General features: G+C 60.8%; 56 protein-coding genes (1 of these 56 only partly in view). 31 read left to right on the top strand and 25 right to left on the bottom strand.

What is annotated here, in order from left to right; translation table 11 throughout:
- Positions 1-362 carry the 3' portion of a BphX family protein gene (locus A8V01_RS12710; protein ID WP_103096215.1) on the top strand. 49 nt of this gene lie to the left of the window's left edge, so the window shows 362 of its 411 coding nt (coding positions 50-411); its start codon lies off the left edge, out of view; its stop codon occupies positions 360-362.
- On the opposite strand, the gene A8V01_RS12705 is transcribed toward A8V01_RS12710, so the two are convergent.
- From A8V01_RS12705 to A8V01_RS12695, 3 genes are all read right to left on the bottom strand, one after another.
- Positions 363-1295, bottom strand: coding sequence for a 2-dehydropantoate 2-reductase (locus tag A8V01_RS12705; protein ID WP_103096214.1), 933 nt, complete (start codon positions 1293-1295; stop codon positions 363-365).
- 4 nt (positions 1296-1299) lie between these two features.
- Entirely contained in the window at positions 1300-2619 is a 1320-nt protein-coding gene (locus tag A8V01_RS12700) for an LLM class flavin-dependent oxidoreductase (RefSeq protein WP_103096213.1), read from the bottom strand.
- Positions 2620-2681: 62 nt separating this feature from the next.
- Complete coding sequence (locus tag A8V01_RS12695; protein WP_103096212.1) at positions 2682-3611, bottom strand: fatty acid desaturase; 930 nt, start codon at positions 3609-3611, stop codon at positions 2682-2684.
- A gap of 192 nt (positions 3612-3803) precedes the next feature.
- On the opposite strand from A8V01_RS12695, the gene A8V01_RS12690 reads away from it, so the two are divergent.
- Positions 3804-4664: an IclR family transcriptional regulator gene (locus A8V01_RS12690; RefSeq protein WP_103096232.1), complete on the top strand. Its 861-nt coding sequence runs from the start codon at positions 3804-3806 to the stop codon at positions 4662-4664.
- Between the two features lie 100 nt (positions 4665-4764).
- Positions 4765-5997: a multidrug effflux MFS transporter gene (locus A8V01_RS12685; RefSeq protein WP_245892463.1), complete on the top strand. Its 1233-nt coding sequence runs from the start codon at positions 4765-4767 to the stop codon at positions 5995-5997.
- A 9-nt stretch (positions 5998-6006) separates the two neighbouring features.
- On the opposite strand, the gene A8V01_RS12680 is transcribed toward A8V01_RS12685, so the two are convergent.
- The 3 genes from A8V01_RS12680 to hpaH are packed head-to-tail and all read right to left on the bottom strand — an operon-like array spanning position 6007 to position 8791.
- The gene (locus tag A8V01_RS12680; protein WP_024018973.1) at positions 6007-7173 is read right to left on the bottom strand and encodes a CaiB/BaiF CoA transferase family protein; all 1167 of its coding nucleotides are present in this window, start codon (positions 7171-7173) and stop codon (positions 6007-6009) included.
- A gap of 4 nt (positions 7174-7177) precedes the next feature.
- Positions 7178-7966: an HpcH/HpaI aldolase family protein gene (locus A8V01_RS12675; protein WP_103096210.1), complete on the bottom strand. Its 789-nt coding sequence runs from the start codon at positions 7964-7966 to the stop codon at positions 7178-7180.
- Between the two features lie 9 nt (positions 7967-7975).
- Complete coding sequence (gene hpaH, locus A8V01_RS12670; protein ID WP_103096209.1) at positions 7976-8791, bottom strand: 2-oxo-hept-4-ene-1,7-dioate hydratase; 816 nt, start codon at positions 8789-8791, stop codon at positions 7976-7978.
- Positions 8792-8978: 187 nt separating this feature from the next.
- Here hpaH and A8V01_RS12665 point away from each other — a divergent pair, with 187 nt between their 5' ends.
- The 10 genes from A8V01_RS12665 (at position 8979) to A8V01_RS12620 (ending at position 19601) form a co-directional block, all read left to right on the top strand.
- The gene (locus tag A8V01_RS12665) at positions 8979-9791 is read left to right on the top strand and encodes an alpha/beta fold hydrolase (protein ID WP_240530246.1); all 813 of its coding nucleotides are present in this window, start codon (positions 8979-8981) and stop codon (positions 9789-9791) included.
- Between the two features lie 119 nt (positions 9792-9910).
- Positions 9911-10414 (top strand): TIGR02444 family protein, encoded by a 504-nt coding sequence (locus A8V01_RS12660; RefSeq protein WP_103096208.1) that lies wholly within the window; start codon positions 9911-9913, stop codon positions 10412-10414.
- A gap of 43 nt (positions 10415-10457) precedes the next feature.
- Positions 10458-11375, top strand: a complete 918-nt coding sequence (locus tag A8V01_RS12655) for an SDR family NAD(P)-dependent oxidoreductase (protein ID WP_103096207.1) — start codon at positions 10458-10460, stop codon at positions 11373-11375.
- Positions 11376-11385: 10 nt separating this feature from the next.
- Positions 11386-12555, top strand: a complete 1170-nt coding sequence (locus A8V01_RS12650) for an acyl-CoA dehydrogenase family protein (protein WP_103096206.1) — start codon at positions 11386-11388, stop codon at positions 12553-12555.
- A gap of 108 nt (positions 12556-12663) precedes the next feature.
- Complete coding sequence (locus tag A8V01_RS12645; protein WP_103096205.1) at positions 12664-13878, top strand: CoA transferase; 1215 nt, start codon at positions 12664-12666, stop codon at positions 13876-13878.
- Positions 13875-15089: an acetyl-CoA C-acetyltransferase gene (locus A8V01_RS12640; RefSeq protein WP_008828107.1), complete on the top strand. Its 1215-nt coding sequence runs from the start codon at positions 13875-13877 to the stop codon at positions 15087-15089. Before A8V01_RS12645 ends, A8V01_RS12640 begins: the two co-directional genes overlap by 4 nt.
- A gap of 2 nt (positions 15090-15091) precedes the next feature.
- Positions 15092-16684 carry an acyl-CoA dehydrogenase family protein gene (locus A8V01_RS12635; protein WP_103096204.1) on the top strand — a complete coding sequence of 531 codons (1593 nt, stop codon included), beginning with the start codon at positions 15092-15094 and terminating at the stop codon, positions 16682-16684.
- On the top strand, positions 16681-17541 hold the full coding sequence (locus A8V01_RS12630; protein ID WP_170065911.1) for an HTD2 family dehydratase: 861 nt from the start codon (positions 16681-16683) through the stop codon (positions 17539-17541). The genes A8V01_RS12635 and A8V01_RS12630 overlap by 4 nt, the downstream gene beginning before the upstream one ends.
- A gap of 22 nt (positions 17542-17563) precedes the next feature.
- Complete coding sequence (locus A8V01_RS12625) at positions 17564-18439, top strand: MaoC/PaaZ C-terminal domain-containing protein (protein ID WP_170065910.1); 876 nt, start codon at positions 17564-17566, stop codon at positions 18437-18439.
- Entirely contained in the window at positions 18426-19601 is a 1176-nt protein-coding gene (locus A8V01_RS12620; protein WP_103096203.1) for an acyl-CoA dehydrogenase family protein, read from the top strand. The genes A8V01_RS12625 and A8V01_RS12620 overlap by 14 nt, the downstream gene beginning before the upstream one ends.
- Positions 19602-19695: 94 nt before the next feature.
- Here the strand turns inward: A8V01_RS12620 and A8V01_RS12615 are convergent, their stop codons facing one another.
- The 17 genes from A8V01_RS12615 to bphC form a co-directional block, all read right to left on the bottom strand.
- Positions 19696-20880, bottom strand: a complete 1185-nt coding sequence (locus A8V01_RS12615; protein WP_103096202.1) for an acyl-CoA dehydrogenase — start codon at positions 20878-20880, stop codon at positions 19696-19698.
- Between the two features lie 416 nt (positions 20881-21296).
- Positions 21297-21662, bottom strand: coding sequence for a c-type cytochrome (locus A8V01_RS12610; protein ID WP_103096201.1), 366 nt, complete (start codon positions 21660-21662; stop codon positions 21297-21299).
- Positions 21663-21693: 31 nt separating this feature from the next.
- On the bottom strand, positions 21694-23160 hold the full coding sequence (locus A8V01_RS12605; protein WP_103096200.1) for an FAD-binding oxidoreductase: 1467 nt from the start codon (positions 23158-23160) through the stop codon (positions 21694-21696).
- Positions 23161-23173: 13 nt separating this feature from the next.
- A complete protein-coding gene (locus A8V01_RS12600) occupies positions 23174-23398 on the bottom strand; it encodes a non-oxidative hydroxyarylic acid decarboxylases subunit D (RefSeq protein WP_008828115.1) in 225 nt (74 codons plus the stop codon).
- A complete protein-coding gene (locus A8V01_RS12595; protein ID WP_226869789.1) occupies positions 23395-24849 on the bottom strand; it encodes a non-oxidative hydroxyarylic acid decarboxylases subunit C in 1455 nt (484 codons plus the stop codon). Before A8V01_RS12595 ends, A8V01_RS12600 begins: the two co-directional genes overlap by 4 nt.
- Positions 24850-24868: 19 nt before the next feature.
- Complete coding sequence (locus A8V01_RS12590) at positions 24869-26308, bottom strand: aldehyde dehydrogenase family protein (protein WP_103096199.1); 1440 nt, start codon at positions 26306-26308, stop codon at positions 24869-24871.
- Positions 26309-26349: 41 nt separating this feature from the next.
- Positions 26350-27909: an FAD-binding oxidoreductase gene (locus tag A8V01_RS12585; RefSeq protein WP_245892461.1), complete on the bottom strand. Its 1560-nt coding sequence runs from the start codon at positions 27907-27909 to the stop codon at positions 26350-26352.
- Positions 27906-28475, bottom strand: a complete 570-nt coding sequence (locus A8V01_RS12580; RefSeq protein ID WP_103096197.1) for a hypothetical protein — start codon at positions 28473-28475, stop codon at positions 27906-27908. The genes A8V01_RS12585 and A8V01_RS12580 overlap by 4 nt, the downstream gene beginning before the upstream one ends.
- Before the next feature lie 2 nt (positions 28476-28477).
- Positions 28478-29083, bottom strand: a complete 606-nt coding sequence (locus A8V01_RS12575; protein WP_245892471.1) for a UbiX family flavin prenyltransferase — start codon at positions 29081-29083, stop codon at positions 28478-28480.
- A gap of 166 nt (positions 29084-29249) precedes the next feature.
- The gene (locus tag A8V01_RS12570) at positions 29250-30722 is read right to left on the bottom strand and encodes an NAD-dependent succinate-semialdehyde dehydrogenase (protein WP_103096195.1); all 1473 of its coding nucleotides are present in this window, start codon (positions 30720-30722) and stop codon (positions 29250-29252) included.
- Between the two features lie 132 nt (positions 30723-30854).
- The gene (locus tag A8V01_RS12565; RefSeq protein WP_245892459.1) at positions 30855-33353 is read right to left on the bottom strand and encodes a TonB-dependent receptor; all 2499 of its coding nucleotides are present in this window, start codon (positions 33351-33353) and stop codon (positions 30855-30857) included.
- Between the two features lie 27 nt (positions 33354-33380).
- Complete coding sequence (locus tag A8V01_RS12560) at positions 33381-35561, bottom strand: TonB-dependent receptor (protein WP_103096193.1); 2181 nt, start codon at positions 35559-35561, stop codon at positions 33381-33383.
- Between the two features lie 27 nt (positions 35562-35588).
- Positions 35589-36182 carry a 2-hydroxychromene-2-carboxylate isomerase gene (locus A8V01_RS12555; RefSeq protein WP_103096192.1) on the bottom strand — a complete coding sequence of 198 codons (594 nt, stop codon included), beginning with the start codon at positions 36180-36182 and terminating at the stop codon, positions 35589-35591.
- Entirely contained in the window at positions 36179-37441 is a 1263-nt protein-coding gene (locus tag A8V01_RS12550) for an aromatic ring-hydroxylating dioxygenase subunit alpha (RefSeq protein WP_103096191.1), read from the bottom strand. Before A8V01_RS12550 ends, A8V01_RS12555 begins: the two co-directional genes overlap by 4 nt.
- Before the next feature lie 24 nt (positions 37442-37465).
- Positions 37466-37954, bottom strand: a complete 489-nt coding sequence (locus tag A8V01_RS12545) for an aromatic-ring-hydroxylating dioxygenase subunit beta (protein ID WP_008828126.1) — start codon at positions 37952-37954, stop codon at positions 37466-37468.
- Positions 37954-38280 (bottom strand): non-heme iron oxygenase ferredoxin subunit, encoded by a 327-nt coding sequence (locus tag A8V01_RS12540; RefSeq protein ID WP_103096190.1) that lies wholly within the window; start codon positions 38278-38280, stop codon positions 37954-37956. Before A8V01_RS12540 ends, A8V01_RS12545 begins: the two co-directional genes overlap by 1 nt.
- A 44-nt stretch (positions 38281-38324) precedes the next feature.
- On the bottom strand, positions 38325-39224 hold the full coding sequence (gene bphC, locus A8V01_RS12535; RefSeq protein ID WP_103000333.1) for a biphenyl-2,3-diol 1,2-dioxygenase: 900 nt from the start codon (positions 39222-39224) through the stop codon (positions 38325-38327).
- A 231-nt stretch (positions 39225-39455) separates the two neighbouring features.
- Here bphC and A8V01_RS12530 point away from each other — a divergent pair, with 231 nt between their 5' ends.
- From A8V01_RS12530 to hcaB, 18 genes are all read left to right on the top strand, one after another.
- Positions 39456-40874, top strand: a complete 1419-nt coding sequence (locus A8V01_RS12530; protein WP_103000334.1) for an SRPBCC family protein — start codon at positions 39456-39458, stop codon at positions 40872-40874.
- A complete protein-coding gene (locus A8V01_RS12525) occupies positions 40871-41365 on the top strand; it encodes an aromatic-ring-hydroxylating dioxygenase subunit beta (protein WP_103000335.1) in 495 nt (164 codons plus the stop codon). Before A8V01_RS12530 ends, A8V01_RS12525 begins: the two co-directional genes overlap by 4 nt.
- Positions 41349-42341 (top strand): PdxA family dehydrogenase, encoded by a 993-nt coding sequence (locus A8V01_RS12520; protein ID WP_010891025.1) that lies wholly within the window; start codon positions 41349-41351, stop codon positions 42339-42341. The genes A8V01_RS12525 and A8V01_RS12520 overlap by 17 nt, the downstream gene beginning before the upstream one ends.
- 10 nt (positions 42342-42351) lie before the next feature.
- A complete protein-coding gene (locus A8V01_RS12515) occupies positions 42352-43632 on the top strand; it encodes an aromatic ring-hydroxylating dioxygenase subunit alpha (RefSeq protein WP_103096189.1) in 1281 nt (426 codons plus the stop codon).
- The gene (locus A8V01_RS12510; protein WP_103096188.1) at positions 43629-44117 is read left to right on the top strand and encodes an aromatic-ring-hydroxylating dioxygenase subunit beta; all 489 of its coding nucleotides are present in this window, start codon (positions 43629-43631) and stop codon (positions 44115-44117) included. Before A8V01_RS12515 ends, A8V01_RS12510 begins: the two co-directional genes overlap by 4 nt.
- A 42-nt stretch (positions 44118-44159) precedes the next feature.
- A complete protein-coding gene (gene gstA / locus A8V01_RS12505) occupies positions 44160-44765 on the top strand; it encodes a glutathione transferase GstA (RefSeq protein ID WP_008828134.1) in 606 nt (201 codons plus the stop codon).
- Between the two features lie 167 nt (positions 44766-44932).
- The gene (locus A8V01_RS12500) at positions 44933-45784 is read left to right on the top strand and encodes an alpha/beta fold hydrolase (protein WP_008828135.1); all 852 of its coding nucleotides are present in this window, start codon (positions 44933-44935) and stop codon (positions 45782-45784) included.
- Positions 45785-45802: 18 nt separating this feature from the next.
- A complete protein-coding gene (locus A8V01_RS12495; RefSeq protein WP_103096187.1) occupies positions 45803-46726 on the top strand; it encodes a catechol 2,3-dioxygenase in 924 nt (307 codons plus the stop codon).
- Positions 46727-46728: 2 nt separating this feature from the next.
- On the top strand, positions 46729-47160 hold the full coding sequence (locus A8V01_RS12490; RefSeq protein ID WP_103096186.1) for a GlcG/HbpS family heme-binding protein: 432 nt from the start codon (positions 46729-46731) through the stop codon (positions 47158-47160).
- 40 nt (positions 47161-47200) lie between these two features.
- Positions 47201-48685 carry a 2-hydroxymuconic semialdehyde dehydrogenase gene (locus A8V01_RS12485; RefSeq protein WP_103096185.1) on the top strand — a complete coding sequence of 495 codons (1485 nt, stop codon included), beginning with the start codon at positions 47201-47203 and terminating at the stop codon, positions 48683-48685.
- 4 nt (positions 48686-48689) lie between these two features.
- Complete coding sequence (locus A8V01_RS12480; RefSeq protein ID WP_103096184.1) at positions 48690-49484, top strand: 2-keto-4-pentenoate hydratase; 795 nt, start codon at positions 48690-48692, stop codon at positions 49482-49484.
- 22 nt (positions 49485-49506) lie between these two features.
- The gene (locus A8V01_RS12475) at positions 49507-50445 is read left to right on the top strand and encodes an acetaldehyde dehydrogenase (acetylating) (protein ID WP_008828140.1); all 939 of its coding nucleotides are present in this window, start codon (positions 49507-49509) and stop codon (positions 50443-50445) included.
- Complete coding sequence (gene dmpG / locus A8V01_RS12470) at positions 50442-51473, top strand: 4-hydroxy-2-oxovalerate aldolase (RefSeq protein ID WP_008828141.1); 1032 nt, start codon at positions 50442-50444, stop codon at positions 51471-51473. Before A8V01_RS12475 ends, dmpG begins: the two co-directional genes overlap by 4 nt.
- A gap of 1 nt (position 51474) precedes the next feature.
- Complete coding sequence (locus A8V01_RS12465; RefSeq protein WP_103096183.1) at positions 51475-52245, top strand: 2-keto-4-pentenoate hydratase; 771 nt, start codon at positions 51475-51477, stop codon at positions 52243-52245.
- Between the two features lies 1 nt (position 52246).
- A complete protein-coding gene (locus A8V01_RS12460) occupies positions 52247-52480 on the top strand; it encodes a 2-hydroxymuconate tautomerase (RefSeq protein ID WP_008828143.1) in 234 nt (77 codons plus the stop codon).
- A complete protein-coding gene (locus A8V01_RS12455; protein ID WP_103096182.1) occupies positions 52470-52751 on the top strand; it encodes a 2Fe-2S iron-sulfur cluster binding domain-containing protein in 282 nt (93 codons plus the stop codon). Before A8V01_RS12460 ends, A8V01_RS12455 begins: the two co-directional genes overlap by 11 nt.
- Positions 52752-52770: 19 nt before the next feature.
- Positions 52771-54276, top strand: a complete 1506-nt coding sequence (locus A8V01_RS12450) for an aldehyde dehydrogenase family protein (protein WP_103096181.1) — start codon at positions 52771-52773, stop codon at positions 54274-54276.
- A gap of 31 nt (positions 54277-54307) precedes the next feature.
- Positions 54308-55108 carry a 3-(cis-5,6-dihydroxycyclohexa-1,3-dien-1-yl)propanoate dehydrogenase gene (hcaB, locus tag A8V01_RS12445; protein ID WP_103096180.1) on the top strand — a complete coding sequence of 267 codons (801 nt, stop codon included), beginning with the start codon at positions 54308-54310 and terminating at the stop codon, positions 55106-55108.
- A 59-nt stretch (positions 55109-55167) separates the two neighbouring features.
- On the opposite strand, the gene A8V01_RS12440 is transcribed toward hcaB, so the two are convergent.
- Together A8V01_RS12440 and A8V01_RS28930 are read right to left on the bottom strand one after the other, a co-directional pair.
- Positions 55168-56166 carry a 2Fe-2S iron-sulfur cluster-binding protein gene (locus A8V01_RS12440; RefSeq protein WP_245892457.1) on the bottom strand — a complete coding sequence of 333 codons (999 nt, stop codon included), beginning with the start codon at positions 56164-56166 and terminating at the stop codon, positions 55168-55170.
- An 11-nt stretch (positions 56167-56177) separates the two neighbouring features.
- The coding region (locus A8V01_RS28930) for a hypothetical protein (protein ID WP_211295010.1) at positions 56178-56466 on the bottom strand (289 nt) is incomplete at its 5' end.

Raw genomic sequence — 56466 nt, 5'->3', positions numbered from 1 at the left:
GCAATCTCGTGCTGCTCTGGCCGTCGGTCTATGCGGGGCCCCTGCGGCTGATCTACCCCGGTATTGCGCTGGGGCAGGGGACGCCGTCTTTCGGCCTGCTGCTTGATGCCTGGTTGATCGTTGGCATTCAACTGGCGGCAATTGGCCTTGTGGCGTTGTGGGGCGCGCGCGATCCGTTGCGCTACTGGGTGCTGGTTCCGGTGATCGTGCTGACCGAACTCGTCGGCTCCGCCTGGGACATCTATAGCGTCGTTTGGAGCGGAGAAGCCTTGTGGGTCGGCTTGACGACCTTGGCCGCGCATGCTGTGATCATGGCGGGTGCATGGTGTGCCAGGCGCGCGATGGAGCGGGATATCGTCTGATCAATCAGGTTGAAGCCCGCGGGCGCGCAGCCGCGCGAGGATTTCGTCTGTGGCCGGGCAGGGCAGGTCGGCCTGTCGCGCGAAGCGGGGTATGGCCCCACTGAGGTGCACGAATTCCGAAGGTCTGCCCGCTTCGAGATCGCGCTGCAGCGAACTGGTGACATCGGGTGGAAAGCGGCCGATGAAGTCCAGCTTCTCGTATATGCAATCGGGCGGCAATTCGATGCCCAACGCCGCTGCGATCCGTTCGACCTCGGCCATGGCCTCGCGCAAAAGCGCGCTGGCCTGGGGAGGGCCCAGCACCTGACCGACCTTCAGGCCGAACGCCGGGGCCACCGCGCCGATCGTCGCGGCCATCAGGAACTTGTCCCACAACGCTGGGCGTATGTCGCCTGTCAGAGCGGTGGGGACCCCAGCGGCAATAAGGTCGCCCGCAAGGTTTGCCGAGGCCTGTCCGGCAGCCGGGTCGGTTGCGCGATCGGCGACCGGGCCGGCCAGCAGCGTGGCGGCGACGCCGGTGTGGCGCACGATCCCGTCTTCCAGCTCGAAGAAGCCGTGCATGCGTGCGCCAAGCACTACAACGCGGGGCAGGGCGGCTTGGGCGATGCCGGGTGCTTCGACCCCATTCTGCACCGTCAGCAGCGTGAAGCGGCTTCCGCGCAGTGGTTCGAGCAGGGCAAGCGCGGATTCGATCTGAAACGTCTTGGTTGCCATGATGGCATGATCCGGCGGCGTTGCGGGATCGCATGCTGCGGACACCGGCACACGCACTTGCCGCTCGGCCCCGCCTTCGGACAGCAGCACGCCCGTGTTTCGCAAGGCCTCGAGCCGCGCTCCTCGGGCGATCAGCAGAACTTCATGCCCGGCGTTGTGCAACCGCGTGCTCAGGAAACTGCCGATTGCCCCGGCGCCGATGATGACAAACCGGCTCACCGCATCAGGCGAAGAAGCGGTTGTCCGGGCGCGGCAGGCCAAGATGGTCGCGCAGCGTTGCGCCTTCGTATTCGGTGCGGAACAGGCCGCGTGCCTGCAGTTCGGGTACAACCTTGCCGGTAAAGTCTTCCAGGCCTTCGGGCAGGTAAGGGAACATGGTGGTAAAACCGTCGCAAGCGGCTTGCTCAAGCCAATGCTGCATCTCGTCGGCGATGGTCTTGGCGGTGCCGACAAAGGCCAAACCGCCATAGCTGCCGGCCTTCGCAGCGAGCTGGCGGATCGTCAGGTTCTCAGCTCTGGCCAATTCGATCATGAACCGCCGCGAACTTTTACTGGCGTTGGATTCGGGGATGTCGGGCAGGGGGCCGTCGGGATCGAAGCCCGATACGTCGTGACCCAACATGCCGGACAGTGAATGGATGCCGCTGTCGTAGTGGACCAGGCTGTCCAGTTTCGCGCGCTTTGCGCGGGCTTCCTCGACGGTGTCTCCAACAACCAGGAATACGGCCGGCATGATCTTGATGTGATCGGGATTGCGTCCGACCGTCGCCGCCCGCCCTTTGACGTCGTCGTAATAGGCTTTGCTGCCTTCCAGCGTCGATTCCGCAGCAAATACGGCTTCGGCGGTTTCGGCAGCCAGCTGGCGGCCCGGGTCCGAGGCACCGGCCTGGAAGATGACCGGCCAGCCCTGAACCGGACGGGAGATGTTAAGCGGCCCGCTGACCGAGAAATGCTCGCCCTTGTGGTTCAGCGCATGCATCCGGTCGGGGTCGAAATAGATGCCCTTTGCTGCGTCCATAACGAAGGCATCGTCGGCGAAACTGTCCCACAGCCCGGTCACAACGTCATGAAACTCGCGGGCGCGGTGATAGCGCGCGGCGTGATCTGGCTGGGTCTCCAGGCCGAAGTTGCGGCTGCTGTCCGGATTCGAGGTCGTCACAACGTTCCAGCCAGTCCGCCCGCCGCTGATGTGATCGAGAGAGGCGAAGCGGCGCGCGACATGGAACGGCTCGTCGTAAGTAGTCGAGGCCGTTGCGACGAGGCCGATTCGCTCAGTCACCCCGGCCAGTGCGGAAAGCAATGTGAATGGCTCGAACGAGGTCACCGTGTGGCTGCGCATCAGCGCTTGTCGCGGCAGGTTGAGCACGCCGAGGTGATCGGCCATGAAGAAATAATCGAACTTCGCAGCTTCAAGGCTGCGGATGAAGCGCTGGATCGCTGCCAAGCTGAAGTTCGCGTCGGGTAAGGCACCTGGATACCGCCAAGCTCCAGTGTGGATGCTGACCGGGCGCATGAACGCGCCAAGGTGAAGTTGCTTGGCCATCAGTGCGTTTCCCGATCTGGAGGTACGGCCGGACCATACCGAACGGTCCGGCAATTATTTCGCTAGGCAGGCATGGGTTTGCCTAGCGCCTGGTCGAGTTCCCGGCGAACCGCAAAGTGTTCGTCATAGTTCTCGGGCTTCAGGGCGAAGGCTTTCTGGCGCGGGATGCGGTTGGCGTTGATTTCATCGTACTTGAGGTAATAGGCCTTGTGCATCCGGTAGAACGGGATTTCCGGCCAGAGGTGGTGAATCAGGTGGTAGTTCTGATAAACCAGTAGCGGGTTGAGCAACCATTCCCAGCCGAACCGCATGGTTGTCGCCATGTAAGGGTCTTCGTCTTGCGCGATGATCGCGGGATGATGTGGCAGGATGACGAAGACGATGGCGATGATGAACAGCGTGATCCGCGACGGCACGAACCACAGCATGAACAGTTCCCAGCCGAAGCCGAAGTAGATCGCCGCAACAAACAGCAGCGCGAGGAGCGAATAGAAGACAAGCAGTTGGGTGCCGTGTTTCTTGCGCACGTTCTGACCATATTTGACGAAATACCAGATGTAGGCACCATCGAAGAAGGTCCAGCGGAATGGAACCTGCCACCAGGGCGATTCATGCTCGAACCGGTCGGGGTCTTTGGGTCCATTGGTATGCGTGTGGTGCTTGTTGTGGACCCAGCGGAGCAGGACCATCGGGGCATAGGGAAAGAGGAAGAACAAGCCGATCGCGCCGATCGATTCGTTGATCCAGCCAACGCTCGACAGCGACTTGTGCGAGGCGTCGTGGATCACGCTGAAAAGCAGATATGTCACGAGGCCGTTTGAGATCGCACCGACCCAAAGCGGAAGCATCGAGTTCAGCGCCAGGTACCAGGTCGTTGCGATCCCTGCCATGGAAATGACAAACAGGAGAGCCGTCGGCAGGGCGAGAACGGGCGCCTTTCGCAGCTGCTCGAAATGCTCTCCGGACGATCTGGGAAACGCGATTGCAGCCATTACCCGGGTTCCTTTCCTCTCACTGGTTTAGAAGCGCCTAGTTGGGTTGACGCTTGGCCTCTTTGTCGTAATTGACTCAGGTCATGCTCTTGCACAATTTTGCCGTCTACACTATTCGTTGGACAATATGCAACTCTTTTCCCGTCATGCAAGGGGACTTCGGGCCGGAGAATGCTGGTAATGGGAATACCGATGAATGCACGTAAGGCGAACCAGCTTGCAGCTAAAGGTGATGAAATCGAACATCAGGCTAACGAGCGCTTGCCTCCCGAAGATTTGAGCGCGAATGATTCGCCGCGCAAGGCTATCCAGTCCGTGGAAATTGGTGTTCGCGTCCTCAGGGCCTTGATGGATTGCCCAAGGGATGGCGCACATCTGCGTGAAGTTGCCGAGAAATCGGGTCTGTCACGCAGCCAGGCACACCGTTACCTGCTGGCTTTTGTCAATACAGGCGTGGTCGAGCAGAATGTCCAGAATGTCCAGAATGGCCGCTATGCACTAGGTGAGTTTTCAGTTCGTATTGGCATGGCCGCGCTGGCGCGGGTGGAGCCGGTACGGATCGCTGGCGATAATCTGGCGAGCGTGCTGGAAGAACTGCAAACGACAGGGTTGCTGGCGGTCTGGGGTAATTACGGGCCATCGGTGATTCGCTGGATCGATGGCGGTCTGCCCCTGTTTACCAGTTTGCACGTCGGCTCTGTTTTGCCATTGCAGGCTTCGTCGACTGGCATCCTGTATTTGACCCATTGTTCACGAACTTTGACCCAGCCCGTCATCGAGCAAGAGCGCGCCAGCGGGCTGGTGGTTTCCGACGACGAACTGGAAAGGCAGATAGTCCAAGCGCGCGAGCTGGGATACGCGACCACACAGGGTACGGTTGTGCCTGGTCTCTCTGCCTTGAGTGTACCTGTGTTTGATTCCGGGAACAGGCTTGTTGCGACGATGAGCGTTCTCTCGCGAGTTCAGGACAAGCATTTTTATTCGAAGACGAAGATCGAAAAGATCCTTTCGGCGGCCATAGCAGCGAGTCGTGCGATCGGCTGGCAAGGATAGCTCCTGCGGCTTTACATCAGAAGTGGACGGGCCTCCATATTGGTGGACCGGCTTCATGGCGGGGGCGCTGCCAGGCCCGACCATCCGGAAGGTATGAACGTTGTCGCTGTCCGATAAAGAGCCAATCGGCAAACGCGAGTTCATTGCCATGATGGCGATGATCCAGGCATTGCAGTCACTTGGGTTTACAACTTTGCTTCCGGCTTTGGGTGCCATGGCAACCGATCTGGGAGCAAGCGGTTCAAACCAGCGGCAATGGGTCATCGGCATCTTCCTGATCTGCTCCGGCCTGTTTTCGCTCGTCCCGGGGACGATCTCCGACCGGCTTGGGAGGAGGCCGGTCCTGCTGGTTTGCATGGTTCTGTTCGCCCTGATCAATCTGCTTTGTGCTTTCGTGGCTGACTTTTCGGTCCTGCTGGCGGCCCGCGCGCTGCTTGGCTGTGCCTCTTCCGCCCTGACCGTCCTTCCTCTGGCGATCGTTCGCGACCGCTATCAGGGCGAAGACATGGCCAAGCTGCAGGCCTTTGTCGCGATGCTGTTTATGGCAGTCCCGACCCTCGCCCCAAGTTTGGGTTATGTGATCTTTACAGCGCTCGGCTGGCGTGCGGTCTTCATCGTCATCGGGGTGCTGTCGATGGGAGTGTCAGCTTGGTATTTCTTCCGCATGGAAGAAACGCTGCCGCTTTCCCGGCGGCAGTCTCATGGTGCGAGTGAATTGTTCGGCAACATCCGCCTCGTTCTGACAAATCGCCGGTCGATCGGTTACGTCATTGGCATGGCCCTGATTTTCGGCGCTCACTTCGGTTTCATCAACAGCTCGCAGCAATTGATCGGCGAACATTTCGGGGCCGGTGGGGCCTATTCGGTAATCTTTGGCTTGATGGCGGGCTCGATGATGCTGGCCAGCATTGCCAATTCCGCTATCGTACACCGTTTCGGCATCCGAGGGATCGGCCATGCCGCCATCCTGTGCCATTTCCTTGTGTCGATCGGCCAGATCTATGTGGCATCCCGACCGGGCGAAACCCTGCTTCAGTTCGTGCTTCTGACATCCGCGAACATGTGCTTGCTGATCACGGTCTTCATCAATTTCACTGCGATTTCCCTGCAGCCATTCGGCAAGGTGGCCGGGGCCGCGGCCTCTGTTCAGACGTTCTTCCGTTTGGTGCTTGGCGCGGGGCTGGGCGCACTGATCGGGCAGGCCTACAATGGTTCCCCGCTGCCTCTGGCCTATTCGTTCTTCGGGGTGGCGAGCGTGACCATCGTGCTTGTACTGTTCAGCGAAGGCTGGCGATTGTTCGGGGGACCTATACCGGTTCAGGCTGCGAACTGACTGCGCCGCCTATTCGTCTCCGACCGACTCGGGACTTCCCGGCGCGGCCAGATCCGAAACCATTCGCACCCCGTCGATCACGATCGGGCTGGCGACGCCTTTGCGCCCTCCGGCCATTGCGGCGAGGCCCCTGGCGATGACCTGTGGATCGGCGAACACTTCGTCGAGTTCGTTGATTGGTCCGGCTGGCACGCCAACCTCTTCAAGCGCGTCGAACAGCGCTTGTCGGTTCCACTGGGCCGTGCGCCCCTCGACCGTTGTGACCAGTTCCGCCCGGTTCGAGAGACGGGCAGGATTTGTGGCGAAGCGTGGGTCTTCATGCAGTGAACACCGCAAAACGCGGCACAAGCTGGCGAACTGGCCGTCGTTGCCGGCCGCAATCACCAAGGGCCCGTCAAGCGTGGGGAAGGCTTGATAGGGTGCCAGATTGGCGTGACCGTTGCCGAACCGGCGCGGCACATTACCCGATGTCATCCAGTTCATCGCCTGATTGGCCATGACAGTCACCTGGGTGTCGAGCAGTGCCATGTCGATGTGGGCGCCGCTGCCGGTGCGGTCCCGGCGGTTGAGCGAAGCGAGGATCGCCACCGTGCTGTACATGCCCGTGAACAGATCGGCCACGGCGATGCCCGCCTTCTGCGGTTCGCCATCGGGTTCGCCGGTCATCGACATCATGCCGCCCATGGCCTGGGCGATGAAATCGTAGCCTGCGCGGTGGGCGTATGGCCCGGTTTGTCCGAACCCTGTGATCGAGCAGGTGATCAGGCGCGGATTCAGTGCGGAAAGCGCGGCATGGTCAAGCCCGTACTTCGACAGCCCGCCGACCTTGTAGTTCTCGATCACGATATCTGCGCCGCTTGCCAGATCGCGAATGATGGCCTGGCCCTCCGCGCTGGCGATGTCGATTGCGAAAGACCGCTTGCCGCGATTGGTCGAATGGAAATAAGCCGCTCCCAAATTGGTGCCATCTTCTGCTGTCACGAACGGCGGCCCCCAATGCCGCGTATCGTCTCCTACACGGGGCCGTTCGATCTTGATCACTTCGGCGCCAAGGTCCGCCAGCAGCTGCCCGCACCATGGGCCAGCCAGGATGCGGGCTAATTCAAGCACCCGGACGCCATCTAGCGGTTTGACCGGGTCACTGGAACGAGGCGTCTGCCAAGCCGGTTTTGCCATAGCCTCAGTTGCCGCCCTGTGCCGCGATACGCTCACGCCAGACCCGGAGTCCGTCGCCCGCGCCCTTGGCCATCGTGAAGCTGTCGATCCCGTTGGCGACGAAGCGGGCACCGCCATCGAGGAACTGCTGGACGAGGCGTTCGTCGCGCGAAAGGATCCCGGCCGGCTTGCCGGTTGAGACGATCCGCGCCAGTGCTTCGCCGGTCAGCTTGAACAGGGCATCAAAGTTGCTTGCGCCCAGCAAACCTTCGGTCGCGGCCAGGTCCGCAGGTCCAAGGAACAGCGCGTCGATTCCGTCCACTGCGGCGATCGCCTCAATGTTGTCGACGGCGGTCGCGGTCTCGATCTGGGCGATGATGCAAACCTGCGCATTGGCTTCTGCGACATAGGCAGGATAGCCACCCCAGCGCGCGGCACGGGCGCCGCCAAGGCCGCGTTCGCCTGCAGGCGGATAGCGGGACGCAGTTACGATGGCCTGGGCCTGTTCGGCGGTCTCGATCATCGGAACCATCAGAGTCTGCGCTCCAAGATCGAGAACCTGCTTGATCGCTACCGGATCGTGGCCGGCAATCCGGACGATCGCCGAACACGGCGGCGTCGCCTCGACCGCACGCAGCTGCGCGACGATGCCGGGCAGGGTCTGCGGGCCATGTTCGCCATCGATCAGCAGCCAGTCATAGCCATGGCCCGCGCAGATTTCGGCAATGTCTGGATGGGCCAGGGCCAACCAGAAGCCAAGCTGGACCGGACCTTCGCGCAAGGCCGCCTTGAAGCGGTTGACCGGCGTCTGCATTTTCGCCCCCTAAACGAACCGGAACCCGATTGAACCAAACTCGCCGAAATCGGCATTGAAGACATCGCCCGGCGCCGCTTCGACCGGGCGCGTGAACGATCCGCCGAGCACGACTTCTCCGGCTTCGAGCCCTTGCCCCCAGGGCGCGAGCCGCCGTACCAGCCAGGCGACGCCGTTGGCGGGGTGGTTAAGCACCCCTGCCGCAAGGCCGGTTTCCTCGATCACCCCGTTGCGGCTGAGCAGGGCGCCGATGCGGCGCAGATCGAGCCCGTCGGGTTTCGCCGGCAGACCGCCGACGATGATTCCGGCATTGGCGGCATTGTCGCTGATCGTGTCCAGGACCTTGCGCGCCACCCCGGTTTCGGCATCCTTGGGATGCACCCGGGTGTCTATGATTTCGATTGCCGGAACCACATAGTCGGTGGCGCTCAGGACGTCGAAAATCGTCGTCTGTGCTCCTTCCAGGCGGCGCCCGAGCACAAAGGCCAGCTCGACCTCGACCTTGGGCGTGATGAACCGGGCGGTCGGCACATCGCTGCCCTGTTCGAACACCATGTCATCCAGCAAGGTGCCGTAATCGGGTTCGGTGATTCCGGCTGCCTGCTGCATCGCGCGCGAGGTCAGGCCGATCTTGTGACCAAAGACGGCCCGGCCGCGCTCTCGCTTGAGGTCGACCCAGGCCTGGTTGATGCGGTAGGCATCCTCGATCTGCATGCCTGGATAGCGCACGGAGAACGGCCGGATCCGTTCGCGGGTCTGCTCGGCATGGTCGAGTTCCTGCGCCAATTGCGCGACCAGTCGATCGTCGAATGTCTCGCCTGTCATGTGTCCTGCTCCCAATGCGCAACACTTGGGAAAACTCATTGCACCATGTCAAACGATATCTTAGGCTCCGGCAAAATTGACTGTGAACTCCGGCAAGGAGTCGCGCGGATATTTCGTCAGGATCACATGGGAGAATGTCATGGCTGCTGAAGGGGTTATCAGGGAAGAAAAGATCACGGGCCGGGGCTTGACCTCGCACACCCTCTTGGCGGGCGATCCGTCCAAGCCGGCAATTCTGCTGCTTCACGGTGCGGGTCCGGGCGCACATGCCGCATCCAACTGGTATCACCTGATGCCGGACCTCGCCGAAAACTTCTTCGTGATCGCGCCCGACCTGATCGGTTTCGGCCAGTCGGTGATTCCCGATCCGTGGCCTGACAGCGTGATGGGCTGGATCGGCACCCGGGTCGATCAGTGCTTTGGCCTGCTTGAGGCGCTCGGTGTGAAGAAGGCCCACGTTGTCGGCAATTCGATGGGCGGCGCGCTGACCCTGCAGATGATGAGCGAGGAGCCCGACACGATCGACAAGGTGGTGCTGATGGGTTCCATCGGAGCCCCCGGCCCGCGCACCCCGGAACTGATCCGCCTGCTCTCGTTCTATTCCGACCCACGATATGCCCGCTATCGCCAGGTGATGCACAGCTTCGCCTACGATGCCGAGAAGTTCGAAGGCATGGAGGAAATCGTCGAGAACCGTTACAAGATCGCCACCGATCCGGGAATCATGAAGACCGCGGTCAAGATGATCGATTCGATGAAGAACGGCATTGAGACGCTCAACATGCCGCCCGAACTGCTGGGCAAAATGCCGCACGAAGTGCTGATCTTCCATGGCCGCCAGGACCGGGTGGTGCCGCTCGACACCAGCCTCTACCTGATCCAGCATCTCAAGCATGCCGAACTGTACGTTCTCGACCGTTCGGGCCACTGGTCGCAGCTGGAACGGTGGGATGTCATGCGCCCGATGATGGAAATCCATTTCGGCGCTCGCACGTTCTAGGCGGTTGGCCTCGTTGCATGTCTGGTCAGCATTTTCACCAAGGTCCGCGATTGGGTACTTCGGCACCGTCGGACCAAGGCCCGGCCGTGGCGCCAGTGGGTGATGGAGCTTCAGTTCAGGTGGAGCAGCACGCGGCGGCGTTATGGGACTATTCTTTACACATTTATGCCAAGCCGGGTGTGGCAGCTTCCTGCCTTGCCTTGCAGGACCAGCATGGTTGTGACGTCAACACGGTGTTGCTTTGCCTTTGGTTGGCAGGGGCGCGTAGCACCATTCTCGCTGTTTCGGACATCGAGGCCGCGCAGCACTCGGCAGAAACTGCGAATGAACGCTTCGTGCAACCGGTCCGTTCGGTGCGGCGCTGGATGAAGCAGTGGTGCCAAGGTACGCCTGAGTCGGAAATTAACGCCGCAGCCTATGCGGCGCTGAAGACGGCAGAGTTGCATGGTGAACGTCTGGTCCAGTCCCAAATGCTCGCTGGGCTGGACCTGGACCAGTTGACCCGTGCCGAGTCGTCCGAAGCAGCAGTCCAGGCAAGCTTTGCCAACTATTGTACCTTGGCGAGCACATCTGGCGGAGTGGCAGAGGAACTGGGTGAGCTTGTTGCCAGGGCCTGGCATTGAGCCAGTCCTGCCTGTCGGGCTAATTGCATTTGAGGAACGGGATATGGATCGGTGCCTGGATGGATCAGTTGTCGCGATCACTGGTGCCGGGCGCGGAATAGGTCGCCAACTGGCGTTGTATTGCGCCGCGCAGGGGGCGGCAATTATCGTCAACGATCCTGGCGTGGCGCAGTCGGGCAACGGCGGCGATACCGCATTCGCTCAGAACACCGCTAACGACATCATCGGTGCCGGGGGCAAAGCGGCGGCCAACTTCGGTAATGTTGCAGATCCGGCGGAGGCGCAGAGCATTATCGAGGATGCGGTACGGAAATTTGGCCGAATCGATGCGGTCGTGAACAATGCAGGCATCTTGCGAGACAGCATCTGGCACAAGATGAGTCACGCGGACTGGACCAGCGTCATCGCGGTCAATCTTACTGGTGTCTTCAACGTTTCCAAGGCCGCCACGCCCTATTTTCGTGAACAGAAGGCGGGCAGTTTCGTTCATTTCACTTCGACGAGCGGTCTGATCGGCAACATCGGGCAGGCGAACTATTCGGCGGCAAAGTTGGCCGTCGTCGCGCTTTCGCAGTCTATCGCGCTCGACATGGCGCGAGTTGGCGTCCGCTCGAACTGCATCGCGCCTTTTGCGTGGAGCCGCATGACCTCGTCAATTCCCGCGACAACGCCTGCCGAACACGAACGTGTCCAACGGTTGCAATCCATGTCGGCCGACAAGATCGCGCCGTTGGTTGCCTATCTGGCATCCGACCTGTCCAAGGACGTGACCAACCAGATTTTCGCGGTTCGCAAGAATGAAATCGCCCTGTTCTGCAAGCCCCGGCCGATCCGGTCGATGACCAAGGTCGAAGGCTGGACGCCGGAGGCAATTGCCCACGAGCTTGTACCTTCGTTTCGCAGCAGCTTCGCGCGCGCCGATGAAGTCTCGGCGCATGTCTTTCCTTATGATCCAATCTGACAGGTAACCGATGAGCAACGCCGGCATGGATGCAGAAGTCTTCGAACAATTCTTGATACAGCTTGAACGCTTCGTGCGCGACCGGCTCATTCCTGTCGAGCGCAAAATTATTGAAACCGACCTCATCCCCGAAAACGTCCTCGAAGCGATGCGCGACATGGGTCTGTTTGGATTGACCATACCGGAAGAGCATGGCGGCGCCGGCATGAACATCAGCCAGTATATCCGCACCATGCACACGCTAAGTTATGCGATGCCGGCATTCCGCTCGATCATCTCGATCAATGTCGGCATGTTCGCCTCAGCCTTCAAGAATGGTGGAACAGAAGCGCAGAAGGCTGCATGGCTGCCGCGCATTGCCGCGGGTGAAATCGCCGCTTTCGGCCTGACCGAACCGGGTTCGGGATCAGATGCGGCGGGTCTGCAGTCGACTGCGGTGCCGACCGGCGACGGCTGGCTTCTCAATGGCACCAAGCGATATATTACCAACTCGCCCTTTGCGAAGGTTGGACTGATCATGGCGCGGACGGCCACGGAAAATCTGCCCAAAAACGCCCATATATCGGCATTCATCGTCCCGCTTGACATACCCGGCGTGACGATCTGCAAGTCGGACAGGAAGATGGGCCAGTCGGGTAGCCATATCGCCGATATCGTGCTGGAAGATGTCCACGTTGGCAGCGAGGCTCTGCTCGGCGGCGAACTTGGCAAGGGCTTCGCATTCGCGATGATGAGCCTCGACAACGGCAGGATGTCGGTGGGCGCCGCAGCGACCGCTTATGCCCGCCGGGCGCTGGATAGCGCCATCCGATACGCGACCGAGCGCAAGGCATTCGGCGAGCCGATTGCCAACTTCCAGTTGATCCAGCAGATGCTCGCCCAGAGCGAGATCGAAATCTATGCCGCCGAATGCATGATGGACGATGTCACTCGGCGCGCCGACGCAGGCGAGAACATCTTGCGCAAAGCAGCGGCGTTCAAGGTTTTCGCGACAGAAATGTGCGGCCGCGTGGTGGATGCCTGCGTCCAGATCCACGGCGGTGCCGGCTATCTTGCCGAATACGATGCCGAACGTTTCTTCCGCGATGCGCGCATATATCGGATTTATGAAGGCACGACCCAGATCCTGCAACTCCAGATCGCTAAGCACATGCTGCGTGAATTTGCGGCGGCGAATTGACCTTCGTGGGTTGCACTTCATCCGCAGGCTGCACTATGGGCGGCCAGGGGGTTCATTCCGCCCCGCCCTGGCGCATGGCCAATTCGCCTGCGGGCCGGATCAAACGCCATGTATAATTTTCTCGATGGCCTATCGATCATTGAGGCATCGTCATTCGTCGCCTCTCCCACGGCGGGCCTTTATTGCGCGCAATTTGGCGCACAGGTGATACGCGTCGACCAGATTGGCGGCGGCCCCGATTACCGGCGCTGGCCTGTGACGGCGGCGAATGATTCGCTCTATTGGGAGAATCTCAATCGTGCAAAAAAGTCAGTCGCGGTTGATCTTCGCAGGCCTGAGGGGCGTGAAATAGTGCAGGAACTCGTGAGGGCAACCGGCCAGTTCATCACCAATTTTCCGGTGGATGGTTTCCTGTCCCATGCCCTCCTCGCGCAGGGGTGTCCGGATCTTGTCACCTTGCGGATAATGGGATGGGCCGATGGCTCGCCCGCGCTCGATTACACCATAAACAATGCCGTGGGATACCCTATGCTGACTGGAACGGGCCCCGATCCGGTCAATCATGTCCTGCCCGCATGGGATCTCATTTCCGGCGCATACGGAGCATTCGCCATGCTTGCCGCGATGCAGTGGCGAAGCACCAGTGGCGAAGGATGCGAGATCCGGCTGCCGTTGTCAGACGTGGCGATTGGCACGGTCGCCAACCTCGGTGGACTTGCAGAAATGCTCTATACGGGCCGGGATCGTCCGCGCCTTGGCAATGCAGTTTATGGTTTGTTCGGTCGCGACTTCACCACGCGCGACGGGGTGCGGACAATGATTGTCGTTGCCACGCGTCGCCAGTGGGCCAATTTGCTGGGGGCGCTTGGCCTTTCCGAAGATGTTGCGTCCATCGAACAAGAGCGCGGTGTTTCTTTCGAACAGGATGACGGCATCCGATATACCTTGCGTGACATGCTCTATCCCTTGTTTGAACGGGCGATCCGGTCGCGTGATTACGCCGATCTGTCCACTGCCTTCGATGCGGGGGGAATCGTCTTTTCGCCCTATCGCAGGATGCTTGATGCGGTTCACGATCCAGCGCTGGTAGCGAACAATCCGATTTTCGGGATGGTGCCAAATCCCAGCGGCTTCGACTATCCCGCCGCGGGCACATTCGCCACCGTACCCCAAATGCACCGTCGGGAGCCTTGTCCCGCGCCGTGCAATGGCCAGCATACCGAAGAAGTCCTGGCGGATCTGCTCTCGCTGCCTGCCGCCGAAATCGCCCGCCTGATCGACGCAGGTATTGTGGGCAACATGGCGAGTGGAGACCCGAAATGACCCTTCGTCGCGCAGCCATTGTCATGCCGATCCGCACTGCGGTGGGCAAGTTTGGCGGCTCTCTTTCGCCGATGACTGCAGGCGAGCTTGGCGCAGTCATCCTCAAGGCCCTGATCGAGCGCACGAAGATCGATCCCGCCCGGGTCGACGATGTCGTGTTCAGTCAGGGATATGGCAACGGCGAGGCGCCGGCCATCGGCCACTGGTCATGGCTGGCTGCCGACCTGCCGCTTGAAGTCCCCGGCTATCAGCTCGACCGGCGCTGCGGTTCGGGGCTACAGGCGATCGTCAACGCCGCGATGATGGTGCAGACGGGGATGTCCGACGTTGTCGTCGCCGGCGGGGTCGAATCAATGTCCAACGTCGAACATTATTCAACCGACCTTCGCGGGGGCAAACGTTCCGGCAGTATCACCCTTCACGACAGGTTGACGCGCGGACGCCTTATGTCTCAGCCGACGGAGCGTTTTGGTGTTATCTCCGGCATGATCGAAACGGCCGAAAATCTTGCCAGGGATTATGACATCAGCCGGGAACAGGCAGATGCCTATGCCGTGCGCAGCCACCAGCGGGCCGCGGCCGCCTGGGCGAATGGAATGTTCGACGACGAAATCGTGCCGGTTGTGGTGCCGCAAAGAAAGGGCGCGCCTGCCATCTTCGCACACGATGAAGGTTATCGCGGCGACGCGACGATGGCTTCGCTCGGCGCGCTGAAGGCGATTGAGGGCGGCGTCGTGACCGCTGGCAACGCCAGTCAGCAGAACGACGCCGCTGCCGCTTGCCTAGTGGTGGCCGAAGACAAACTCGACGAACTGGGGGTGGAACCGATCGCCTTTTATCATAGCTCGGCCGCGGCGGGCTGTGATCCCAGTCGCATGGGAATTGGTCCCGTTCCTGCAGTGCAACGCTTGTTCGCCCGCAGCGGCCTTGGCTGGGGCGATATTGATCTGGTTGAGCTGAACGAAGCCTTCGCACCGCAAGTCCTGGCGGTTCTGAAAGGATGGGGCTGGTCGGATGACGACGGCCGGAACGAAATCCTCAATGTCAATGGTTCGGGTATATCGCTTGGCCACCCGATCGGTGCAACCGGTGGTCGTATTCTTGCCAACCTTACCCGCGAACTTGTGCGCACGAAAGGCCGCTACGGTCTTGAGACGATGTGCATCGGCGGCGGACAAGGCATCGCCGCAATCTTCGAGCGCGCGGCCTGAAGGTGGCTGATCTGCGCCAGGCCCTGAACGCCGCGAGAGACTATCGCGACTCGGTCAAGGCAGCGTTGGGCGCGCGCTTGGTGTCCGGAAGGATTGATGAGGAGCAGCGGGCCGCGCACGGTTATGCCTGGGTGGCCACGCTTGTGGCTGCGCTTGAAGCGGTGCTCGAATGGTCCGAAGCCAGGGGCAGCAAGAATGACTTTGACGCCAGGATCGCCACTCTGGCCTTCGCTGAATGCATTGGCCAGATCGGTGGCGGCCTGCCGATGGGCCAGAACGAAATCTTCCGCCCCGGCGACCTCGGACTTGGCAGCGCTGCCCGCACGCTTTTCGACCGGTGCGTGGACCTACTCGATGTGGACTATGCTGCAACCAGAGGCGAAGTGGCTGCAGCCCTGGCCCAGGGGCAATGGCCAAGCGAGTCGCTCGATGATGCCGAAGCCGACACGATCCGCGAGCAATACCGTCGCTTCACCAATGCTGTCATCGTGCCCCAGGCTCACGGATGGCATCTGGCGAATGATCTGATCCCCGAGGCAGTGATTCAGGCCATGGCCGATCTCGGTACATTCGGAGTCTGCATACCCGAAATCTATGGGGGACTTGGCCTCGGTAAGCTAAAGATGTGCATCATAACCGAGGAATTGTCGCGGGGCTGGATTGGCGCGGGCTCGCTTGGCACGCGGTCGGAAATCGCCGGCGAGCTGATCGGCTTGAACGGCACCGAAGCGCAAAAGGCCTGGTGGTTGCCCAGGATCGCAAGCGGCGAGGTTTTGCCGTCAGCAGCCTTCACCGAACCCGACACCGGATCGGATCTTGGCTCCATTCAAACCCGCGCACGGCACGACGGCGATCACTGGGTCATCAACGGGGCGAAAAACTGGATTACCCATGCCAGCCGATCAGATCTGATGACGATGCTGGTGCGAACATTACCTGAAGCCGGGGGTTACGCCGGGCTGTCGATGTTGCTGGTGCCCAAGCCTCGGGGCACGAGCGATGACGGTTTCCCAGCCCCTGGCATGACCGGAAGCGAGATCGAGGTCCCCGGTTATCGCGGGATGCGCGAATATGCCCTGCAGTTCGATGCAATGACCGCGCCGGCAGACGCCCTGCTGGGCGGCGAGGAGGGGAAAGGGTTCAAGCAGCTCATGCGTACCTTCGAGGGCGCACGCATCCAGACCGCCGCGCGGGCTATCGGCGTCGCGCGGCGGGCCATCGAACTGGGCCTCGACTATGCCTTGGTTCGCAAGCAATTCGGCAGGGCCATCGTCGGGTTTCCGCGCGTGTCGGACAAGCTGGCGATGAGCCTTGTCGATTTTGTGATGGCGCGTGAACTCTGCTATGCTGCCGCGCGAGCCAGGGATTCGGACAAGCGCTGCGATATTGAGGCCGGCATGGCAAAGTTGCTTGCCGCTCGCGCCGCCTGGTCGAACGCCGACGCTGCGCTGCAGATCCACGGCGGCAATGGTTATGCCCTTGAATACGAGATCAGTCGCATCCTTTGCGATGCGCGCATCCTCAACATTTTCGAGGGCGCTGCGGAAATTCAGGCCCAGGTGATTGCCCGCGGCCTGACCGGGGATGATATATGACCACCCAGCCGTACGTACAATGGCAAAGCTGGATTGGTCGTGAAGAATTGCGTCACGACTATCTGGAACCCGCTGCCGCACGACGGTGGCTGGCGACTTTCGACCGCGTTGCGCCGGCAGATGGCAGCGTGCCGCAAGGCTATCATTGGTGCCTTTGCCTGCCAGACGCGCCAACAGCCGCATTGAGCGTGGATGGACATCCGGTGCGCGGCGGCGAAAGCAGCTTCATGCCACCACTTCCTCAGTCGCGCCGGATGTGGGCATCGAGCAGGATCGAATTTCTTTCGCCGTTGCTCATCGGCCAGAAGGTGCAGCGCAGATCGCGGATCAATTCCATCGCCGAAAAGCAAGGCGCGACCGGCAAGCTTGTTTTTGTCGAGATGGCACAGGAAATCCACTGCAAAGGCGAACTCTTCGTTCGCGAAACCCAAGCGATCGTTTATCGGGATCCCATGCCTTTGGGGCCCGCAGAGCTGCCAAGGCCGCCTGACATGACCTTCGACGGATCTCGATGGGTTGCGCACCGCGCGCTGGTCCCCTCGGAAACCTTGCTGTTCCGATTTTCGGCGCTGACCTTCAACAGTCACCGGATTCATTATGATCGGGCCTACACCTGCGAAATCGAGGGGTATCGCGGCCTCGTCGTTCACGGTCCGTTGACGGCGACACTGCTGCTGGAACTCGCCCAGCAGCACTTCGGCGACAATGCGCTTCGGTGCTTCGATTGCCGAGCGGTGTCTGCCGCGATCTGCGGCGAGGAACTGCATTTGGCGCTTCGCGCGAACGGCAATAGTGTTCAGTTCGTCGCCCATGCGCGCGACGGCCGTCCGATCATGGTTGCCAGCGCCACCCTTTGACCACCTTCCAGGGAAATTGAAAGTGACAATCGATCCGCAAAAATTGCTCAACTTTCGTATTCCTGCGGTTCGTCAGACCGTCACTCCACGCGATGCTGCATTTTACGCCTTATCGATCGGGATGGGGCGAGATCCTACCGACCTCTCGCAGCTGCCATTCGTGGATCCCCTTCGTGGACCGGTTGCCATGCCCGGCATGGCGCTCGTTCTCGCGAGTCCCGGGTTCTGGCTGGGGCACCCTGATTCCGGTGTGGATCCGGTTTCCGTCCTGCATGCCGGTCAATCCATGGTACTGCTTGGCCCGGTTCCGGCAACTGGCGAAGTCGAAAGCACAACCCGCGTCACCCACATTGTCGACAAAGGCGTGGGCAAGGCCGCGTTGATATTCACCGAAACCAATATCCGCGATGATTGCGGCACCTGCTTTGCCTGTCTTGAACGTACGATCTTCATTCGCGGCGGCGGCGGGTTCGGAGGGGAAGGCGAAGCTCCGCGAAGTTCGCCGGTACCCGTGGCGGAAGGCAATGCCGCTCTTGTCATTGACCTGACGACCGGTCCCGAACAGGCCCTGATCTATCGTCTAAATGGAGATCTCAACCCGCTGCACAGCGATCCAGCAATCGCGGCGCGCGCCGGGTACAGGATGCCGATATTGCACGGCCTGGGCACGATGGGCATCATCGTTCACGCCATCCTCCGCGGGCGGCTCGGCTACCAGACCGAGCGCCTGCGCGCAGTGCAACTGCGTTTCGCCGCACCGGTGTTCCCTGGTGAAACCATCAGAACCGAAATCTGGAATAATGGCGCTTTTCGGGCATCGGTGCTCGAGCGCGACGTCATCGTTGCAGATCAAGGGTTTTTCACAATCTCTCAGGATGAGGGCGATGCAGTTTCTTAGTCCTTTCGAACCTCAACACTTTCACGAAATCCGCGACGGTGTGCGCCGGCTGTGTGAAAAGTTCCCGGGTGAATATTGGCGCAAGCTCGACGCTGATCGCGAATATCCGACTTCTTTTGTCGATGCGTTGACGAGCGCTGGCTATCTTTCGGTACTTATACCCGAGGAATATGGCGGATCAGGTCTGGGCCTTTCGGCTGCAGTTGCCATCCTTGAGACGATTCAAGCGATGGGTTGCAACGGAGCGGCATGCCATGCCCAGATGTATAACATGGCCATCATCCTTAGACATGGATCGGATGAGCAAAAGCGCCTTTATCTGCCCGCGATCGCAAGCGGCGCACTGCGCTTGCAGGCTTTCGGCGTAACCGAGCCGGGAAGCGGCTCCGATACCACTGCGTTAAGGACGACGGCAGTTCGCGATGGGGACTATTTCGTGGTGAGCGGCCAGAAAATCTGGACCAGTCGCGCCGAACACAGCGATCTCATGCTGCTGCTAGCGAGGACTTCGCCGCGCGATCAAGTGACGAAGAAAACCGACGGTCTTTCCATATTCATCGTCGATATGAACCAGGCTCGCACCGCGGGTTCGCTAACGATCCGGCCTATCCGCACCATGATGAACCATGCCACGACGGAACTTTTCTTCGACAGGATGCGCATCCCGGTCGCCAATCTCTTAGGCAAAGAAGGCAAGGGCTTTCATTGCATCCTTTCGGGCATGAATGCGGAAAGAGTTCTTATTGCTGCCGAATGCGTCGGTGATGCAAAATGGTTCACCCGAAAATCCATTGCTTATGCCAATCAACGGGTGGTGTTCGATCGCCCCATTGGCATGAACCAGGGCGTCTCTTTTCCGATCGCGCGAGCCCACGCAAATATGCGCGCTGCCGAGCTCATGGTCCATGAGGCCGCGCGCCTTTGCGAAGCGGGGCTTGAACATGGACCCGAGGCGAACATGGCAAAAATGCTTGCCGCGGACGTAGCAGTCGAAGCGGGCAACGCCTGCATCCAGACATATGGCGGATATGGCTTTGCTGAGGAATACGACATCGAACGGAAATTTCGAGAGGCCCGCCTTTATCAGGTGGCACCTGTTTCGACCAATCTCATATTGTCATTCATCGCAGAGCATGTCCTGAAACTACCGCGAAGCTATTGAGGCGGCCACCACGCTCCGTCGTTTCCGCTCACTCGACACAACGACTGTTGCTGCGACCAGGCAGCGCAACACTGAAGAAGAAAGGTGGCCTACCCTAGAATGCGGCAATGCCAGTGAGTGCTCGGCCAAGGATGAGCGCGTGTACATCGTGCGCGCCTTCATAGGTGTTGACGGTTTCCAGATTCACCATGTGCCGCATGACTTGATATTCATCGCTGATGCCATTACCGCCGTGCATGTCTCGGGCATGGCGCGCAATATCAAGCGATTTTCCGACATTGTTACGCTTGACGAGAGAGACCATCTCCGGCGCGAACCTGCCTTCGTCCATTAGGCGGCCGACACGCAATGAGGCTTGCAACCCTAGCGCAATGTCCGTTTGCATATCGGCGAGCTTCTTTTGATAAAGTTGGTTGGCGGCAAGCGGCTTTCCAAACTGGTGCCGATCAAGTCCATATTGGCGGGCTGCGTGCATGCAATACTCCGCGGCGCCGAGCGCTCCCCAACTGATCCCATAGCGTGCGCGGTTTAGGCAATCGAAGGGGCCCTTGAGACCCTGGACCCCGGGGAGCAAGGCTTCTTCGTCAACCTCAACCTCGTCCATCAAGATCATGCCGGTGGTCGAGGCACGCAGGCTGAGCTTGCCCTTGATCTTGGGAGCGGAAAGCCCCTTCAGGCCCTTTTCAAGCACGAAGCCGCAAATGGCCCCATCATGTGCTTCGCTCTTTGCCCAGACAACAAAGACGTCGGCGAAAGGAGCATTCGAAATCCATGTTTTGATGCCGGAAAGGACATAGCCACCATCAATCCTCTTCGCGATTGTGCGCATGCCCGCAGGATCAGATCCCGCATCAGGTTCTGTCAGGCCGAAGCAGCCGATCAGCGAGCCTGCGGCTAGGCCAGGCAGATATTTAAACCGCTGTTCTTCCGAGCCGAAAGCAAAAATCGGATACATGACGAGCGAGCTTTGCACCGATGCCATTGACCGATAGCCCGAATCCACGCGCTCAATCTCACGCGCGATCAGGCCGTAGGAGACATAGCCAGCTCCAGCACCGCCATAAGACTGTGGGATCGTCGCTCCAAGCAAGCCGGCTTGTCCCATGAGTGGAAACAACTCTGCTGCGTCCAGCTCTTCGCGGAAGGCATTGATGACCCGGGGCTGAAGTTCCCCTTGCGCGAAGCCATGAGCCGCATCACGCACCATTCGTTCTTCTTCTGTCAGTTGATCATCGAAGTTGAAGGGATCGCTCCAATCAAACCGTGCCATCTCGATCATAAATTCCACTCGTCATGTGATATCATTCGGTTCAGATGCAGTAATGGCGAGCAGCTCTTCAAGCGTTACCGCGAACCTTGTGAGTTGGACAAATCCCGAAAGTGAAAAAATCCGCGCAAATACCCGCATGCGGTTGTAGCGAGCTGAAATTCCCAGGAAGGCTACGCTGCCGAGCGCAAGGCCAACCGGGCCAGCGAGGAAAGCTGGACCGAAAGCGCTTTTGTGGTGCGGCGAGCGGAACCAGACAACAGCGTAACTAAGCGATCACTTGTGTACCGTAGCTATCGATAATGACGACTATCAAACACAAGGTGCGTGCTCACCAAAGCAACCAGCTATCCGCATACTCCGTTGGCACCCTAGCAATTTCAGCCTTACGAACCCTGTCGACCTTTTCCGCCCAGCTTGATTTGACCTCAAAGTGCCTTGTTTTTGGCGGGTTCGGCCTTTGCGGCGGGAAGCTTCTGCGCCACGATGTGATCGTAGATCTGCTTGATCTCCGCGTCCGACAATTCGGTCGGTCGGAACGGCGGCATTTCGATCAGGCCCTGGCGAACGACCGAATGTAGGTAATCGTAATCTAAGTCCTTGCGACCGATGAGCGAAGGCACCGGAGCACCTTTTTCGGCCAGCAGCATGGTGCCACCGTGGCCCGGGCCGGGGTTGTGGCAACCTGCGCAGTAACGCTCATAATTCTCCGCACCGTCCACCACTGATTCGCCTTGTGCGGACGAACAGGCAGCAAGTGCAGCGAAAAGCGAAAGGGCGAGGAACTTATTCATTTTACCTCCGCAGGCATGGCGACGCATCGGCTCAGACCGAGGCAAAGATCGAGTTGGGATCAAGCGCCTGCTTGACCCGCGCATGCAGGGCCGAGCGGCCACCCTTTTCATAGGTCTTGGCAACCGCCGCCCCCAGCCCGGGGTCGGTCAGGATCTGGCCGAAGCCGGCCTCGGCCTGCGCGGCGATCAGGGCTTCGGCGCAGGTCTTGGCCCGTACCGCATCCTCGCCCTTCCCGGCGGCATGGGGCAGCACCTGGCGATGGTTGGCCGAACGCCAGATCGCGGTGGTTTCGCCAACGAAGTCGAAGCCGTTTTTGGCACAGATATCGCGCGACAGTTCATAGAGCTTGACGGCTTCCTCGCCATCCACAGGGCTGACCGGGTTGACCGTAAGCGCCATGTCGCCGCTCCAGCCTGCTGTCCTGGCCGGGGGATCGGCCACCACACCGGTCATCGTGCCCATCCGCCAGGCCCACAGCTTGGGATCGATGCCCTTGCCATCGGTAATCACCCTTGCGCCGCTGATCGACGAGAACGCGCCCTTGACCATGTCCCACAGGATCGCGACGTTGCCGGGCAGGCCATAGAGCGAGCCGTAAAGGTTCCAGTAGCCTAGTCCGAGCACCTCACCAGCGGCCTTGACCGCGCTTGCCGCCATCGGCCCCTGGCCCTCAAAATCGGCGCGGCGCTTGCCGAGCAGGGCCGCTTCGTGGAGCGCATTGCCCACCGCGACGCCATTGGCCACCACCATGTTGAGCTTGAGCGGCCCGAGCACGTCCAACAACGCGCCCAGATCGTCCTCCTTGGGGACCGAGACCATGAAGGTCTGGTGCGCCGGGGGCTGCGGCATCATCCACATGCCCACCTTGGTCACCACCCCGAAATCGGACTGGGTGAACAGGCCATCGACCCAAGGGCCATAGCCGAACTTGAACAGCTGCCAGCAGGTGCTCTTGGGCATGGCGCCCATGCCGGTGCGCACCATCTTGCCATCAGCCAGCATGACCTCGAGCCCGCACTGCATCAGGAAATGATCGGAATAGGGGGTGTAGCCGGGGCGGCGGTTGATGAAACTGGCGGCCACGCTTTCATCGGGATTGCCGGGAAAGTCGACCCACAGCTTAATTCCCTTTTCCTTGATGTGGGCATCGAGCTGGCGGAAGGTGACGCCCGGTTCGACTAGGCAGGTGGCCAGTTCGTCATTGACCTCGAGGACCTTGTTCATCTTCTGCAGGTCAAGCACGATCACCTTGTCCTGTACGGCTTTTTCAAGTCCGTAGGCGCCGTTGCAGACCGTCTGGACCACACCGCCGCTGGTGCGCGCAGCTTCCAGCACCCTGGCGAGCTGGGCTTCATCGGCCGGAAGCACCACGCCTGCCGGTGCCATCCCTGGGACAGCATAGCGGGCAAGGGTCTGCGGGCTGATATCGACGGCGGCCTTGCCCAGTGCCTGGGCGAGGGTGCCGAGCGTGGCCGTCTGGCGGGCTTGGTCGATCATGGCGTTGGGAGCCTTATTGCTGGAGAATCTTGGGATAACGCTGGAGATCGCCGGCATCGACGGCGAAATCGGCTGAGCGCACAGCCGGGTCGATAGCGCGGGCCGGTTCGCTGTCGCGCCAGGAAAAGTTGCAGGTCGGGCAGCGCAGGATCGTCCACACGACCGCGCCGTCCTGCCTGCCCTGATGATCGGTGACAGCGCCGCTCGATTTGCAGCGCCCGCAGACGGTGGTGGTCATGACAGGGCTCCCAGCTGCATTTCGCGGATCCGCTTGCTCAGGGCGTCGATCTCGTCCCCGGTCGGCGGGGTGACAAGGTGCGCTTCACCCACCGGATCGGGCGGGAGATAGCTGGTCGCGTCGATGATCAGGCGGTGCCCCTTGCCCGGGACCACTGCCGAAGGATCGATCGGCACGGCAGGCATGTTGGGCAGCACGATAATATCGTCCGCACGGGTGCGGGTCGAAAGCGCCCACATCACCTGATTAAGATCGAACGGATCGACATCGGCATCGACCATAATCAGGTTCTTGAGGTACATCACGCCGTGCGGCGTGCTCAGCGCGCGCAGCGCGACCGTCTTGGCAAAGCCGGCCATGCGGTTTTTGACCGAGATGATCCCGGTCAGTCCGTGCTGGTAAAGCGCGTTGACCGCGGTGACTTCGGGGAAGCTCTGGCGCAGCTGGGCATAGATCGGGGCGGAGGTGTGCAGGCCGATCAGCGTATCGTGCTCGGTCCAGCCGCGCCCGATGTAAATGTTCTCGAAGATCGGATCGCGCCGGTGCGACACCGCCGTGACCTTGAAGATCGGCGCCTTGCGCACGCCGCTGTAGGAACCGGGGAATTCGCCGAACGGCCCTTCCAGCTCGCGTTCACCCAGTTGCAGTTCGGCCTCTATCACGATTTCGCTGTCGGCCAGGATGTCGATCCCGTTGCCCGATTTGGTCAGCCGGATTGGCGCGCCCATCATCGCCGAGGCATAGGAATATTCCGATTCCTCGTAGCCGATCGGGGTGGCAGCAAACACCGCAAGGCCGGGATGATTACCTAGCATGACCGCAATCTTTAGCGGAACGCCTTCCCGTTCGGCCGCCATGATCTGACGTCCCATGTCGTGGGAGGGGATCGTCATCAGGGTGAAGCTGTCCGGCCCTTGGATCTGCAGGCGATAGATGCCGACATTCTGCTTGCCGAAATTGTCTGGATCGAGCGGATCGCGCGAGGCGACCGAGGCCTTGCCGATGTAGAACCCGCCATCATATTCGTTGATCCGATAGACCGGCAGGACATCGTAAAGGTTGATGTCCTGTTCGATCCGGCATTCGTGCACCGGGGCCTGGGCTTCTGGGACAAAGCTGATTTGCGCTTCCTGATCGCCCCAGCGGCCGGCGATCTCGAAGAAAAGCTCGCGGATGGTCGTGCCCTTAGGTCGGCCCAGCAGCAGGGCGATGTTGTCCCACGAACCATGGACGCCCACCGCCAAGCGCTTGCCGGGGTAACCGGTGATATTGTCGAATACGATCGCCGGCGCGCCGTTGGCATCGCGCGATGCGGCGACGGCTATGTTGCGCACGCCGGGTTCGGGCATCACCGCATCGCTCCAGGTGATCGCCTGGCCGGCATCCTCGAGCAGTTCGAGGAAGTCGCGCAGCGACGAGATCGAGCGGGCGCGGTTAGGGAGATCGTTCATGGTCATTCGTTCCCGCCTGTCAGTGTCCGCCCTCAGTCGCCGACTGGATCGTGACCCATTTCCATTCGGTCATGATCTCGAGATCGGCTTCGGTGCCTTCGCGCCCGAACCCAGAGGCCTTCGTTCCGCCGAACGGAACGTGCGGCTCGTCGTGCAGGGTCGGCGCGTTGATGTGGACCATCCCCGCTTCGGCCCGCTGGGCAAAGGCCAGCGCCTTGTCGAGATCGCGGGTGAAGATAGAGGCGCTGAGGCCGTATTCGGTGTTGTTGGCGAGTTCGAGGGCTTCCTCAAGTGTGTCGAACGGAAAGAGCGAGGTGACCGGGCCGAAGGTCTCTTCCTCGAACACGGTCATTTCGGCTGTAACGCCGCGCAGTACCGTCGCTGAGCATACGTTTCCGTTCCACTCAGCACCGGCTAGCAGCTCTGCGCCCTTGGACCGGGCATCGTCGATGTGGCGGCGGACCCGGTCGCGCTGGCGTTCGGAAATTATCGGGCCCAGCATGGTTGTAGGATCGCGCAGGTCGCCCCTCTTGGCGCGGCCTGTCGCGGCGGCGAAGGCCTTGGCGAACTGGTCGAAGATCGACCGTTCCACATAGATCCGCGAAGCCCCCATGCAGACCTGGCCCTGGTACATGAAGATGCTGAACAGCGCGGCGTTGACCGCCTTGTCCAGATCGGCATCGGCGCAGATCACCAGCGGGCTCTTGCCGCCCAGCTCCAGCGTGTACTTCTTGAGGTTGCGGGCAGCGATTCCGGCGATGTGCTTGCCGACGCGCGAGGACCCGGTGAAGGTTATCGATGCGACCTTGGGATGGCCGGTCAGCACGTCGCCGATCTCCGCGCCATTGCCGTAGACCACGTTGAACAAGCCGTCGGGAACGCCGGCCTCCTTCCACAATTTAGCGAGCAGATCGGCGATCATTGGCGCGGCTTCCGAGGGTAGCAGCACGAAGGCGTTGCCTGTGGCCAGGGCCATGGCCGACTGTTTGATCCCCTTGATCAGCGGCACGTTGAACGGGGTAATCCCGGCGACCACACCGACCGGCTGGCGCAGGCTCATGCTGAACCGCCCAGGGGTGTCCGAAGGGATCGTTTCCCCCCGAATCCGGCGCGGCACGCCGATCGCCGCGCGCAGGAAGCTGACCGCGAAGCGGGTTTCGAACCCGGCCTTGGCGATCGGCGAACCGATTTCGTCGACCAGCACGTCGGCGAACTTGGCGGTATCGCGCTCCATGATTTCGGCGGCTTTCGCGATCCACCCTTCGCGCACTGCGGCGGGCAGATCGCGATGCTGGAGATAGGCCTGATGCGCGTTCTCCACGGCGCGGTTCACGTCTTCCGCAGTGCCGGCGGGAACCCGGGAATAGACCGAATCATCGACCGGGTTAAGATCGTCGAAATAGGCCCCGCCCGTTGCAGCCACGGCGGTGCCGCCAATCCAGTGCTCAATTTGCGTCATGGTCGTCAATCCTTGAAGTCTTTGTTCAGCCGGCCGTGTGATTACGCTTGGTTGCGCATCGCCTGGGGCCATATCCCCTGCTTGCCGGGGGAGAGGATGCCGTTGGGGTCGAGCACGTCCTTGAGACGGTGGTGCAGGTCCCACAGCGCCCCATCGTTGTGCTTATAGGTCTTGGCGATCTGGTCCATGAAGGCGAGGTGGGTGCGGTATTCGCCGAAGCCCGCACCGGCTGCCTCGTCTACCAGCTTGCCGAACAGGTCATAGGCGCTCTTGCGCATGCCGTCGTCGGCGCGATCGTACATGATCATCAGGATGTGGTGCATGTCGCGCCAGCCGACCAGGAATTCGCCGATATAGTCGAACCCGAAATCGTGGCAGCGTTGCTTGATCAAGTTGTATTGGCTCAGCGCTTCCTTGCCGTCGGGTGCCGAGATCGGCGAGAAGTTGATATGCCCGCCGCCGCCGATCCAGTTCATGATGCTGAATTCGGTCATGTTGGGTTCACCGCGCATCAGCTGGACGCGATAGTCCCAGGCGGGGTCGTTCTCGCGGTCAAGGTGCAGTTTGGCACCCGGAATGCTCATCATCGCTTCCTCGACGAGCTTCCAGTTGTTCTCGATGATCGGTGGCGGGCCATAGAGCGCTGCGTAGAAGTTCCACATGCCTAACCCATGATCCGACGCGATCTTTTTGCGGATCGAATCTGGGATAGGGCCCTTGCCGTCGAAGTAATGGCGACGCGTGGTCTTGGCGGACACTTCCCACAACAGATCGACCGCCACAGCGGCGTTCGGGATAACCTGGTTGATTTTCAGCGGCAGCACCGCATCGAAGATTGCGGCAAGGTCTTCCTCGCGCTCGTAAGTGATCATGAACGGCTTGTAGCCCGGCGGTTCGGGCATCAACCAGATACCCATCTTGGTAACAATGCCGAAATTGGACTGGGTGAACATGCCATCAAAATGCGGACCGGCTGCATGCTTGGTGGATTGCCAATGATGCGACCCCTCGATCGCGCCCTGACCGGTGCGGACGACCTTACCGTCGGCAAGGACCACTTCCATGCCGCACTGCATGACGAAGTGATCGCCGTAGGGGGTGTAACCCGCGCCATGTTCAAGCGCGTTGCCCATGACGCCGCCCCAACCTGGTGCCGCAGGATCGACCCAAAGCTTGCTGCCGATCTTGCGCAGATGGCGGTGAAGCTGAAAATAGGAAACGCCTGGTTCGACCAGCGCATAGCCGTATTTCTCGTTGACTTCGAGAATGCGGTTCATACGCTTGAGGTCGAACATGACATAACCGGACTGGCGCGGGGCCGGGCCACCATAAGCGAAATTGCGGCCGTTGCCGAATGTCCAGATCGGCAGCTTGTAAGCGTTGAATACCTTCAGTGCCTGCTGAATCTGTTCCATGTTGGCCGGTGCCACGGCAGCCGAGGGCAGCATCTCGCCATCGGCCAGCGGTGAATAGGCGTCGCGATAGGCCGACAGCGGCAGTTCATCGACGAAGACCCATTCCTTGCCGACGATAACCGCTAATTCGTCCAGAGCCTTGGTAAAGGTTGCGGCGTCGACGCCTTGTGGCATGCGCGTACTCACGACTGCTGTACTCCCACTTCGAATGCCCATGAAACCAGCATGCCGGGGCTCTTGCCATCGAGGCCGCAATGTCCTGACTGGCACCGCAGTTCGGCATCCTGGCGATCGCCGACGAGCGCATCCTGCATGTGGTGGGCAAGAACGCTGGGCCAGCCGACGCTGGCCCGCGCAAGCAGCGTTGGCGCGCCGACAGTCTGGTGTTCCCAGCGCAGTTTGCGGTATTGATGGGTCCACTGCAGTAGCGGGCGGGCGCCGCCGGCCACAAGGATCTGCCCGGCGATCATCGCCGCGGGATCGGAAGTAAGGCCGACCAGCACGCCTTCAACCGCTTCAAGTTCATGCAGCAGGCCGTTGAAGCTCCGGTCGATCCGGACAACCTGCGCTGCGCGCCCCGAATTGATAAAGGTTTCGGCAAATAGTCGACTTTCAGGAACGTGCGTCTCTTCGATGACGATGATCTTGCGCGGCCGCTGAGCAAAAGCGCTGCGGCCGATTCCCAGACCGGCAACGACAGCACCCACGGCGCCACCGCTCACGACGGTGCGACGGCTGACATCCCACGCCATTCTCAATTCCCTTCCATTTGCCCAGCACCCGAAACAAGGCTTGCCGCCTCTTTGCTAAGGCCTTGCCAGCGTTTCTCCGACTTCAAATGAAGCCCGAACAGATCCAGTACCCGCATGCAGCTGTGATCGACCACGTCGGCCAGCGAGGTCGGCCGCGCATAGAAAGCCGGCACCGGGGGGAAGATCACTGCCCCCATTTCAGTGCAGGTCGTCATGTTGCGCAGGTGCGCCAGGTTGAGCGGCGCTTCGCGGGTGATCATCACAAGGCGGCGCCGTTCCTTCAGCATCACGTCGGCCGCACGGGTGATGAGGTTGTCGGACAGGGCGTGCGCCACCGCGCCCAGCGTGCGCATCGAACAGGGCGCGATCGCCATGCCTTCGCACACGAACGAACCGCTGGCGATCGAGGCGCCGACGTTGCGGACGTTGTGCACCACATCGGCCAGTGCTTCGAGCCGGGCTTTGCCTTCGGGCAGTTCCTCGCGAATGTTGAGCAGCGCCGCCGGAGACATCACCAGATGGGTTTCCCAACCGCCCGTCTCGCGCAGTAGCTCAAGCAGGCGAAGGCCATAGACCGAGCCGGTTGCGCCGGTCATCCCCACGACCATGCGCTTCACGGCAGGAGACTTTCCTGCGCGTTCTGGGCGGTCAAGGTCGCATAAGGCCTAACCCTGAAGGGCATGCTGAATTCCGTCTCCCACTCTTTTGCCGACATCATACAATGCATTCCGCATTGAGCAACGAAAATCTTGACTCCTCGGGACCGCATTCCGCTTACACCGGACTCTCATTCCGGACCCCAACACTGATGGTCTTCATCTCCAAGAATTCTTCAATACCGTGTCGCGAACCTTCTCGGCCAAGTCCCGATTCCTTGATGCCGCCAAACGGTGCGGTCTCGGTCGAGACGATGCCGCTGTTTAAGCCGACCATCCCGGTCTCAAGTCCTTCGGAAACCCGCCAGGCGCGGTCAATGTCGCGGGTGAAGGCATAGGCCGCCAGCCCCGAGCGCGTGGCGTTGGCAAGCGTCAGCGCTTCGACCTCGGTTTCGAAACGGAACACCGGGGCAACCGGCCCGAAAGTCTCCTCGTCCGCTAGCCGCATCGCCGGGCTCGCTCCGGTCAGAACAGTTGGTTGGAAGAACAGCTCTCCGGCCTCGTGTCCCTTGCCGCCTGTGACCAGCTGGGCACCTTGCGCCACGGCGTCGGCGACATGCCCGTGAACCTTGGCCAAGGCTGATGCGGTGATTAACGGTCCCTGGTCGGTTGCACCTTCAAGGCCGTTGCCGACCCGGAACGCGGAGACCCTGGCGGCCAGCGCCTCGACGAAGCGGTCATGAATGCCGCTCTGCACCAGGATCCGGTTGGCGCAAACGCAGGTCTGTCCGGTGTTACGGAATTTCGATGCGATCACCCCCTCGACCGCCTGATCGAGATCGGCATCGTCGAACACTAGCAGCGGGGCATTGCCGCCCAGTTCCATCGAAACCCGTTTCAGGGTGGTGGCGCATTGCGCAGTCAGCAGCTTGCCAACCGCGGTCGAACCGGTGAAAGTGAACTTGGTGACATCGGGATGGCTGGTCAGGACCGATCCGATCGCGGGTGCATCCCCGCAGACCACGTTGAACACGCCGGGCGGAATGCCCGCTTCGAGAGCGAGCTTTGCCAGAGCGCAAGCGGTCAGCGGGGTGAGTTCGGACGGTTTGAGGGTCACGGTGCAGCCCGCCGCCAGTGCAGGCGCGACCTTGCGGGTGATCATCGCGGCGGGAAAGTTCCACGGCGTAATGGCGCCAGCCACGCCGACCGGCTGACGGATCACGATAATCCGCCGCTCGGAACTGGCCGGAATGACCTCGCCATAGACACGGCGCGCCTCTTCGGCGAACCACTGGATGAAGCTTGCGGCGTAATCGACCTCGCCCAGTGCTTCGGCCAGCGGTTTGCCCTGTTCGGCGGTCATCAGCAAACCAAGATCGTGGCGATGGAGCCGGACCAGCGCCAGCCAGTCATGCAGCAGGCGCGCGCGTTCCTGAGCGGGCCGCTTGCGCCAATCGATGAAGGCGCGGGAATTGCTTTCAATTGCCCGGTGCGTCTGGGCAGCGCCCAGCTTGACGACATTCGCCAGCGTTTTTCCGGTTGCCGGGTTAGTGACCGCGTAGGTAGAGTCGGCACAGATCTCGGTGCCGTCGACAAGCGGCTGGCCGGTCAGGAAATCGCTGCGCTCGAGCGGGGGGATCGTAACGGTCAAGTCGTTGCTCCTTTGGCCCCAAGACAAGTTGCCGATACCAAATTAGACGGTGAGGTGTCTGGCAGGTTCTTGGTCGGTGCCACCAGAAGGTTGAGGGCGGCGGCGGACCGCCGCCCTCGGGAGTGGTAAGTGTCAGTACTTATAGGCGAGCTTGAGGAACCATTCACGCGGGCGTGAATAGGTTGCCACCGCTGTTCCAGCGACGTTGGGATCGACGAAACCGCCCTGGATATAGCGTTTGTCCGTCAGGTTGGTCACGCCAGCGGTCACCGTATAGTGCTCGCTCTTCTCGGTGAACGAAGCACTGGCACCGAACACGCTGTAGCCAGGCTGGCGCAGTTGCGGGCTGTTGATCGCATCCTTGAAGGTTTCGCTCTGGTACGACCAGTCGCCGCGCAGAGTCAGTTTGCCCATGTCGCCTTCATAGACGTCGGCATTGAACGAGGCCGATCCGGTCCATTCCGGCACGAAGGCGAACTTCGAGTTCAGGTTCACGGGGAACGCGAACGGATCAATGGAGCGGTAATAGGCATCAAGATAGCCAACGCCGAAGGTCAGGCGTAGCCAATCGGTCGGAGCCGCCTCGCCTTCGACTTCAAAGCCTTTGATCCGGCCGGTACCGGCGTTTCGTGCCCGGGGGGCGATGCCTTCGCTGACGACGACCTGGATGTCATCGTAGTTTGACATGAACGCGGCGAGGTTCAGGCGCAGACGGCGATCCAGCAGCTCGGTCTTGAGGCCGAGTTCGTATGATTCCACGAATTCGGGCCTGAACGACGGCGCAACCTGTTCAGCCGGGAAGATCCGCTGCGTGAATCCGCCGTTCTTGAAACCCTTGGAATAGGAGGCATAGACAAGGATATCGTCAGTGATCTTGTAGTCAGCCGAAATTGCCGGCGTCCATTCCTTGGCCTTGGCGGCAACCTGGACTGCCGGCATCGTGTGGTTTCCACCAGGGTTTGTGGCGGCTGGTGCGCAGCCTCCAGGCAGCGGGAAGCCGAACAGCGGGCTCGTCGGATCGGTCACCAGCAAGGGAACCGGCTGGCCGGTTACGCATTGGCTGAATGCAACGAACACGCCTTGCGGGTATGGAATGATGCCTGCCTGCCCCAGCGGAACTGTGTAATCGTTGTAGATCGTCTGGAACGAGGGATCAAAACGCTTGGTCTCATTGGTATAGCGGATACCCGGCGTAATCGAGAACCGATCGGTCACTTTGAAGGTCGCCTGCAGATAGCTGGCATAGCTGTCGTTATCGATCTTGCCGCCGCTGAGGAAATCGGCAAAGCCAAAGTGCAGGTCATTCTTGTCCTGGCCTTTTTCCTTCAGGTAAAAGGCACCCAGAACGAACTTCACGCGATCGTTCAGGATGCTGCCGGTCAATTGCAGTTCCTGCGAGGCCTGCCAGAGGTCAATGTTGTTGGTCGACTCAAGGTAGGGATGCGGTGTGGCGTCGAAGTCCCACACAGTCGTGGCCTTTTGATTACGGTAGGCGCTGATCGACTTCAGGTTGATGTCGCCGAAATCATAATCCATCGTCAGCGTAGTGCCCCACAGGTCGAAATCTGACTGGTTCTTGCCATCAGACCAGGTCGTGTCGATATCGCCCGTGATCCACTGCTTGGTGGCGCAGCTTGGATTGTTGACCGGCGCTAGCTGGCCATCCGCACCGCAAGCACCGGCGCCGCCACGAAGCTTGTTCCAGGCATAGGTCGCACTGGGGAAAACTACGCTCCGACCATTCAACTGTACGACCTGCAGCAGGTTCGGCGATTCAAACAGGTCTACCAGAGTAGAGGCAGCTGCCGCCTCGCGGCGGATGTTGATATCCCCGCTCAGGTTGACGGTCAGTTTATCGGTCGGCTCCCACTTGAACGCAATGCGTCCGCCGAAGCTGTCCTTGTTGCCCTGGCGGCCGCCGTCGAACAAACGCTTCTGATAGCCGTCGCGGGTTTCATAGGAAGCAACCGCGCGCATTGCGAGATTGTCGCTCAGAGGCACGTTGATCATGCCCTTGAAATCGGCGCGGTTGAACCGTCCGGTTGCCGCTTCGAGCTTCATGTCGAACTCGTTCTGAGGTTCGACGGAATTGACGACGATCGCGCCGCCGATGGTGTTCTTCCCGAACAGCGTGCCCTGGGGCCCGCGCAGGACCTGCACGCTCGAAACGTCGGCCATGTCGAGCAGCGCACCGACCGAGCGGGCAACATAGACGCCATCGACATAGACGCCCACGCCCGGGTCGACCGTGATATTGAAATCGGTCTGGCCCACGCCGCGGATGAACGCGGTGATCGAGGCACTGGAACCGGAGAGGTTGGCTACCGGCGAGATGCTGACGTTCGGCGCGAACTTGGCGACTTCCGCAACGTTGACGATCTGCTTTTCTTCCAGCATCGCCCCGGTCATCGCTGTGATCGCGACCGGCGTTTCCTGCAGGTTCTCGGCCCGCTTGCGCGCAGTCACGATGATTTCACCTAGACCGCCGGTATGTTGCTCCTCAGCCTGAGGCTCACTTGCTGCGGCGTCCTGCGCATGCGCCGCCATCGGTGCGAGCCCGATTGATCCGACGATCGCCGAGGCGCTGGCGCGCAGGACGACCTTCCGGAAATTGAAAGATCGGTTTGTCATTGGCATTCTCCCTTTTGTTTTGTCACTTTACAACTTGGCCTCGATTGTCATTCCAATCTTACGAGGTTGTTCATAGAACCCGTCGGTGCCCAACGTTCCGGGGCGCACGGTTTGCAGCACCTTCTCGTTGGTCAGGTTCGTCACCCACAGGCCGACCTTGAAGGCTTCGCTTCCAGGCTGCCAATTGATCGAGAGGTTGGACAGGGTGTAGGGGCGTTGCGAGAATATGTTGGCGAAGTCGTAGTATACCCTGGAACTCCACAGCAGATTTCCGGCCAGAGTGACGCGCCCGCTGCCGACGTCATGGCTCCAATCAAACCCCACATTGCCCGACCATTCGGGCGCCCGGGTCATGACCTTGCCTGAAGCATCGTAGGGAGCAGCCACGTTGCCGACGTAGTTGCCGTTGCCATTCACGATCGGCGTAAAGCCCTGGGCGTTGGAGAAATCCTTATAGCGGGCATGGGTATAGGCAACCGCCGCACGCAGCCTTAGGTCGCGGACCGGATTGATGATGGTCTCAAACTCGCCGCCATAGATTTCGGCGTTGGCTGCATTCTGCAGGATGTATCCGGGACCGGTCGGAGCCTTCGACTGAAGTTGGAGGCCCTTGTAGTCGTAATAATAGGCGGCTAGGTTGGTGCGCAGCCAGTCCAGCGGATCGGACTTAATCCCGAATTCAGCCGCCTTGATGTTCTCCGGGTTGACCGGGGTGCCGCTGATTCCCGCCATGTTGTATACCCCGCTCTTGAACGCGGTGCTGTAGGTGGCGTAGACGTTGGTCTTGTCGGTCACCTCATAACGGACACCGACTTTGTAGTTGAACTTGTTGAACGTTTTTGAAACGTCATCGACCAGCAATACTCCATTGTTGGTTTGGCTAAACCAGCGCGTCTCGGTAGTGTATCGGCCGCCGAGCGTGATGAACAGGTTCGGCTGAACCTCATAGGTGCCTTCGGCAAAGACCGCGAATGAGCGTCCATCAAGCTTGGGTGTCAACGACGGCCCTGCCAGGGGCAGAGCTGGGTTGGTGGTGGTCCAAGGCTCGAGGACCGGGGCACCACCGCCGAACTGATAGAAGTACCCGCCGACCAGCCACTGGAAGCGGCCGGGATTGGCCGAACTCAGCTTGATTTCCTGACTGCCCGACTCCGATTCAAACACTGCCGGAAAGTTCGACAGCTTTATGTTCGAGGCATCGCCATCGGTCGTCTGCCGCCAGCGCAGGTTGAGAAAACCGGTGGTGGTTTCAAGCAGGACGCTACCCAGATCGAGCCGGGTGTGCAGTGCCGCGCTCCAACGTGTGAGGTTGAGCAACGGCACCTCGGTCAACGAGGCCTGCCAGGCATGGGTCGGTACGATCACGCCCGGCCAATTGTTGCCTGCGGTGTTGCCATCCAGCGGCTGCGGCGAATTGGTGGTGCTTTCCTGGTTGAAGTATTCCCCGGTCAGAACAACCTTGAAATTGTCGGTCGGCTTGAACAGCAACTTGCTGCGCAGGTCGATGACGCGCTGGTTGCCCAGAGTGCCTCCACGGACCAGATCGTCGATGTATCCGTCGTTTTTGCGGAAAAGCGCGGCAAAGTCGGCCGCGACCTTGTCGCCCATTGGCCCGGTGAAATAGAGCCGGGCGTCGTAATCGCCGGCATCTCGCCTCATCCGGCCCAAGCGCAGCGAAGCCTTGCCGCGGAAGTCGAAGCTGGGATCGGGGGTGATGACGTTGATCAGTCCGCCGGTGGCATTGCGACCGAAGGTCGTGCCCTGCGGCCCGCGCAGCACCTCGACCCGCTCGACCTCGACCAGGTCGATCCAGTTGGCGGCCGATTCCGGTTGGTAGACGCCGTCGACGTAGGTTGCGATATTGGGTTCATCACCAACCGAAATGCCGGTTGAGCCGACGCCGCGTACGACCGGCTGGAAGACACCCATATTACGGCTGCCGATGAAGCCTGGCACAACCTGAGTGAGGGAGCGGACCGTTGAAACATCGGCGGAAGCAAGAGCATCGCCGGTAACCGCAGTAACTGCAACCGGCACGGTTTGCAGCTTGGCCTCGCGCCGAGTGGCGGTGACGATAATGTCACCTAGGCCCGTGCTTGCAGCCTGGGACTCGTCCGTTTCGCTTGTGATGTCTTGTGCTAAGGCCATCTGCGGCGTCAGCGCGGTCACTCCCAACAAAGCGACAAAATAGCAGTCCTTCTTTTTCATGCATCCCCCCTTGTGTAATCGAATTTTTTATTTTAACTTCTTCAAATACTCGGCAAGAAAATCCAATCGGTCATTTCCCCAGAAAATCTGGTCGTCAACGAACATCAGCGGCGCACCGTACACGCCGCGCTGGATCGCCTGGCTCCGGGCCTTGCGATATTCGTTCTGGCCAGTCGGCGATTCGACGAAGGCAATCAGCGCCTCGGCGTCGAGACCAGCTGCTGTGGCGCATGCGGCCAGCTCGTTGCGGTCGCCCGGGTCGATCCCCTGGCCCCAGATCCGGCGGTAGGCATCGGTCACAAATGCCTCGGCCTTACCGTGCTCGCGGGCGAACAGCACCGCGCAATTCCAGTCTGCGCAAGCGAAGCTCGCCGGAAAGGTGAGGGGCACCCCATAGCGTTCGGCCCAGCGCTCAAGGTCTGCCTTCATGACCTTGATCTTGGGCAAGACTTCGCGATTGGACGGGCCATAGTTGCCGGCGGCAATTTTGGCTTCAGGAATGTCAATCGGCCAGTATTCCACCGTGCTTCCCGCTGCCCGCGCGATCTCCGGCAGCTTGAGCTGGGCAAGGTAGCTGAACGGGCTGATGAAATCGAAGTAGAAGTCGATCGTGCGGGTCATGCTGGTTCCACCTCAAAGCCGACCATTTCGCGATAATTGTCCCAGAAGCCGATGATCGCGCCCTCGGTGACGAGATGGTCGGCATCCTCGGCTCGACCGCCACCCATCGCGATGTAGGACGTCGCGCTTGCCTCGCCGACGATGGCGTTCTGGACGATCTCCACCGCTTCGCCGTCTTCCATCGAAATGAGCCCTGCAGGTCCGATCAGGTTAGCCTGTTTGAGCCGGATGGCCTGCATTTCCTCGTCGTCGTCCTGGTAGCCGAAATGGGTCCAGACCAATTCGAATTCGTCTGGGCCGTAAGTCACGGTCTGGCGTACGGCGAGCGTGTTCTGGATCTGCTGGAGGACGAGGTTGGGGTAGACCGCGAGGATCACCAGAGTGACATTGTCCGCGAACTCCTGCCGACCTTTCAGCAGCGACATGTCCTGCAGCTTGAATTCGGTGTCGAAGGTGCGGGAATCGCCGTAGGCCTGCTTGTCGGCGGCATCGTCGTTGCTAGCCGCGATCGAATAGAGCAGCGAGTGGCGTTTGTTGGCATCCATAAGCGCCTTACCGGTCTGGGTTGAGCGATACAGACCGAACGTGTTGTGGAATAGGTGCAGCAGGCTCGCGTGGTAGGGATCGCGGGTGTTCTCCGCGTAAAGCTTCCAATTCCCGCGGATGCGCTGGCGCTGGTCGCCCAGAACGGTGACGGGTTTGCACATGATCCGCTCGATCTGCTCGACCACGATCGGACCGAGGAAATCACGGCAGGATTCAACCGTTTCGGAGAAAGAAGCGAAGACCAGACCGTTGACCGATTCGGTGCGTAACTGTCTCAGATTGTGCTGGCTCATGTCAAAATCGCCCGGCATCCCGCCTTGCCCCTTGAGGCCGCGGCGGAAGGGCACGCCGATCAGGTTACCCTTCAGGTCGTAGGCCCACTGGTGGTAGACGCATTCCAGACTTGAGCGGTTGCCGCGCATTTCGCGGCAGACCAGGGCACCGCGATGGGCGCAGCGATTGACCACGACATGCACCGAGCCGTCGCTGTCGCGCGTGAGGATCACCGGCGTTTCGCCCACGAAGGTCGATTTGAAATCACCTGCCTTCGGAACTTCAGCTTCAAGTCCGACGAAGGACCAGCAGTCACCCTTAAAAATTTTCTCCTGTTCGCGATCATAGTACTGGCGATCGGTGAAAACGCGGTACGGAACCCGGCATCCGGCAGTGGACGGGGCTTGATCCAAGGTGTCTTGTTGCTGGGCAATGGACATGATTGGGTGCTTTCAACTTTGCAGCTAGATCGGGCGGACCATCATCGTATCGATGAGGTGGGTGTCGAAGATTGCGGTCTTGGAAAGGAAGCGCGAGCCAGCCCCGGAAACGTCGATTTGATCGACATATTTTCCGGAATTGTAGATCGACGTCTGACCGTCGTTGCGCGTCATCAGGACCACATAGTTGGTCTGTGTGGTGACGATCTGCCCGCTGGTCGACTTCACGCGGGTCGGACCGAGAATATGCCGGTAGCTGTGCGCGGGAAAGATATTGGCGCGGCGCAAAGAGACGATGCGATCGACCAGCATGCCGCGGCTGTCGCAGAACACCGCAGCCAGGTTCAGCGAACGATTGTGGTTCTCCGCTGAGATCACACTGTACTGGCACTTTTCTTCAAACAGGTTAGGCCATTCTTCCAACCGGTCGTCATCGATCAGTTCCGCATGAAGCGCATTAAGTTGCGCAGCGGCATGCTGAAACTGCATCTGCTCAAGGGTGGGAAGGCCCATCAGACTGCTCCTTCGGGCTTCGTGATGCAGACCCAGCCATCCTCGATTTCGACCGGATAGGACGCGATCGCCACTTGGCAGGGAAAGGCCTTGGCTGCGCCGGTCTTGATGTCGAACGAGCCGCCATGGAACGGACACTCGATGATGTCGCCATCCTGATATCCGTCGGTCAGCATGGCATTGCCGTGAGTGCAAAGATTGTCGGTAACGAAAATCTCGCCATCAACATTATATACTGCGAGGGCGGGCATTCCTTCGGCGAACGCCGCGACCGGCTCGCCGTCTTTTACGCCGGCAACTTCACAAAGGCGCAATTGGTTCGACATGATGGGGTTGTTTTCCTGTCAAGAATTGATTTACATGGAGATTGTCACAGCAGCGGAACGTCCATTCCGTAACCGGCAGCCTCGTTGCCATGACCGAAGATGTCACGGGTGTAGTATTCCTGCTGGCTCGGCGCCTGGCGCGCACCCCAGCCAAATTCCCACAGCCAACCCGACGGGTTAGCGCAGTAAAACGTCAGGGCCTGGTCGTTGGCGTGCTTGCCCAACTGGAGCGCGACGTCAATCTTCTTCGCACGCACAACGTCATGGGCCATGCCGAGATCATCGAGTTCGGTGTATTCGAACATCAGGTGATTGATGCGCTTTTCCATCGGCCCAAGACCGAAAGCAACAGAATGCTGTCGTTCGTTGCAGTGCATGAAGTAGGGCTGGGCAACCATGCCGTTCGGCAGATGAAGGTGGTATTCGACTGAACCGCGCAGACCCAGCAGTTCATAGAAACGAGCCGCCGCCTCGACATCGTCCTGGCGCAGAATGCAGTGCCCAACGCCTTGCGATCCGGTCAGGAACTTGCCGAACATCGGACGGCCAGGATGAAACGGCTTGTGCGTATCGACCTGGGGGCCGAAGAAGATCTCGGTCGGATTGCCGCCCGGATCGGCCAGCTTGAGTAGCCCGAGAACGCGGCGCTCGCGCGCGTCGGCTTCGGTGCCCACGGTGAAGGGGATTCCCGCCGCGCTCAGCTTTTCCTGCATCGCGGCGAATTCCTGCGGCCCGGCCACGCGCCAGCCCATGTAGGCCAGGTCATCGCTGCCATCAGCGTGCAGAACGATGCGGTGATGCCAAAGGTCCATCCGCAGATAGAGCCGATCCCCTTCGCCTTCATCGACGACTTCCATGCCGGCGACTTCGGCGGCGTAAGCGCGCCAGGCAGCGAGATCGGAAACGGAAAGACCAAGATAGCCGAGTTCGGTGACGACCGACATAGTTCAAACTCTCCCAATTCACCCCAAAACAGGGCCATTTTGCGATTTGCTGGCAACCTTGCTTCGATTCGAGCCGCCGGTTTCAGCCATTTCTGACCCACGACCTACCAGAACGTTTTTCATTGTGCAATACGTTGCACGAAATGATGGGATGAGGTAATCACCGTGTGCCATCTGCGGTTGATTCGCGGATGGTATTGGGTGCCCGACGCACAGAACGGGAGAGGATCGATGGAACTCAATGATAAAATCGGCGGCAGGATTGCCGACTTGCAGGGCTTGAAAGGGCGCATGCGCGCTTGGCTCAAGAAGGATCACGAGCGCGGGATCTTCCAGCTGGACCGCGCCGCTTTCACCGAAGCTGCGCTGTTTGAGCTCGAGATGAAGTACATCTTCGAGCGGAACTGGGTCTACCTCGCGCACGAGAGCCAGGTTTCCAAGCCGAACGATTTCATCACCACGAAAATCGGCCGCGTCCCCATCCTTGTGACCCGCGACAAGTCCGGCGATGTCGGCGCCTTCGTGAATGCCTGTTCGCACCGTGGCGCGCGCCTGTGCCGCGAGCGGGCTGGCAACAAGCGCAACCACATGTGCCCGTTTCATGGTTGGACGTTCTCGTCCGGGGGCGACCTGCTGGACGTCACCGATGAGAGCATCGGGGGCTATCCGGAGGCATTCAATCGCGCCGATTTCGGGCTTCAACCGGTCGCCCGGGTGGAAAGCTACCGCGGCTTCATTTTTGCCAGCCTCTCCGCCGATGTCGTCCCGCTGGTCGATCACCTCGCCGGCGCGCGGGATTTCATCGATATCCTGGTGAACCAGTCGAAGTCCGGCGCAATGGAAGTTTTGCCCGGAACCAACCGCTACCGCTATCACGGCAACTGGAAGATGCAGGTCGAGAACGGGCTCGACGGCTATCACGTCATGACCACGCATGCCAACTACTTCATGACGGTTCAGCGCCGCGTCGAAGGCATTTCGAAGAACGAAACCAAGGCGATTAGCTTCAATGGCTTCACCGCGCGCGATGGCGGGTCGTTCTCGTTCCACAACGGACACACGGTGTTGTGGGCCGACTATGCCAACTTCATGGATCGCCCCAATTTCGAGATCATCGACTGGCTCGAAGAGTCCTACGGCGCCGAAAAGGCCAAGTGGATGAACAAGCGCATCCGTAACCTGCAGCTGTTTCCCAACGTCTTCCTGATGGACCAGACCAGCACGCAGATCCGCATCATCCAGCCGCTGGCCGTTGATGAGACCGAAGTCAGCACGGTGTGCATCGCCCCGGTCGGCGAAAGCCCCGAGGCGCGGGCCCTGCGGCTGCGTCAGTATGAGGATTTCTTCAATTCGACCGGCATGGCGACCCCGGACGACCTGACCGAATTCAACAACTGCCAGACCGGGTATGGCGCCGGCGAAGGCCGCTACAACGAGATGTCGCGCGGTTCGACGCGCTGGGACACCGGCCCGGGCAAGTTCGGCGAGCCGCTCGATTTCAATGTGGTGCTGAGCAGCCCGGCGGTTGCCGACGAAGGCCTCTATGTGGCGATCCATGACGAATGGCTCACGCTCATGGAAAAGGCCATCGACAGCGAGTGCAGCGAGCTTGCCGCCTTCCTTGAGCGTTCGCTGGAGAAGGCACGATGACCGCATTCCATTCGCGCTGGCTGGCGGTTTCCCGCTTCATCGGTCAGGAAGCTATGGCGCTTGACGACAAGGACTGGGATGTCTGGCTGGCGCTCTATCACGAAGAGGCGGAATACTGGGTTCCAGCCTGGGACGATCACGAACGGCCGACTGCGGATCCGCAGAACGAAGTCTCGCTGATCTACTATCCCAACCGGGGCGGGCTTGAGGATCGGGTGTTCCGGATCAGGACCCGGCGCTCGGCGGCGAGCACGCCGCAGCCACGCACGGTTCACCAGTTCTCCCTGCTGTCTGCTGAGGAGAGCGATGGCCAGGTGCATGCGCGGACGTCTTGGACCACGGTTTCGGTGCTGGAAGGCAAAGTCGCCACTCTCAGCGGGTGGGCCTTCTATGATCTCGAACCTCGGGATGATTCGTTCGTGATCCGCCGCAAGAAGACGGTCGTCGTCACCGATCTGTTCCAAGAAGTAGCCGATGTCTACAGCCTCTGAGCGGGTGCGCCCCGTCGTGGGGACGATGATCGGTGATCCCGCCGGGATCGGACCCGAAGTGGCTGTCAGGGCGCTGGCCGACGGTGCCGTACACACGGATTCGATCCCCGTGCTGGTCGGGTCTGCTGCGGCGGTAGAGCGGGCGCTCGATTTCACTGGCACCAAGGCACGGCTGCGGGTGATGCGCGGCTTCGAAAAACCCAGCGACGATCCCGCGATCATCGACGTCATCGATACCGGCGCGCTGCCCGATGGCGTTCTGCCCCTGGGCGAGGACACCGAGGCCGCCGGGCACGCCACCGCGCAATGGCTGGATGAGCTCGACGCGTTGGCCCGCGACGGTTCTTTCGCCGCCACGATCATGGGGCCGATCAGCACTGGTTCGCTTAAACTGGCCAAGAAGCTCGACAGGGTCATCAGCCCGACCCCGGGCGAAAGCTATCTGGTGCTGCTGACCGGGCCGCTCAGGGTTGCGCATCTCACCGACCACATGTCGCTGCGGCAAGTGATCGACGTCATTTCAGCCGATCTCGTCGCCACGGCGGTGGGGCAACTGCACGAGGCCATGCAATCGTGGGGCATCGCCCAACCGCGGATCGCGGTTGCCGGTCTCAACCCACATGCCATGGGCGACGAGGATCGCCTTGAAATTGCGCCTGGGATTGAAGCCGCGCGGGCAAGGGGCATCGATGTCGAAGGGCCTATCGCGCCTGACTCGGTCTTCCGCCACTGCATCGAGGGTCGCTACGACATGGTCCTGGCGATGTTCCACGATCAGGGCCACATCGCGGTCAAGACCTGGGGCTTTTCGGGCAACAGCGTGATCATCATGGGGCCGCCGTACCTGCACATGTCGGTGGCCCATGGCACCGCCTACGACATCGTCGGTACCGGCAAGGCCGATGCCGCGATGATGCTGAGCGCGATGCGCACTTGCGGACGACTCGCTTCGGGCCGCGGTTTTGAACAAGCTTAGGGAGAAGACCATGAACGCCGAAACCATGCCCGTCGCCGCGGGGTCGGAGCCGACTGCGGTCGATTACGCAGTCTATCACAGCCAAGCGATCTTCACTGCCGAACAGGAAAACATCTTTCGCGGACAGACCTGGTGCTACCTCGGCCTCGAAGCCGAGCTGGCCAACAGCGGCGATTTCCGTTCGACCCATGTCGGCAATACACCGGTGGTGGTGACGCGGGCAACCGATGGCACCATCCATGCCTGGGTAAATCGCTGCGCCCACAAGGGCGCAACCGTGTGCCGCTCGCTGCGTGGCAACCAGGCCGACGGGGCGTTCGTCTGCGTCTATCACCAGTGGGCCTACGACGCGACCGGTGCGCTTGTCGGCGTGCCGTTCCGGCGGGGGCTGAAAGGCGTGGGCGGCTATTCGAAGAAATTCAATATGGCCGAGCATTCGCTGGAGCGGTTGCGGGTCGAGACATTCGGCGGCCTCGTGTTCGGCACCTTCAACCCGACCATCGCCCCGCTCGACGACTTTCTGGGTCCAGTGATGCGCAAATACATTCAGCGCGTCTTCCAGCGCCCGGTCAAGGTTCTGGGCTATGCGCGACAGTTCATGGCCGGCAACTGGAAGCTCTATTCGGAAAACAGTCGTGACAGCTACCACGGCGGTCTGTTGCACCTGTTCTATCCCACTTTCGGCATCTACCGCCAGAGCCAGGAAAGCGCGGGTCTGGTTTCGGACGAGGGCTACCACACCGTGTTTACCGTGTCTAAGCCCAAGGGCGATGTCGACTACGGCTCGTTCGGTGACGAGGCCAACCGCGAGATGCAGGGTGAGGCCAAGTTGCAGGACGAGCGCCTGCTGGCATTCCGCCCGGAGATCGCTGATGATGTCGGACTGCACATCCAGTCGATCTTCCCGTCTGTCGTTGTCCAGCAGATCCAGAACACCCTCGCCACCAGGCAGATCGTGCCCCACGGGACCGACAGGACCGAGCTGGTCTGGACCTATTTCGGCTATGCCGACGATGATGATGAAACGACTCGCCACCGCCTTCGCAACCTCAACCTGGTTGGACCGTCTGGGTTGATTTCGATGGAAGACGGCGAAGCGGTCGAACTGTGCCAGCAGGGCACGATCGGTGCCGAAGGCAAGCGCAGCTTTGTCGAGATGGGCGGGGACGATGTCCGACCGTCATACGCCCCGATGGGTATGGATGAAAATTCCGTGCGCGGGTTCTGGAAGGGCTATCTCGGGCTGATGGGCAATGCCTTGGCCGATCTCGCAGCGGAGGGCCGGGCATGAGCGTTGCAGCCGAAGTAGCGCAAGTCGCGCAAAGTGCGATCGACGATTTCAACGCGGCTTACGGGCTTTGCCTTGATGATGACCGGCTCGAGCAATGGCCCACGCTGTTCGTTGACGATTGCCTGTACCAGGTGATCGCGCGCGAGAATGTCGATAACGGCTTGCCCGCAGCTGTGATGTATTGCGACAGCAAAGGGATGCTGGCGGATCGGGTTGTCGCGCTGCGCAAGGCAAACGTCTTCCCCGAACATTTCAACCGGCACCTGATCGGGCGTGCGGTGATCACCGGCGCGGAAGGCAACCAGGTTTCTGCTGAAGCCAGCTATGTCGTCTTCCAGACCCGTAACGATGGTGAAACGCGTATCTACAATGCCGGCAAATATGTCGACTGGTTCGATCTTAGCGGTGCAACCGTTCGTCTGAAGAGCCGGACCTGCATCTACGACACGCTGCGAATCGCCACCCTGTTGGCGACCCCGATCTGAGCCGATCCCGCATTTCCTGTTTTGCCCAAAAGGAGACTATCCATGAAGCTGTTCATTAGCCCTGGTGCCTGCTCGCTCGCACCGCATATTGCCCTGCGCGAAACCGGTGCGGCTTTCGATGCGGTGAAGGTCGATCTGGCGACCCGCAAGGTAGAGACCGGAGACGATTTCCTGACGGTCAATCCGTCAGGCAAAGTTCCTGCGCTGACCCTCGACAGTGGCGAAACCCTGACTGAAAATCCTGCGATCCTGCTCTACATCGCCGATCAGAAGCCAGACGCGGCCCTGGCGCCTCGTGATGGCACGTTGGAGCGTTACCGCCTGATCAGCCGACTGAGTTTTCTGGGGTCGGAATTCCACAAGGCGTTCGTACCGCTTTTCACACCCGGCAGCAGCGACGAAGCAAAGCTCGCGGCCTCGACCGCCGTCAAGAATCATCTGGGTGCGCTGGACAAGGAACTTTTGGACAAGGAACACTATGCCGGTTCTGAATTCAGCGTCGCCGACATCTATCTGTTCGTGATGCTGGGCTGGCCGGCCCATGTCGGGATCGACATGAGCGCCTATCCCAACCTTGGTGCTTATTGCGGCCGGATCGCGCAGCGCCCGTCGGTTGGCGCAGCACTCAAGGCCGAAGGGCTCGTCTGATCGGGCATGCGCGAGGCGGCGATTTCTGCCGCCTCGCGGCATTCTTTATTTGCCAATGCGTTTGAAATAGTGCAATGAAAGCTACTGTAAGGTGTCAGTTCGCCGACTCGGTCCCGACACCATGTGGATACAAAATCAACGAAGCGGGAAAGGACTGGTTGGCTATCATGGCAAGCGCGACATTGGACACGAGCCGACCGGAAATCGCCAATTCGTTCGTCATCGGCGGAAGCTCGACCAATTATCATGACGTCGGCGAGGGCGATCCGGTCCTGTTGGTTCATGGTTCCGGGCCTGGCGTGACTGCATGGGCCAACTGGCGCCTGAACATTCCGGTTCTTGCTCAGGATTTCCGGGTCATCGCGCCCGACATGTTCGGTTTCGGCTATTCGGACAGCAAGGGCCGGATCGAAGACAAGCAGGTCTGGGTCGATCAGCTCGCCAGTTTTCTCGACGGATTGGGTATCGACAAGATTTCGATGGTCGGCAACTCGTTCGGTGGCGGGATCACGCTGGCATTCATGATTGCCCACCCCGATCGGGTGGAACGCGCCGTTCTGATGGGGCCTGCAGGGCTCAACTTTCCGATTACTCCTGCGCTCGACAAGGTTTGGGGCTACGTGCCGTCAGTTGAGGCCATGCGCGAATCGCTCAAGTACCTTGCCTGGGATCACAGCCGCCTGACGGAGGATCTGATCCAGTCGCGCTATGTCGCCAGCGCCCGGCCCGAAGCACATGAACCCTATCATGCAACGTTCGGCGGCGCCGACCGCCAGGCCAACGTGGCGATGCTCGCCAGCCGCGAGGAGGACATCGCCGCAATCGCGCACGAGACCTTGATCCTGCACGGGATTGCCGATCAGGTGATCCCGCTCGATTCTACCGTACGCTTGGCCACGCTGATGCAGCGGGCCGATCTGCACCTGTTCGCCGAATGCGGACACTGGGTGCAGATCGAGCGGATGGCAAGTTTCAACCGGATGGTTGCCGAGTTCTTTAAGCATGGCCTCAAGGCCTGATCGGAGAGGAGATTCGTCATGGCTTTGACTGGTGTAATTCGTCCTGGCTATGTCCAGCTCAGGGTTCTGGACTTGGACGAGGCCATTATCCACTACCGCGACCGGATTGGTCTAAACTTCGTCAATCGCGAGGGGGATCGCGCCTTTTTCCAGGCGTTCGACGAATTCGATCGTCACAGTATCATCCTTCGCGAGGCTGATCAGGCGGGCATGGATGTGATGGGCTTCAAGGTCGCCAAGGACGCGGACTTGGACGATTTTACCGAGCGCTTGCTCGATATCGGCGTCCATGTCGACGTGATCCCGGCGGGGGAAGATCCCGGTGTAGGCCGCAAGATTCGGTTTAACACGCCGACCCAGCACGTCTTCGAACTTTACGCCGAGATGGCGCTGTCGGCCACCGGTCCGGCCGTCAAGAACCCCGATGTCTGGGTCGTGGAGCCACGTGGCATGCGTGCCACCCGCTTTGATCACTGTGCGCTCAACGGCGTGGATATAGCCAGTTCGGCCAAGATTTTTGTCGATGCGCTTGATTTCTCAGTCGCCGAGGAACTGGTCGATGAAACCAGCGGCGCCCGGCTCGGCATCTTTCTTAGCTGCAGCAACAAAGCACACGATGTCGCCTTCTTAGGCTATCCCGAAGACGGCAAGATCCACCATACCTCGTTCAACCTGGAATCCTGGCACGATGTTGGCCATGCCGCCGACATCATCAGCCGCTACGATATTTCGCTGGATATCGGGCCGACCCGTCATGGGATCACCCGTGGGCAGACGATCTACTTCTTCGATCCCTCGGGCAACCGCAACGAAACCTTCAGCGGCGGTTACATTTATTATCCGGACAATCCGCAGCGTATGTGGCAGGCAGAGAACGCCGGCAAGGCCATCTTCTACTACGAAAAGGCGCTCAACGACCGCTTCATGACGGTGAACACCTGATCATGGACGGGGTGGTTTCGGTTCGGACAGTAGGCCACGAATTGGCGCTCAAGGCAGCGGCTGCCGCCGTTGCCATGGGTGCGGCGGCGGGCTGTCCGGTCGTTGCCGCAGTGGTCGGCGCGGGGGGAGATCTGGTCGCGTTCGTGCGCGCCAGCGGCTCTCCTTCGCCCTCTGCAAAGATCGCGCAGGACAAGGCTTACAGCGCCGCCAGCTTCCGCGTCCCGACGCCGAGTCTCTATGCGATGGTTTCGGGCAATCCGGCCTTGCGCGACGGGATCGTCGCGCAGCCGGGAATAGCAATGTTCGGCGGCGGCCTACCGATCGAAATTGCCGGTGAATTCGTCGGTGCGATTGGTATTTCCGGCGGGAGCGAAGCGATGGACGTCGAGTACGCCAACGCCGGTCTCGCTGCGATCGGCGCAAGGCAATTCTGACGCCCCATGGGCTCTGGCAAAACGTAGGTAATATGCACCAATGACTTCCGTCTCCTCCTCTCCAATCACGGATACTATCCTGAACTTCATCGACGGGTCCTATCGCGAAGGCAGCGAGGGCAAGTCGTTTTCCAACGTCAATCCGGCCACCGGGGCCGAGATCGGGGTTGTGCACGAAGCAAGCCAGGCAGACGTCGCCGACGCCGTGGCTGCGGCCAAGGCCGCGCTTACCGGGCCGTGGGGCAAGATGACCACGGCCGAACGGGTCAATCTGATCACCGCCGTGGCGACCGAGATCGAACGCCGAGCGGACGATTTCCTGGCTGCCGAAGTGGCCGACACCGGCAAGCCGCGCCATGTTGCGTCGCATATCGATATTCCGCGCGGAGCCGCCAACTTCCGCATGTTCGCCGATGTCGTCTCGACGATGCCGGGCGAAAGCTTCAACACGCCAACCCCCGATGGCGGCCAGGCGTTCAACTATACCGTGCGCAAGCCCAAGGGAGTGGTCGCCGTCGTCTGCCCGTGGAACTTCCCGCTGCTGCTGATGACCTGGAAGGTTGGCCCGGCGCTTGCCTGCGGCAATACCGTGGTGGTCAAGCCGTCCGAGGAAACGCCTCGGACCGCTGCCCTGCTGGGCGAAGTGATGAACGCGGTGGGCATGCCCAAGGGTGTCTACAACGTTGTCCATGGATTCGGTCCGGGTTCGGCCGGCGAATTCCTCACGTCCAACCCCGATGTCGATGCCATCACCTTCACCGGCGAAACCGGCACCGGACAGGCCATCATGCAGAAGGCGGCGACCGGCGTTCGCGACATCTCGTTCGAACTCGGTGGCAAGAACCCGGCGATCGTGTTCGCCGATGCCGACCTCGACAAAGCGGTCGAGGGTCTGTCGCGCTCGGTCTTCCTGAACACCGGGCAGGTCTGCCTCGGAACCGAGCGGGTCTATGTCGAACGGCCGATCTTCGATGCCTTCGTGGCGCGGATGGCGGCGGCGGCGCAGGGCTTCAAGCCGGGCGTGACCGGTGATCGCGCCTATCTCGGCCCTCTGATCAGCGCCGAGCACCGCGAGAAAGTGCTCGGCTACTATCGCCGTGCGGTCGAGGACGGGGCCACCGTGGTCACCGGCGGCGGCGTTCCTGAAATCTCGGGCGCGGAAGCAGGCGGCTTCTTCGTGGAACCGACGCTGTGGATCGACGTCGCCCACGGCGATACCGTGATGCGCGAGGAAATCTTCGGGCCATGCTGCGGCATCGTACCGTTCGACAGCGAGGACGAGGTGATCGCGCTGGCAAACGATACGGTTTACGGCCTGTGCGCCTCGGTCTGGACCGAAAACCTGTCCCGCGGACACCGCGTGGCGGCGGCGATGGAGGTGGGGGTGTGCTGGGTCAATTCCTGGTTCCTGCGCGATCTGCGCACGGCTTTCGGCGGGTCCGGCCATTCCGGCATCGGCCGGGAAGGCGGGGTGCACAGCCTCGAATTCTACACCGAGATCACCAACATCTGCGTAAAGCTTTAAGACGATGACTATCGACCCTAAAACCATCCAACAAGCGGCTCTGGCGCTGCGCGGCGCCGCCGAAAGCGGCACACCGGTCAGTCCGATCCGAGACCTGATTGCCGCCGGTGGCGTTGAGGCCGCCTATGCTGTACAGGAGGCCAACACCCGGCACTACCTGGCTAGCGGGCGGCGGCTCGTAGGGCGCAAGATCGGCCTGACTTCGCTTGCAGTCCAGCGCCAGTTGGGGGTGGACCAGCCCGATTACGGGATGCTGTTCGCAGACATGGACGTGCCGGAGGGCATCCCGGTGTCGCTTGATCAGGTCATCCAGCCCAAGGTCGAGGCCGAGATTGCGATCGTCGTTGGGCGGGATTTGCCCCACCCCGACATGACCACCGCCGAGATGATCCGCGCGGTCGAATATGTCGTTCCGGCAATCGAGATCGTCGACAGCCGCGTCGCCAACTGGGACATCAAGATCTGGGACACGATCGCCGACAACGCGTCGAGCGGGCTGTTCGTGCTCGGCGCGGTGCCGCGCAAGCTAGATAGGCTGGATTTGCGCACGTGCGGCATGGTTATGGAGGTAAAAGGCGAACCGATTTCGGTCGGCGCCGGGATCGCCTGTCTTGGTAGCCCAATCACCTCTTCCCTGTGGCTGGCGCGGGTCATGGCGAATGCCGGGCGGCCCCTGCTGGAAGGCGACGTGATCCTTTCGGGCGCGCTCGGCCCGATGGCCGGGGTTTCTCGCGGAGATGTCGTTGAAGCGCGGATCAATGGGCTTGGCACTGTCCGAGCTACGTTTGCTGCTGACTGAATTGGAAGTGGAGGTTGGTCAAATGGCCAGGATGAAGTGCGCGATTATCGGTTCCGGCAATATCGGCACTGATCTGATGATCAAACTGCTCAAGGGCTCGGACACTCTGGAGCTGGCAGCGGTAGTCGGGATCGATCCGGCCTCGGAAGGCCTGGCGATGGCCCGCGAAAGGGGCGTGGCCACCACTCACGAGGGGATCGAGGGCCTGTGTCGGATGCCGCAATATGCCGATATCGGCATCGCCTTCGATGCGACTTCGGCCTATGCGCACAAGGCGCATGACGAGATACTCGCCCGCGACGGCAAGCTGATGGTCGACCTGACACCGGCAGCGATCGGTCCGGCGACCATCCCGCCTGTCAACCCCGCGGTCGATGCGACCGTTCGCAACATCAACATGGTGACCTGCGGCGGCCAGGCTACGATTCCGATCGTCGCGGCGGTCTCGCAGGTGGCCAAGGTGCACTATGCGGAAATCGTCGCGTCGGTTTCGTCGCGCTCCGCTGGTCCCGGCACCCGTGCCAACATTGATGAGTTCACCCGCACCACCGCGCGGGCGATTGAGACTGTCGGCGGTGCGGCCAAGGGCCGGGCTGTGATCATTCTCAATCCCGCCGAACCGCCGATGATCATGCGCGATACGATCTTCACGCTGTCGGAAATGGTCGATGAGGAAAAGGTGCGAGATTCGGTCCTGGCGATGATTGCCAGGGTGCAGTCATACGTGCCGGGCTACCGGCTCAAGCAGGACGTGCAGTTCGAACGCTTCGGTTCGAACCGGCCGCTCAAGATCCCCGGCTACGGTGAATTCGAAGGCCTCAAGACCAGCGTGTTCCTCGAGGTCGAGGGCGCGGGCGATTATCTGCCCAACTATTCCGGTAATCTCGACATCATGACCGCTGCCGCCAAGGCGGCAGGCGAGAGCTTGGCCAAGACTCATATGGAAAAGATCGCAGCATGACCTTTGATCCAACATCTGATCGGCTCTACATCCAGGACGTGACCTTGCGCGACGGGATGCACGCCATCCTGCATATGTATGGCACCGACAGCGTGCGCACGATCGCCAAGGCGCTTGACGAGGCAGGGGTGGATGCGATCGAGGTCTCGCACGGCGATGGCCTGAACGGTTCGACCTTCAACTATGGGTTTGGCGCCCATACCGACTGGGACTGGATCGAGGCTGCCGCTGATGTCATCCAGAACGCGGTGCTGACAACGCTTCTGGTGCCCGGCATCGGCACCGCCGAAGAACTCAAGCGCGCCTACGCCATGGGGGTGCGCTCCGTGCGCGTCGCGACCCACTGCACCGAGGCCGACGTCGGCAAGCAGCACATCGGCATCGCGCGCGATCTGGGCATGGACGTATCGGGCTTTCTGATGATGAGCCACATGATCGAGTCCGAAGCGCTCGCGCAGCAGGCGCTGCTGATGGAAAGCTATGGCGCGCATTGCGTCTATGTCACCGACAGCGGCGGGGCGCTCGACATGGATGGCGTGATCGCACGTCTCCAAGCCTATGACCGGGTGCTCAAGCCTGAAACCCAACGCGGCATCCATGCGCACCACAATCTGTCCTTGGGCGTGGCCAATTCGATCGTCGCCGCGCAGACGGGCGCGGTGCGGATCGACGCGAGCCTTGCGGGGATGGGTGCGGGAGCCGGTAACGCACCGCTCGAGGTGTTCATCGCCGCCGCCAACCGCAAGGGCTGGAAGCACGGCTGCGACGTGATGGCGCTGATGGACGCGGCGGACGACATCATACGCCCGCTTCAGGACCGTCCGGTGAGGGTCGATCGGGAGACGCTCAGCCTGGGCTATGCAGGCGTCTATTCAAGCTTCCTGCGCCATGCGGAAAAGGCAGCGGAACAGTACGGAATCGATACCCGCGAGATCCTCGTCGAATTGGGCAACCGCCGGATGGTCGGAGGCCAGGAAGACATGATCATCGACGTTGCGCTTGATCTGATCAAAGCCAAGGCCAACTGAGATGGACAGGCTGGCGAAATACGCGGAAATGCTCGACTCTGCACAGCGTGAAGCAACAGCTACCCCGCAAATCACCCCTGTGGACACCGCTTTCACGGTGGAAGAGGCCTATCAGGTACAGAAGCTCTCGGTCGATCGGCGCCTGTCGCGTGGCGAACGGCGCATCGGCGTCAAGATGGGGCTGACCAGCCGGGCCAAGATGTTGCAGGTCGGCGTCGACGAAGTGGCCTGGGGCAGGCTGACCGATGCGATGCTGGTCGAGGAAGGATCCGCCCTTTCGCTCGCGCGCTACGTCCACCCCCGGGTCGAACCGGAAGTCGCCTTTCTGATGAAGGCCCCGCTGGTCGGTAAGGTGACTGCCGCCGCTGCGCTGGCAGCAGTCGAAGCGATCGCCCCGGCGATGGAGATCATCGACAGCCGTTACGAGAACTTCAAGTTCGCGCTCGAGGACGTGATCGCCGACAACACTTCCTCGTCGGGGCTGGTGATCGGATCCTGGCACGATCCCCGGATCGATTTTTCGAATCTGGGCGTGATCCTCGAAATCGATGGCGAAGTGGTACAGGTCGGGTCGACCGCGGCGATCCTTGGCCACCCCATCCGTTCGCTGGTTGCTGCGGCCCGGCTGGTTGCCGAAGCGGGCGAACAGATCAACGCCGGTGACATCGTCATGGCTGGCGGCATCACCGCCGCGCCCAACCTGGCTCCCGGCCAGACCGTGCGGACGACCGTGCAGAACCTTGGCGCGGTCATGTTCCAGGTGGAGGCCTGATATGCCGATCATCGAGGTCAACCTGCTCGAAGGGCGCCCGCCGGAAGCCAAAGAGCGGCTGATCCGGGCGCTGACCGATGCTGCCATCGGTGCGATCGGGGCGCCGCGTGAGTCAGTTCGCGTCATCCTTCGCGAGATGGACCCAGCGCATTTCGCGGTGGGGGGGGTAAGCTTTGCGGCGAAGGCCGCTGCCGCGCAGCCCCGAGTCGAAGAAGATTGGTCGAATGAGGCTTGAGCCCTACCAGATCCGGATCCTCGGAGGGGGGCAGTTCGCTTGCCCCGAGGGTGAACGCGTACTGATCGCGATGGAGCAGTTTGGTGCCAGCGATATAGGAGTGGGCTGCCGTGGCGGTGGTTGCGGGTTTTGCCTGGTTCGAGTTGTCGAAGGCGAATACCGGACCGGCAAGATGAGCACGGCCAAGGTTTCTGTCGCCGACCAGGCAAAGGGATACGCCCTGGCCTGTCGGATCTATCCGATGGATGACCTAGTCATCGAAGTTCTATGAAAACCAAGGGAGAGTTGTCATGGCTACGCAGTTGAAAAGTACAGAAAACGACTACGGCATTAAGTCCGAGTACGGCCATTATATCGGCGGCGAGTGGATTGCCGGGGACAGCGGCAAGACCATCGATCTACTCAATCCCTCGACCGGCAAGGTGCTGACCAAGATCCAGGCCGGCAATGCCAAGGACATTGAGCGTGCGATTGCCGCTGCCAAGGCTGCTTTTCCCAAGTGGTCGCAAAGCCTGCCCGGCGAGCGCCAGGAGATCCTGATCGAAATTGCGCGCCGGCTGAAGGCACGCCAGTCGCACTACGCGACGCTCGAAACGTTGAACAACGGCAAGCCGATGCGCGAATCGATGTTCTTCGACATGACCCAGACTATCGGTCAGTTCGAGCTGTTCGCTGGCGCGGCCTATGGCCTGCATGGCCAGACGCTCGATTATCCCGATGCGATCGGCATCGTTCACCGCGAACCGCTCGGTGTCTGCGCGCAGATCATCCCGTGGAACGTACCGATGTTGATGATGGCGTGCAAAATCGCACCGGCGCTGGCATCGGGCAACACTGTCGTTCTGAAGCCGGCCGAGACGGTCTGTCTTTCGGTGATCGAATTCTTCTTGGAAATGGCCGATCTGCTGCCGCCGGGTGTGATCAACGTCGTCACCGGCTATGGTGCGGATGTGGGCGAGGCGCTGGTCACCAGCCCCGATGTCGCCAAGGTAGCATTCACCGGTTCGATCGCCACTGCCCGCCGTATTATCCAGTATGCCTCCGCAAACATCATCCCGCAGACGCTCGAGCTGGGCGGCAAGTCGGCGCACATCGTGTGCGGCGATGCCGATATCGACGCGGCGGTGGAAAGCGCTACGATGTCGACTGTGCTCAACAAGGGTGAGGTCTGCCTGGCCGGTTCGCGCCTGTTCCTGCACCAGTCGATCCAGGACGAGTTCCTGGCCAAGTTCAAAACCGCGCTTGAAGGCATCCGCCAGGGCGATCCCCTCGATATGGCAACCCAGCTTGGCGCCCAGGCGTCGAAGATGCAGTTCGACAAGGTAGAAAGCTACCTGCAGCTCGCAACCGAGGAAGGGGCCGAAGTTTTGACCGGCGGCACCCGCGCCGATGCTGCAAATCTGGCGGATGGCAACTTCATCAAGCCGACGGTGTTCACCAATGTGAAGAACACAATGCGCATCGCGCAGGAGGAGATCTTCGGGCCGGTGACCACCGTAATCAGCTGGAACGACGAAGCCGACATGATGCAGCAGGCCAATGCCACCACCTACGGCCTGGCCGGCGGCGTGTGGACCAAGGATCTTGCCCGCGCCCACCGGATCGCGCGTCAGCTTGAAACCGGCACGGTCTGGATCAACCGCTACTACAACCTTAAGGCCAACATGCCGCTGGGCGGTTACAAGCAGAGCGGCTTCGGGCGTGAATTCAGCCATGAAGTGCTGAACCACTACACCCAGACAAAGTCGGTCGTGGTCAACCTTCAGGAAGGCCGCGTCGGGATGTTCGATCAGTGATCGAGAACCCGCGATCTTCGGGAGGAACGATGTGACTGCAAGGCTCGAACGACAAGTGGCGCTGCTAACCGGCGGCGCCACAGGGATCGGTGAGGCGGTCGTCGCGCGCTTTATCGAAGAAGGTGCCAAGGTTGGCGTCCTGGTCAAGGATGCCGCTCAGGCCGACTTGGTGCGTACGCGGCATGGCAACGCAGTAGTCGTGATTGAGGGCGATGTCCGCAATTATGTCGACAACGAAAAGGCAGTCGTCGCAACCGTGGCTGCATTCGGCAAGCTTGACGTGTTCGTCGGCAATGTCGGGATCTGGGATTTCATGACCCCGCTTGCGGACATGGAACCCGAAAAGCTCTCGGAAACGATGGACGAGATCTTCGGCGTCAACGTAAAGGGCTACTTTCTTGGCGCCCGTGCCGCAATTCCGGAGTTGCGTAAGACCAAGGGCAGCATCATCTTTACTGCCTCGACTTCAAGCTTCTACACCGGCGGTGGCGGTACGCCCTATGTGGCGTCGAAGCACGCCGTGCTGGGCCTGATCCGCCAGCTCGCCTGGGAACTAACCCCCGACGTCAGGGTCAACGGCGTGGCGCCAGGCGGCACCCGAACGCCGCTGGGCGGTACCCATGCGGGCGGAACAGCCGATGTTCACATGGAAGATATGGAAGGGCTCGACGCGATGATTGCCGGGATGACGCCGCTCGCGCGGATCGCCGAACCGGATGATCACTCCGGCCTCTATGCCTTGCTCGCCTCGCGTCGGGACTCGGCCTACATGACAGGAACGGTTTTGCTCAGCGACGGTGGAATCGGCATCGGCAAACGCCCCGGAAGCTGAAGCGGCTTAGATCTCTCCACCCTTGGCGGGTGCTCGATTCGTCGAGCGCCCGTCTTTTTTTACGTGCGATTGCTGCGATCAAGAAAGCGGTCGGCCGAAATGACCGAACGTGAGAGGCCGGCGGCAAGCAATTGCGCTTCGGCAAAGTCGATCATCGCCGGTGGGCCACACAGATAGGCTTCGTGCGCCGCCAGGTCTGCAACGCCCGCAATCTGCTCGGTGATCAGCCCACGCGCTCCTGCCCAGTCGCTGTCTGGCTCTTCATCCGACAAGGCCGGGACGAATTCGAAAGGGGCCATCCAGCGTTGACGAAGGGCCGCAATTTTGTCGAGGGCATAGAGATTGGACTTACGGCGCGCACCGTACAGCAGTTGCACCGCCCGGTCTGCGCCCCGGTCGAGCGCCTGCTCCAGAATCGAGATGATCGGCGCTAGACCACTACCCCCGGCGATGCAAAGAATGGGGGCAGTGCTGTCCTTGAGGGCGAATTGCCCATAGGGGGCGGTAACCTTCAGCTCCATTCCGGTGCGATCGGTGCAGAACAGCCAGTCGGTAAATGCGCCGCCCGGAACGTGCCGGATGTGAAAATGCAGTTGCTGGGTGGGTTCACCAACCGTCGCGAAGGCGAATGAATAACTGCGTGCACCTTCGATGCCGGGAGCGGTCAGATCAGCGTATTGTCCGGGAGTGAAGGCCAGTGGCCGATCCAGTTCGATGGTCAGCCCGATTATATCCTCGCATAGCCGTTGTGCGGCGACGATGGTGCCGCGATATGTAGCAATGGCGATCCCTTGCGAGAGTGGCGCATCAACCGCGATTGTCAGATCCGAGCGCGGAATGGCCTGGCAGGCGAGGCGAAAGCCGCTGCGCAGTTCGTCGCCCTCAAGTGCAAGGGCCGACGGGCTCAATTCGCCGATCTTGCCAGACACGAGCTTGAACTTGCAGGTACCGCACGAGCCAACCTTGCAATCGTGCGGCATGGCCAGACCCGCGTCCAGCATCGCTTCAAGAAGTGTCTTGCCCGCCGGTATGTCAAGCGTGGTCGGCGATCCTTCCACGGTTACGGTGTTCATCTTGGATTTGCGCAGGAAAGAAAACATTGTCGGGTTTTTCCGAAATGGGCGGGCGGAATCCGCAGTTGCAGATTGTCGCCCGAATGAGGGTGGACGATTGGCCTGGCGTTCAAGTGCTGGCCAGCCAGCGCGGCCAGCCAGCCTGTGCGTTGGCCTGATCCGCCAGCTGGACACCTCGAAAAACCTCTGGCGTGTAGCGGTCTGAACTGATTCACTTCGTCGGCGATGTGGCGGAGGCGATGATGGCAGGACAGCCCGGTTTCTTTGATCTTTCGGACCGGTACG

The sequence above is a fragment of the Novosphingobium guangzhouense genome, from assembly GCF_002896965.1.
Lineage (GTDB): Bacteria > Pseudomonadota > Alphaproteobacteria > Sphingomonadales > Sphingomonadaceae > Novosphingobium > Novosphingobium guangzhouense.
This window is presented reverse-complemented; position numbering and strand designations above follow the sequence as displayed.

Bases quoted from the DNA above. Each gene is read 5' to 3' on its own strand.
- A8V01_RS12700 (WP_103096213.1), bottom strand. From the start codon at position 2,619: ATGGCCAAGCAACTTCACCTTGGCGCGTTCATGCGCCCGGTCAGCATC.
- A8V01_RS12695 (WP_103096212.1), bottom strand. From the start codon at position 3,611: ATGGCTGCAATCGCGTTTCCCAGATCGTCCGGAGAGCATTTCGAGCAG.
- A8V01_RS12690 (WP_103096232.1), top strand. From the start codon at position 3,804: ATGAATGCACGTAAGGCGAACCAGCTTGCAGCTAAAGGTGATGAAATC.
- A8V01_RS12680 (WP_024018973.1), bottom strand. From the start codon at position 7,173: ATGGCAAAACCGGCTTGGCAGACGCCTCGTTCCAGTGACCCGGTCAAA.
- A8V01_RS12675 (WP_103096210.1), bottom strand. From the start codon at position 7,966: ATGCAGACGCCGGTCAACCGCTTCAAGGCGGCCTTGCGCGAAGGTCCG.
- hpaH (WP_103096209.1), bottom strand. From the start codon at position 8,791: ATGACAGGCGAGACATTCGACGATCGACTGGTCGCGCAATTGGCGCAG.
- A8V01_RS12655 (WP_103096207.1), top strand. From the start codon at position 10,458: ATGGATCGGTGCCTGGATGGATCAGTTGTCGCGATCACTGGTGCCGGG.
- A8V01_RS12650 (WP_103096206.1), top strand. From the start codon at position 11,386: ATGAGCAACGCCGGCATGGATGCAGAAGTCTTCGAACAATTCTTGATA.
- A8V01_RS12645 (WP_103096205.1), top strand. From the start codon at position 12,664: ATGTATAATTTTCTCGATGGCCTATCGATCATTGAGGCATCGTCATTC.
- A8V01_RS12640 (WP_008828107.1), top strand. From the start codon at position 13,875: ATGACCCTTCGTCGCGCAGCCATTGTCATGCCGATCCGCACTGCGGTG.
- A8V01_RS12630 (WP_170065911.1), top strand. From the start codon at position 16,681: ATGACCACCCAGCCGTACGTACAATGGCAAAGCTGGATTGGTCGTGAA.
- A8V01_RS12620 (WP_103096203.1), top strand. From the start codon at position 18,426: ATGCAGTTTCTTAGTCCTTTCGAACCTCAACACTTTCACGAAATCCGC.
- A8V01_RS12615 (WP_103096202.1), bottom strand. From the start codon at position 20,880: ATGATCGAGATGGCACGGTTTGATTGGAGCGATCCCTTCAACTTCGAT.
- A8V01_RS12610 (WP_103096201.1), bottom strand. From the start codon at position 21,662: ATGAATAAGTTCCTCGCCCTTTCGCTTTTCGCTGCACTTGCTGCCTGT.
- A8V01_RS12605 (WP_103096200.1), bottom strand. From the start codon at position 23,160: ATGATCGACCAAGCCCGCCAGACGGCCACGCTCGGCACCCTCGCCCAG.
- A8V01_RS12600 (WP_008828115.1), bottom strand. From the start codon at position 23,398: ATGACCACCACCGTCTGCGGGCGCTGCAAATCGAGCGGCGCTGTCACC.
- A8V01_RS12595 (WP_226869789.1), bottom strand. From the start codon at position 24,849: ATGAACGATCTCCCTAACCGCGCCCGCTCGATCTCGTCGCTGCGCGAC.
- A8V01_RS12590 (WP_103096199.1), bottom strand. From the start codon at position 26,308: ATGACGCAAATTGAGCACTGGATTGGCGGCACCGCCGTGGCTGCAACG.
- A8V01_RS12580 (WP_103096197.1), bottom strand. From the start codon at position 28,475: ATGGCGTGGGATGTCAGCCGTCGCACCGTCGTGAGCGGTGGCGCCGTG.
- A8V01_RS12575 (WP_245892471.1), bottom strand. From the start codon at position 29,083: ATGGTCGTGGGGATGACCGGCGCAACCGGCTCGGTCTATGGCCTTCGC.
- A8V01_RS12565 (WP_245892459.1), bottom strand. From the start codon at position 33,353: ATGACAAACCGATCTTTCAATTTCCGGAAGGTCGTCCTGCGCGCCAGC.
- A8V01_RS12560 (WP_103096193.1), bottom strand. From the start codon at position 35,561: ATGAAAAAGAAGGACTGCTATTTTGTCGCTTTGTTGGGAGTGACCGCG.
- A8V01_RS12555 (WP_103096192.1), bottom strand. From the start codon at position 36,182: ATGACCCGCACGATCGACTTCTACTTCGATTTCATCAGCCCGTTCAGC.
- A8V01_RS12550 (WP_103096191.1), bottom strand. From the start codon at position 37,441: ATGTCCATTGCCCAGCAACAAGACACCTTGGATCAAGCCCCGTCCACT.
- A8V01_RS12545 (WP_008828126.1), bottom strand. From the start codon at position 37,954: ATGGGCCTTCCCACCCTTGAGCAGATGCAGTTTCAGCATGCCGCTGCG.
- A8V01_RS12540 (WP_103096190.1), bottom strand. From the start codon at position 38,280: ATGTCGAACCAATTGCGCCTTTGTGAAGTTGCCGGCGTAAAAGACGGC.
- bphC (WP_103000333.1), bottom strand. From the start codon at position 39,224: ATGTCGGTCGTCACCGAACTCGGCTATCTTGGTCTTTCCGTTTCCGAT.
- A8V01_RS12530 (WP_103000334.1), top strand. From the start codon at position 39,456: ATGGAACTCAATGATAAAATCGGCGGCAGGATTGCCGACTTGCAGGGC.
- A8V01_RS12525 (WP_103000335.1), top strand. From the start codon at position 40,871: ATGACCGCATTCCATTCGCGCTGGCTGGCGGTTTCCCGCTTCATCGGT.
- A8V01_RS12520 (WP_010891025.1), top strand. From the start codon at position 41,349: ATGTCTACAGCCTCTGAGCGGGTGCGCCCCGTCGTGGGGACGATGATC.
- A8V01_RS12515 (WP_103096189.1), top strand. From the start codon at position 42,352: ATGAACGCCGAAACCATGCCCGTCGCCGCGGGGTCGGAGCCGACTGCG.
- A8V01_RS12510 (WP_103096188.1), top strand. From the start codon at position 43,629: ATGAGCGTTGCAGCCGAAGTAGCGCAAGTCGCGCAAAGTGCGATCGAC.
- gstA (WP_008828134.1), top strand. From the start codon at position 44,160: ATGAAGCTGTTCATTAGCCCTGGTGCCTGCTCGCTCGCACCGCATATT.
- A8V01_RS12500 (WP_008828135.1), top strand. From the start codon at position 44,933: ATGGCAAGCGCGACATTGGACACGAGCCGACCGGAAATCGCCAATTCG.
- A8V01_RS12495 (WP_103096187.1), top strand. From the start codon at position 45,803: ATGGCTTTGACTGGTGTAATTCGTCCTGGCTATGTCCAGCTCAGGGTT.
- A8V01_RS12490 (WP_103096186.1), top strand. From the start codon at position 46,729: ATGGACGGGGTGGTTTCGGTTCGGACAGTAGGCCACGAATTGGCGCTC.
- A8V01_RS12485 (WP_103096185.1), top strand. From the start codon at position 47,201: ATGACTTCCGTCTCCTCCTCTCCAATCACGGATACTATCCTGAACTTC.
- A8V01_RS12480 (WP_103096184.1), top strand. From the start codon at position 48,690: ATGACTATCGACCCTAAAACCATCCAACAAGCGGCTCTGGCGCTGCGC.
- A8V01_RS12475 (WP_008828140.1), top strand. From the start codon at position 49,507: ATGGCCAGGATGAAGTGCGCGATTATCGGTTCCGGCAATATCGGCACT.
- dmpG (WP_008828141.1), top strand. From the start codon at position 50,442: ATGACCTTTGATCCAACATCTGATCGGCTCTACATCCAGGACGTGACC.
- A8V01_RS12465 (WP_103096183.1), top strand. From the start codon at position 51,475: ATGGACAGGCTGGCGAAATACGCGGAAATGCTCGACTCTGCACAGCGT.
- A8V01_RS12460 (WP_008828143.1), top strand. From the start codon at position 52,247: ATGCCGATCATCGAGGTCAACCTGCTCGAAGGGCGCCCGCCGGAAGCC.
- A8V01_RS12455 (WP_103096182.1), top strand. From the start codon at position 52,470: ATGAGGCTTGAGCCCTACCAGATCCGGATCCTCGGAGGGGGGCAGTTC.
- A8V01_RS12450 (WP_103096181.1), top strand. From the start codon at position 52,771: ATGGCTACGCAGTTGAAAAGTACAGAAAACGACTACGGCATTAAGTCC.